We start from the raw sequence: 41,897 nt of genomic DNA on the forward strand, positions 1-41,897 counted from the left end.
CAAACTGATCTATAAAAATATTACTATCAGTAATATCTCCATGACTAAAAATAAGTTTTTCCTTGACTCGATCTCGATCTAATTCTTGCCACAATTCCAAATAGCTTTGATGGTTTCCCCATAACTCTGATTCAACTTCATCCTCCATTTGGTTTAATAACCCTCTGTCTATAAAAAGCTTAGACTCCAATAGACGTGAGCTAATGTCTGAATAGAATGGACAACTAAGTGTAGAAACAGATTTCAGTTGATTTAAAATCTCTTGATATAAATCAATCCATAGTCGAGACTCTAAGATTAAATTTGATATAGGTTGTGCCTTTACGGCTTTCGTTATCATGAATTCAGAATTCATATCTGACTCATATAACACCAACTCAGGTACCTTAATTTTATCTGATACCCAAGATATCATCTTCGCCTCACGTAAAACACTATATGTTGTTTGAGCATACTGTATGTCTGAGCTTTTCAAAAAAAATGCCTCACCATTACGCTCAAAAGAATACACATTCGATGGAGATTGGCCAACTTTATTGACAGTTAAAACACTATTCCCAATAAACTCTTTAATCTTATGCGGTAATTTCACAGTAATTCCAATTTTTTCAATATCAACAATAGTTTCTTAAATATAATCATACCTATATTAATGTATCCATGAATGCCATTTTATCCATATAAATCAAAATCTTTTTAGTACCAGGTATGCAGTGCTGCATTATCACAGCATAGTATTTACTTAAGCACTACATTAAAATGTTCAATATCGAAAATCTCTAAAACAGTTTTTGATAAAAACAGACTAATTCTATCTATCTTATGACTGTAACCTTTAACCACCTAGATAGTTTTACGTTGATATTAGAGATGTCATTAGCAATAATTTTAAGCATGTTCGTATTCTCATTGAGTATGTCGATTTCTCCTGGTCCAGTAAATATAACCATCCTCTCAATGGGCTTGAATCGTGGTTTTATTCAAACCCTTCCTTTTGTGTCAGGAGCAACTATTGGATTTGTATTACTTTTAATATGTATAGGGTTTGGCTTCTCTAAAGTAATAAATTTCTATCCTATTATCTTTAAATTATTAAGTTTTCTAGGTTCTGCTTTTATTATTTATATAGGCTATAAGATACTTTTATCAAAAGCAGAAATTGAAATTAATCATAATAGTACTGCCCCTAACTTCATAGATGGTTTCTTATTACAATGGTCGAATCCTAAAGCATGGATTGCATGTGCTTCAGGTATTGCTTTATTTTCCAAACCAGATACGACCATCCCTCTCATAGTATTTATCTGTATATATTTTCTAGTTTGTTATTTATCTTTAGCATTGTGGGGACTATTAGGGGAAAAATTATCTGTTATATTGAAAAATCATAAGCGTATTTTATTGTTTAACAGATTGATGGGGTTTTCTTTAGTATTCATTTCTATATATATGATATTTAGCGTTCTTACCGCTAAATGAACTATAAATTTTATTAATTAATGCATAGGCAATACTATTGATGGGTAAATTTGATGGCCAAATAGCATATACATGTAAAGGCTGTAACTCCCAATCAGGTAAAACTCTTACAATATCACCTCTAATAATGTCATTTTTAATTAAATAATTAGGTGGTGCAGCCAAGCCAACATCAAGTTTAGCTAACTGATAAGAAGCTTCTACATTATTTACACAAATGTTTGGGTGATAGGAAATTTTTATTTCCTCTCCATTGATATGGTTTTTCAATATCCTTGAATGTGGACGCATACTCAAACCGATCCAACTCATTACTTCCAAATCATGTGGTGTTTTCGGCTCTTTATTAGTACTAAGAAAGCTTTTTGTTGCAACAATACTTCTAGGTAAATCAAATAAATACTTAAATTTTAGTGAACTATCCAAAGGTTCCCCTATTCTAAAGGCGACATCAATATTTTCAAAAACAATGTCATTTTTTTTCATCATCACAAGTAATATTTAATATTAAATCAGGGAAATCTTTTATAAAATCAGTAATATATTTCATAAACTCCCCATGAATAAAAATAGCAGGGATTGATATATTTAATTTTTTACTTCCAATTATTGCACTATTTTTAAAGCCATTAATCCCTTGTTCATAAGTTTCTAATATCGATTTAGCTGTTTCTAAAAGTTTTTCCCCATCATGGGTTAATGTTATTTTTCTAGTATTTCTATAGAACAGTGCACATCCTAAATTTTTTTCTAATTTTGTAAGATATTGACTTGCCGTTGCACTAGATAGACCTATCGCTCTAGCCCCTTTACTAATAGAGCCTATTTCAGCAATTTTAGCAAAAACGATTAAGTATCTAATATCTTCAATCATGCCATACCATAATATTAGAGAATATCTAAAATCAATATAATACACCTTATATAAGGTACTTCAAATTATTTATTTTAAATCAATTGGTTAATTAATATCTGACAGCTTTGCTCTTTTCATCACTCAAGCTCGCTTATTCTCTAATTCTAAGGCAATAGCACTTTCAATATAATCTTGATGTTGAGCTACTTTTTTAAATGAGCGTTGATAGAGCGTTTTTATCGCATTCTCATCAAAAACCACACTTTCAATATCACTCATTGCAGCCTTTAAATTATCAAATGAAACTTGCATAGAGCTATCAGTGATAACTGTAGATGAAGCTTCAGCAGTATGATTAATCAATCTTTTCAACGTAAATGAGTCAATATTAATACTATTAGCTAAACTCATAAACGTTCGTCTTAAATCATGGAATGTAAATTCTATTCCAGATATTTCTGCCACTTTTAATCTTGCTTTACTCCGATTCATCACATGACCTTCACCTTGTTTTGCTTGAAATACATAAGGCTTTAAATCTGATCTAGCGAACCTAGCCCTTAGAATATGAAGCAATACTGGTCCAACTGGCAAGATTAGAGGGTCACCATTTTTAGAATCTATAGCTGTTATTGTTCCATGCTTAAGATCAACATTTTTCCATTCTAAACACTCTGCCTCCTCACGGCGAAATCCTGTAAGTAGTAGAAAGAGCATAAAATCCTGATTGGTAAATGCATTATGATTATAATATTGCTGTCCTATCCACTCAGTTGACAACACCGTATTAACCCAATTTTTAAGCTGATCTTTTCGAATATATCCTGCTCTACGTCCTACCTCATTCCACGACTTTGTAGCATTTAGAATGTTAACAGGATTAGATATATTCATAATATTTTTATCCCCCCAATTTAGATAATACTCAGTTGAAAAGTTAAATAAGGCACGCAAAAAGCGCATAGCGAGATTTGCTCTCGCCTTAGATCTATTCGTTAATAAAACATGTTTATCTCGAACCATCCTATGAGTGATATCGATTAGCCTTATATCTTTCCAATCAGCAAAATAGTCATCCATACATTGATTGTAATCACGCAATGTTTTTTCACTTAATTGTCGCTCAGTCTTGTAAGCGCTATATACGTCATTTAACGTTGGTTGGGCTTCTATAGAGGCTGTTTGCTTTGCAAATTTAAACTGTTTTTCTTTCTTTAAATGATTAGGATTAATACCTGTTGCCATCTGTGCCAGTAATATTTGAGCTTTTTCTCTGGCTTGAGCTAAAGTAATATCTCCATGTTTCCCGATTGCCACTCGAACAGAAGATGTACCTGCTCCTAATCTTCTTTCAACTATATATACCTTTGAAGACGTAACACGTAATGCAAAGCCTACAAGCTCTGAATCCCTATAAAATACCTGCTTATTAGGTGACATGGGTAAAGAATCGACAAATGTCTTGGTGAGCTTTGTTTTTTGACTAGACATAATATAGAATGCGATACGTTATCAAAGCTATACAATAGCATGCAATAATCTATGGCGCCTACAAAACGCCTACAAATATAATTATTGCAAATGATTTTCTTATTGTGTAGAATTGGGAACCATTAAAAGGCATTGATTTTAAATGCATTTAATTTATAGGGCCTATAGCTCAGTTGGTTAGAGCAGCGGACTCATAATTCTAAGATTTATTATAAAATACAACAATTTCTCGCAATACATCACAATATCCCACACACTATCTATCAATATATCAATCACTTATATACATTATTGCAATATCACGCAATACATGGATAGCTGTTGCAATATTTCTATAGTCTACTCTTGGTCTACTCAAAGTAGACTGTAGTAGACCGCTAATAAGAAGCTTTTGGATGTCTATTTAGTTGACAAATCCCATTTTTAGCAATAAATCTTGGTTGACAGATTTGTGATTTAGCCATAACTCAAGGAATTTACCATGAGATTCCCTTACCTAAAAAAGAATGGTCTTTATCTTTCATCCTATCAAGAATTTGAGTACGGTGAAGGTTGGTATGATACCGATGCGGATCAGATCGCAGCTCAAGGTTATAGCTGGACTCAGGATTATGAAAAGGCAAAACGTTTTGTTGATAAAGCTGATTTGGAAAGATTTATGCGAGGAAAGAAGGGAGAGTTTTGGGACGGTGCTGAGATGGTAATGGAGTAAGATTATTTTAGTGGGTTGATAATGTTAAAGGTTAAATTAATATCGACCTTGATATACTGTATGAACACTATTCCATCAATTAGAATAGATCCGCATAAAAAATTATTTAATTTACAAGAACTTATATTTTTTGGTATCATAAAAGTTATTTGTTCACTTTTTGAGACAAGGATATGAAAAATATATTTATATTAATACCTATTGTTACATCTATGATAATTTTGAGTGGTTGCTCACAAAAGCATTTAAATACTGTATCTGATATAACTTATATACTGACAGGCGTTCCTGGACCAAAGCATAAAAACCAAGGTTCAGTAGGATCAAATACTCAAACTAAGGCTATGATAGAAAAAGAGCGAGAAGCTAATGAGTTTAAAAATAGAAGGCAGGCTTGGGTGGGTAAATCGATAGATGATTTAATTATGCAAAGAGGTAGCCCTTGGGGGGTTCATAAAAGGACTGATGGCGGCTCTCAATATACTTTTAAGAAAACACAAAATAGTTCTAATGATCCATATCTGAATAACCCACGTTTATGTGTAGATAATTTTATTACTGATAAAAAAGGAATTATTAAAGATTGGTCATCATCTAATTGCCTTTACTAAATTATCATTGAAAGCCTTACTCTGTTGAATAAGGCTTTTATTATTTGACTATATTTTAAAATCGTAATGAAACTACTCAGGCCACCCGTCCATCAGTCGCTCGACATCAACTGCGTGTCCATCAGCCGCTTCTGCCACGAACTGCTTGGAATTAGGAAAATCAGATTAAGTGAAAATATATACACATAGATTAAAATTGATCTTTTTTTAGCCGCATTGGTTATAGTTTTAGTTATAGAATGCTTGTTTTTTTTCTGTTTACGATTAAAATAATGAAATTATCGATAATTTTAGGTCTAACATTTATGCATATAAGCAAAACAAAAGCTGAGAAACTAATATCACCTTATGCGGCTCGCCTACTAAAAGTATTCGATCTTGCTTGGAATGATTGGTTGGCTAGAATCAAAGAAAATCCATCCTGTTCAAAACGAGGTAGATCTAATTTTATCTGGGATCAAATAATTCATCATGCTAAAAATGAATTTGGACTAGAGTCTGATAGAGAGTTTTCCATAAAACCATACAATAATAATCAAACCTATAACTTTATGATTAAGCAAGAGCTTGTATTCCGTATTAAAAAAGGAAAGGCTTCTCGGCAGTCGAGCAACATTCCAACAGGTATGGCCTTGGGTTTTCATGACCCCAATGAATCTCTACCTGAAATCGGGCTCCTTCCACGAATAGAAATTCAATACGAACTAGATAAGCTTGAATCTTCAATAATTGATGTCGTTGCTGTTGCTAGAGATAAACGCACAATCTCTTGGACGCTTAGTCTCAAATATAGGGAAAATCCTGAGTTAACAATAACTCCAACAATTCCTGTCAACCCAACCCAACCCAATACCTCAACAACTTCTACTGTTAAGAAACGGGTTAAGCTCAAATCAGTCAAACCTGATAAAGAGCACAAAACTGTAGGTGAGTAACATGCCCTTTAATGCTGATTTGCTAATCTTAGCAAGACAATCAAGAGGTTTTAGTCAATCAGAGTTAGCGAAAGAATGTGAAATATCTCAGGCTATGATTTCAAAACTTGAGGGTCGTCTTGTAGCAGACCCTTCTCTGGATTTATTGAAGAAACTATCTATTTTTCTTAAATATCCAGTAGATTTTTTTTATGAGATGGATCGTATATATGGATTACCACCAAGTGTCCATGCCGGTCCGCTCTATAGAAGAAAAGCAAGTGTAACCAAGAAATCTAGGGATAAACTAGAAGCCATTTTAAATATTCGCATTCTTCATTTAAAAAGGCTTCTGAGATCAATTGATTTGGAGTCTGATCTTCCTCTGTTAGACCTCGATCCAGACGAATACACTCCTGAAGAAATTGCAGAAAAAGTCAGACAAGCTTGGCTAATTCCCAAAGGCCCAATACATAACCTTATGGATTATATTGAGCGTGCAGGGTGTATGGTTTTTTTATGTGACTTTGATGATTTATCAGTGGACGGGGTAACTATGAGACCGCCTGATCTACCACCTTGTATATTCTTAAATAAAAGTTTACCTGGTTGCCGTCAAAGGTTTACTCTGGCACACGAGCTCGGTCATATTATTATGCATAGAATTCCAACAGGTGACGATATGGAGGATGAGGCTAATAAATTTGCAAGTTGTTTATTAATGCCTACAGACGATATTAAGCCATATTTACAAGGTAAATTAACCCTAACCAGATTGGCACAACTCAAACCAATGTGGCTCTCCTCAATGAGTTCTATGCTTTACAGGGCAGGAGATATCGGAGCCATTAGTCAACACCAGCAAAAATACCTTTGGATTGAAATGAACAAGTTAGGGTATAAGACAAAGGAGCCATCGCAATTAGATATTCTAGCCGAAACACCCAAAAACATTACTGAGATTATAAATATTCATACCCAAGATTTGGAATATATGCCTAAAGATATGCAATTTTTACTAAAATCTTGTAATGACGATTTATACTACATGTATGGTATTGGGACTAATCCAAATAAACCAAAATTAAAACTTGTAGATGCTTTGTAGTAAAATGCAAATAAAGCCCTCACCTGAGGGCTTTCACCAAAGCACCATGCTTAACCTGACACTCATTGTATTTAATCACTGTATCAAGCGACCACAGAATTAATACGCTACCCTGCCCTGATTCCAACAACTGCAGATCAGGGCAAGGCACAAGTAGATTAGCTGGTATTTGTGGCGATAAGACTGTTGAGCTGACGCAAGCCGTCAGCATCAATACAGACGTTGTGATACATAGGCCGATCAATAATTTTTTGCACTTCTTTAATAACAACTTCATTTTTCACTCGCTGTTCTGATTTGAGTTTTTCATAGTCAGCACTGGCTTGGTTTGCCTTATCTTGTGCTTTGACTAATTCTTTTTGCTGATCATCCTTAAGCTTTTGAATCTTTTGCTGACATTGAATTTCAGCCTTTTTAAGATTGTCAGCTAAATGATTGGTATAGGCCATTTGCCCGAAGCAGATAAAAGAAAGGACCACAATTGCGATCCAGTATTTATATTTCCAGATGAGGTGTAGGTTCACTTCCCACCCCACTTTTTATAAGCATTGGCTAATTTAATGTCGTAGCTGTTTTTGGCATATGCAGGGCCGTTATAACCACGTGCAAAGGCGTTCCAATCTTTGTTTTGCAACGCTTTGACTAAATTATTCACTTTGATATAGCGACACATGGCATCAAGTTGTGATGCTTCATCTCGGTACATTGTATTGATGAAATTCTGTAAATTAGGATATCCCAATGACTTCCAGTGATAGCCCATCACCTGACCTAATCCCCATGAGGCAGATTCAAGTGCAGAGTCTCGATGATATTGAGTTGCTGCATTTAAACGCCCATGTTGAGCAGAATATAAACCATATCCACCTGCATTCTTATTGCATAGATCTGGTCGCTCACGCATGGCCTGTTCGGCAGCTTGTGCTTTTCCATTTGCAATTAAACGCTGACGAAAAACATGACGTTCAAAAAGGATAACTGGCGTTTGGTCGCTATTGAAGCCACTACCCTTACATTCAATCTCAATTACGGCTCGAAGTGCCGCTACTGAGATACCCAATGATGCAGCTTGTTTTTCAATTTGTTCAGTTGTTAATTTCTTAGACACTACTTTTCTCCAGACAAAATAAAACCGCCATAAAAGGCGGCTATAACTTAAATATTATTTACTTAAACATGGCTTTGAATGCGGACTTAATTTCCACAATCAGCTCACCAATAGACTTACCTTTGAGTAATTGAATGGCTTGGTACCAAATACCAATCATCAACATCCCAAAGATGGCAAAAATCAACATGACGAAACCTTGCGCCATATGTGAGTAGTGTGCGAGGTCCATATACTCGATAAATGCTGAGCCGCCATACAAACTAATCGCAACACTAAAAGTGAATTTCATGATTACGCCAAGCGTTATTTTGATGCGGCCTTCAGTGTCGATATCACCAGAGAGTGTTAGTGCAAAGATTGCGCCAATGACAGCCGCTAGGATTTTAAAAATCCATGGCAAGCCTTTGATGCTGATTGGATCATTCATACGTTTTCCTAAATTTTGGTCATAAAAAAAGCCATCACAAATGATGCGATGGCTATGGTAAATGGCTCTAATGTCTCAAGGACTTATTTTATGAAGTCGTGCAATGTTTCCTCCTAAATTTTGGGTGTAAAAAAACCGCTAATACGATATCTGGGGCAATAATTTCAAATAGATAGCTACTCTATTGAGCCATTGCTACTCTATATGAAAAATTTAACCGATATTTAAAGATTTTTATTACGTAGGTAATATAGATTTTTGAACTTTATACAATTAAAACATATAATTAGAACATCTAAATCAATCTGAAATTTAACTATGAATAAGTCATATCTAGAATTGAAATACTTTTTGGCAGATAAAAATATTTTTTTTAAAACTCATGGCGGACACCGGCACAGTAATACTGAACAGATTTATTTTGATGATGGTTGCCAAATTGAACCATACACGGCTTTTCTATATGGTTCCAATATATATAGTATGGGAAGCTTTTCATACTCTTGGAGTTCATTACCAACTGACACTATTGTTGGCAGGTATTGCTCAATCGCCAAGAATGTAAGTGTTATTGGAGTAAGACATCCGTATGAATGGGTTACAACTAGCAGCTCAACTTACGATAAGTACTTTATTATATTTAAAAAATTTATCCAGGATAACAATCAAAACACTCGCCACTTTAAACTTCCTAACCCTAGTCGAAACCACGGACTAATCATAGGTAATGATGTTTGGATTGGAGCAGGTGCCGTCCTAAAGCGTGACCTGATCATTGGAGATGGAGCTGTTATTGCAGCAAACTCAGTAATAACAAAAGATGTTCCGCCCTACGCAATTGTTGGCGGGAACCCTGCAAAGGTAATCAAATACAGATTTGATGAAGAGACTATCAACAAATTAATATCATTAAAATGGTGGGAGTATGCGTTTACTGATATTCAATCTCTTGATGTTTCAAACATTGAAGAGTTTATCCTCAACTTCGAAAGCATCTCTGCTAATAAGAAAAAATTTACTCCCCTAAAAGTATCCTTGCCATATTCTAGCTTTTAGTCTAAATATGTTTTTCGCAGCGATTGCAATCAAGTAAAGTATTAAATATTTCGACCAATATCTGTCTGCTAGTGATTCTGACGCACTCCCAACCAGCACTCAATAGCGGATGATTCACATAAGGACACTCAAAAAGAATGGTTGGCAAATCAAATTCTTCTCCAACATATCTATCAGAATAACCCTCCCTAGGTTGTCCCAACCAACTTAGGGTATTCTGACCTATATTTTTTTTAATATTGACATGATACCAACCCGAGAAATTTTGAAAACTCTTAAATAAAAGCTCTTGAGACCATTTATGAGACGCTGCCCCCCAGGTTAATGCAGGATCACCATGATCATGAATATTAATGATACAAAGGGACTCAGAATGATTCCTCTCCAACCACATGATAAAGACTTTGCTTTCCTTTTCAGACAATGGATGCTTGCCTTTAGATCCTTTAGCTTCACTCCATCCACTTGGAAAGTTTCTATTTAAATCTACGTTATTTGAATTCCGTCTTCGTGTATGTCTAACCCCCCAAGGATTCATGCAGGGTATAATTCTGATTTGAAATGTAGATCTTATTCTAGATAAAAATAAGTCTTCATTATATTTATGCATTAACTCATGAAAAAATAACATTAGCATAATTTGTGAAGTACACTCCTGACCATGCTGACCCGCATAGATCAAGATTTGTGGGAATTTATTTATGCTTTTTGGAGAGGTTCTCATTTTTCCAATATTAAATGGCTTAAATATGTATTCTCTAATCTCATTTAACTGTTCATCCAGCCCCAGCACATTCATCGATATGTATTCTGGATATACTTCTAGTAACTCATCATAAAATTGATATGTAGTTTTTAAAAAATTCTTATCATTAAGTGATGTAATTTCTTCATTTGAATACTGATACCATTTATGCTTATCATCTACATACGCTCGAGAATTATTTTTATGATTAAGTTTTTTTACGAAAAACTCTGATAGATCTTCAGCCCATCGCTGTTTCAGTATTTCAAGATTTTGAAGCGCCGACTTAATCATTATCTTTCAACCTAATCACCATATTAATTAACCACTTGACTGGATTAAAGGTACTAATAGTAAATTTCATTCAATTAACTTTAAAGTAATTCATTACAATATTTTGCAATAATTTGAGAATCAAGCGCCCTTCCATCTGAAGATGATGATCGGGCAGTAACAGCCAATGCTTTACGGCCATCTTTGAGTTGAAAGTACAGGATAATATTGTATAAATCACCTAAACTTCCAGTTTTACCACCTAATGCCCAAAACTCTTGATCCTGAATAGCCATCACTGAAGTTTTAATTTTCTCAACTCTGGGATTTACACCTAGTACCTTCATTTTATATTCAGATTTTGACCAAATATCTTGCATAACTAAATTTTGACAGGCATAAACACCTAGTTTAGCTAAATCAATAGGTGTTGAGAGTTGTTTTCCATGAGCAAGTCCTGATGGATTAAAAAACTTTGAGTTTTTCATACCTATTGACAGTGCTTTTACATTCATTGCTTCTACAAAAGTTTGTCTGTCTCCCCCCATCCTCTCACCAAGCACACGAGCTACGCAATTTGCAGCGGTATTAGATGATGGAAGCATCATATTATGTAGTAAATCAATTAGTGAAACCTGATCCCCATCTTGAAGGTTATAACCACTTCCTGAAACTACATCCTCATCAATTACATTAAAAATTTCATTAATATTTATCTTAGATTCCAAAGCCACAACTGTACTCAACACTTTAGTCAAGGAGGCTGGCATAGTGACTTGTTCACTATTTTTATTAATTAATAAATTTAAATAGTCTGGATTATTTTGTGCATCCAAAGGTACAACAATAACATTTTCTGCTGTCAGATATGACAAGTTTGGCACGACATTTAGACTCTAAATAAGGTGATACAATTAGATCATTTAAAAAAATAATGTCAATATAAGATATTGTTTTACATTAAAGTAACCTTGAGATAGTATCCATAAAGTTAGACTAATAATTTTTCACGCTATCAGGTGTTTTAAGATGTGTGAGCTCAAGTCATGTGTGCATTATGTACAAAAGATCATTCACAACTTCACCCAAATAACATTTCTCCCCTTTGCTTAGATCTGTATTGGTGGGATCTAGGCATCATCAATAACCCCAAACACCTCTGGTTAAGTTCGTATTCGTTTAAAGCTAACCAGTGAAAAATAAAACCGCCATAAAGGCGACATTTAACTTATTTAGACTATTCATCTTTGACTTTCTTTATTTCTCTCACCACCTCAACAATGGTTTTACCCTCTTGCCTATTTATGAAGTTAAAAGTCCAACGTACAATTGCCCATCCCGGTAAACCACAGACGAAAAAAAAGCCCCCAAGGGCAATCATTCCCCAAATGTCCGTTACCCATTCATGTAGGCCCCAACGGACAATAATAAATGAGCCACCTGCAAGACTTGAGACAACGGTACAGATCAGGCCAACTGCCCACTCCTGAGGTGAGCGTGGAAAGCGCATCATGATGACAACTGTTGCTACGGCTGCAATCGCCAAAGTTACAGCAATTGCAGCCCCATAGAATTTTAAAAAGGCAGTCAAGCTACCTGTGGAAACTGGTTCCATGAGTTTTCCTAAATTTTAGACATAAAAAAACCGCTTTCGCGGCACATGAAGATATGGCAATTTAATATCAATTCAACTTTATAATTTCTAATGGCGATGGAAATGCATAATTATTACGAGAATGCATTGTAATATGCTCACAATCTAGTGCTCTAACATCACTACTTGCTGACCCCATAGTGACAACAACCCCTTTATACCCATTTGGCAAATGAACAACTAGTATCATATTAAATAGACTACCTAAAGTTCCAGTTTTACCCCCATATGCCCAGAACTCACCATTTGTAATTGGTATCACTGATGACCTTATCGACTCAGTTCTAGCATTAGGGCCTTCAATTGTCATGTCATATGAGGGCTGACTCCATATTTCTTGCAAAATACTATTTTGGGATGCATGCACACCAAGCAAGCACATATCAATACATGTTGTTTTTTGCTGGCCATGAGCAAGACCTGATGGATTATAAAACTTTGAGCTTTTCATCCCAAGTGATAAAGCTTTTACATTCATTTCATCCACAAATGTTTGGGTATCACCACCCATTTTCATGCCAATCACGCGGGCTACACAATTTGCAGCAATATTTGATGATGGTAACATCATGTCATAAAGCAGATCTCTGACTGAAACACTATCACCAGCTTTTAGGTTGTATCCACTCCCCACCACAATATCATCTTGAATTACATTAAAACGCTCTGAGAGATCAACACCAAAATCAAGCGCGACCAAGACACTTAACAACTTTGTCATTGATCCTGGATACTCCTGAATATCACCTTTATTATTCAACAGAATATCCACATCAAGTGATGCTGGAGCAATTGCCATAACTGCATATTTTTTTGCAGTAATTATATCCAAACTAGGTACTGTATAGAGCATTTTTAGCTTTTGATTTACAGCACTTTGAGCAATCTGGTTTGATTGTTTATCAACATATGCTTTGGATGCTTTCTCATCCCATTCATTCCAATTTACTGACTTCGCTCTAGTAAAAAGACGGTTAGATAAAGTAAGAAAAATTTGCGTTTTCGACGCATTTGCAGCTCGATCAATAAACAGCGTCCCATTTTCTTGTACAGGAAAGTTCATATCGGGTGTTGCATTTGCAGCAAGAACTGAAAAAACACCATTTTCCAGTGCATCATTTGCATTAATTTTACCTAGTGGACGAGTAGTTAGCTTAGGCGAATTCTCATTAAAAATTTTAATATCATTTGCTACTGTTGTAGCTGTTGCCTGCCTGTCCCATTCTCCCCAGCTAGCGCTTTTGGTTCGAACAGCAATTTTACCTGTTAGTGTTTCTACTGTTTGCGATAGTGAGGCGTTGCCCACTCGGCGATTTGTAATAGCTGATGCCTCACCAGGAAAAGGATAGTTGTTTTGAATTGTTGCTGCGATTGCAATTGCTGAGAAATCACCTTCAACGATTACATCATTTAAATTATCTGAGCTAGTCAAGAGAATGGTTTTAAATTTTGGATTAGCATTAGCAAAGTCTTTCGCCTGTTCCAACTCACTCAAACCAGTGTCGTGCCAGCCATTATCTTTCCAAAGCCAAACCTTTTTAGTATCCATCGCTTTGGCTGCACTGGGACTAATATTAGGCATATAGGCAAGTAGCTCTGCTTCAGTAGCAAATGGCATAAATCCACCATTTTCCATGATTTGGCGAATTGCATTGGGCATAGTTGGATATTCTTTACCACGACGAGTTTTCACATACTCGCTATCCCCACCACTGATAGCTTGATCAAGTGCATCACAATCTTTATCTGCATCCTTGAGCTTTTGTGCGGTCACAATTTTATCTGCCATCTGTCTTTCTCCAGGCATTAAAAAAGCCACCCGAAGGTGGCCTGAATTTAAGTTTATTTAGAAAAATGAATGATCTTTCTCGTAGTAACGATCATCGTAATTCACTGCTGTAATGTTGTTAGTTAAACGAGTAGCAGGATTCATCTCAGTAAGCATGAATGCCGTAATCTTTCTATCATCTAACTCACTCACAATCAGATAGGTTGCTCTAGCATAACGATCATGTTCAACCACAAGCTGCATGCGTGGTGGTCTAGAAAGAAGTACTTGGCTTGGTCCAATTTTTTCACAAGGTATTGTATCAACAGTACCATCTCGCATTTGCAGAAAGATCTTATAGGATATATCTTCTGGCATTTCATTATCTTGAGATAATGTGAGCACAAGCCCATTTACGCCCAAAACATCCCCATCCTTCGCTCTTAAACTGCAATTGTCAGCATTTAATAACTTGCTGTTTCTTGTGAGTAAATTTGACTCGTCCAATGCTTCAAACTGGGTTGTAACCTTACGATATTGCAACTTATTCCATTCACGCCAAGCTCGTGTTTTAGCTTGTTCATGATTTCGAATACCTGTGGTTGTGATCGTCATTGGGTTTAATGCACCATTACCCTCAATAGCGGTTTCTGTCTCAACATCATAGTAAATATGATATTTGATACGAGCATCGTCCAACGGATCTGTATATTCAAGCTCAATACCGTCATAGTATTTATCCACTACAGATGTGATTGTTTGCTTCTCTGAACCAGGTACTTTATTACGATGATTAAATAGCAGTGTTGCTATCTCTTGTGGTTTCTCAAATTTCAGCCTTAATTTAGAACCAAAACGATAAGGCTCACAAAATATAGCACTTGCAATCATGCCTGCAATTTCTTCAAATGATAGATTGGTATCATCAATTGTGTAGCAGAACTCAGCAGCTTTTTCAGAACCAAAATAGCTTTTCACTTGCTCTACTTCGTTCTTAATTTGCTCAATATCCACTTCATCAATAGTCCTGCGACCATTCTTCTCGTTTAATGCAAGATAAATGAGAGCTTGGCCAGCATCACGGGTTGCAACTAAATCACCAGTTCCATCTATAGGCAATTTACGAGTCACTAGACAATTAAGTTTTCGCTCCTTAACCGATAATGCTCCATCTGTTGCAGGTGTGATTGTTCGAACTATAGTGATATTTTCATATCTATCCTTATCTGATTTAGCGAATGCAAAAACATCCTTAATCTTCACTTCACCACGATAAGAATCATCTGTATACCAATCTAAGCAAGCTCTAAATCTAAACCTTCCTATAAAGTTAAAGTTTATTTCGAGTGTTCGGCCAAACTGTGATGAATGAAACTCACGGAAAAATAAAACACTCTGCTGAACAGCACCAGTAGGCGTACCTGTTTCATCAATCTGCTGATACTCAACTAAAACTTTTGTTTCAGTTGGATCTCGACGCCCTGACTTTGATTGCCAATACAAACCTTGTGGCCAAGTTAAGTTGATAGACATGCCTTCTGCATTTCGCATATCAAGATTAAACCAACCAATCCATTTATTACTGACACTATCAATTTGCACCTCAACATTCTGTCCTGAAGTACTTTTGTTTGGTAATGTGTAGAGCTTTTCCCATTCGGTGTTAATTGCAACTGGATCTACTAAGGCAATCACATTTGGGCTAATACTAGAAATAGTATATGCACCATTTAATGTAATCCCTTGAATATTCTTATTCAGTAATGCTCCAGCAATAATTAAGTAATCATCATTTAATAAAGCCCAACTTGGATTTACATAGTGTGGGTTGGTTAATGCAATATCATAATGAAAGCCTGTTGGAATTGTTGTCTTTTGAATTGCGGCAACAGTATATTGTCCTGATAAATCCCGTGTTTCTTTTTTCTCTATAACCTCTGTTACTGTTTCAAAAACCTGATTTCCATTTTGATCTAAGATTAAGCTTGCAACCTGCCTACTCACTGTTTCTTGAGTGATAATCTCAACAATAGCACCTGTAAGTTGTAAACCAGTAAACTTATTTACATCGTCAATATCACGAGTAGTCTCAATAACAACATGGTTATTTTGCTTAATGAGCATTTCGCCTGTCAAAATAACATCAGATACTCCATATGAAGCATTTTGAATTGCTATATTGTCACCACTAACAAAGCCCTGTGTAAAATCAATTGCAGTGGAACATTTTATATAGTTGGGTGCTTCAAACCAAATTTCACTTGATGTTAGTTTTGCTTCATTAGGTCGTTTTAATGATTGACCATTGATTGATTCACTTTTATAAACCTCAAAAGGCAATCGTGTAAATTCACCACCGATACGCCAAGCAGTTGGACCAATTAAAGAGGTATTAGGCTCATATATTGAAGCTGACATACCATCGATATTACCCACATCAGTGTCGCCATCTTTGACATCACCAATTTGGTAATACCCCATCCCAATACACATGATGCATTCTTCTATCTCGATATTATTGTCGTACCAAGTGAACACTTGGGCGATTAAGTCTGGATAACAGCGAAGAGTACCTAATATTTCAGGTATCCGTCCACCTACACGCAATCTATTTGAACGCTGTGCCAATTCATTATTTGCAGACTGTGGTGCAGTCACCTGTGGCTTAGGCATAGTCATATAGGTGTAGACAGAAAATGCTGCGACTAACGCCATTACAACTAAATATGCAATTGTTACAGGATCGTAGCCTTCTTCAAGAACAACGTAAAAGTCTCCTTCTAACTTCTGCAATCGCTGAATAGACTTCTCATCATGAGGCGTTACATCACACCCAAGTGCTATTGCATTGTGGTAAATGCGCCCATCCTCAGGAAAACAATCTAACTCAAGTTGTTCTTGGATATATTTCGAGACATCTTCAACTTCGACAAATTCTTCGTTTAAATCCACCGATGTCTTTTTAATGCAAACCCTTTTCATCGATAAAACTCACATTGATCAAAGCCAAAAATCAATTCAAGTGGCACATACTGGGCTGCATCAGTTAAATGCAAAACCTTACCATCATAAAAAAGCCCGATATGATTTTGATATCGGGCATTTGAGAAAAAGACTAAACAAGGTGAAATGGGTTCATCTAGTCGCTCAAGTTTATTTCGTTGATTCTGATGATCAAATATCTTTTGCTTAAGTTTTTCCCCTGTCAGTATCTCCCAAGCTTCGCCTACAAAATCTTGACAGTTGTAATCCTTACGACGTTCACGACATAGCAATTGTTCAATCATAAAGTACCTCGCAACAATGGAAATTGCTCAAATGAATAAACATCACCTGTTTTAACATTGTTCAGCTCAGGTGCCTTCGCCTCGAAAGTGATATTACCCCTACTATCTTTTGACATGCTTGTGATATGTAGGGTTTGAATCACAATCATGGGTGAATCAAGATTGTCATCACGATAAATACGTTGCTTAAATTGAACTGGTTTCTTGTCTAAGATATTGTTATAAGCCTCAATCAATCGATCATCAAAATCATTGATGGTCATTTTAACAACTTGATCTAAGTCATTATTCACATTAGACCGGTCAACTCGCATTGGGAGATATTCGTAAAACACCTTCTTCCCATTTTCATGTACTACATGAAATCCATCGTCATCAAATGACTGCAGGTAAAAATTGAATGTGGGGTGAACAATCTCAATGCAGCTCACCTCAGCTACAGCCCCTGAAGCATTGAGATAAAATGATGTGTAATCGCTCATTTGATATTCCTCAATGCATTAGGCAATGCCTCATTAACCAGATGGTCAAGCGGATTGATGATGTCGTTGATGTCGACACCTTCATTACCAGTCTCAACGATCAATTGATTTTGATCGCGATCCACAATAGGTTTCACTTTGAACTGAGCTGACACACCAAATACTAAGCCTTCCTTGCTATCTAACCCGAATGAATCAGGCACAAAATGACAGGTATAAGCTTTAAACTCAGGACCATCCACAATTAAATTTGCATAAAATGGTTGATTGGGGTTTTCACACCAAACCTCATGAAATGCACACAAATATAGATAACCTGATTCACGAACAGTCCAATTAACATTAACCGTTCGCCAATTATTACGTGCAACACGGCGGTAACGATCTGCACCACCATCTAGCTGCTGTGAAATTACCCCTGATGGATGACGCACAGAATATCCAGACTGTTTGACACATTTTAGTAAAATATTCATAGAATCACCGAATTGCAGATATTAAAAAGCCCCACTAAATGTGAGGCAGTTATGGGCGGTTAGGTTTTAATTCATATCTTTGCCGTATTTCTTTATTGAAATCAGAGTTGTGGCGGTTTAACTGATCCATCAAATAATCTCTAACCTCCTCAATCGTTACATAAGTTTTTCCATCACGCTGTTCGGTACGAGCTGACATACCTGGTGGTGTGTTGATAATGATTTGAGGCTGGATATTAATAGGTTGTGCTTTATCAACCTTCGCCTCCCCAATCGCAGCCAATCGCTTTCTTTCAAGCATCGGATTTGATTGAGGAGAACCTTGACGCATCAGATCAACATTGACAGGCCCACCCCAACGTTTAATATCCTCTTGTGACCAAACAACTTCTCCTTTATGCACAATACCAGCTGGATCGTATTTACCCCCTCGACCCGTATATCCACCACCAGAGAACCCACTATTCAATGTTGCCAATGTTGTAATAGCTGGCATCACCGCAGCCATTACAGTTGCACCACCTGCAAGCTTTTGAGGTAACGTCATTGCACTTGGATCAGCAAAAGCTTGTGCATATGCTGTATATGCCGCAGCCATTGATGATGCAATTGAGAATGTTTTTTGCATCGCAAACATTGCTCTATATGTTCCAGACTGCTCGCCTTTCGAATCTTTAGCAGATTGTGCTAGTTGGCTAAACGTGTTTTGACCATTAGCTAGGATGCTACTAAAAAGGTTTAGCTGATCTTGCTCTTGCACCTGTCTCAGCGCCTTTTCATCCAACAAACCTTTCTGTTTAATCGCAAGAATTGCGGCCTGATAAGCAGCCTCAGCATCAATAAGCATTTGGTTGCGCGTATTGACATCATTTAGATACTGGTCGGTTTTGGGGTCTCTTTCATTAGCCTGATTAATCGCATTCTGCTTATTATCCCAAGCGGTACCCATTTGATCACTATAGGAGTTTTGAGCCTCCCAACGATTAAAGGTAGGCTGTGGCATAGAGGCTCTAGCCAAAGCATCATAATACATGCGTTGGTATTCTGCAGTTTGCTGTTCAAGGGTGGATCTAAACTCCTTCATTTTCTCCTGTTGGAGGCGGCGATAAGCTGAGAGTTCGAGTTGACGCTGTTCCTCTGCCGACTCAAGAGCAATTTTCTTTTCCTCCTCGCCTAGAGCCATGCTTGCTTGAATACGAAGTTTTTTAACAGCAGCATCATTATTAATTTTCGTTTCACCAACCCAACGCCAACCATCTACCTCTAGAACCTGCTCAAGCTCTCTAAGTTGCTTGGTATATTCGTAACGCTCCTTCTCCATTTCCATTTCTTTAGTCAGACCGTGCTTACGCAAGTCAGCCATACGTTTTTCATGGTCAGCAGCATCTTTTTGAGCAATGGTATAGTAGTCAGCTTGTAGAGTTTTCTTCTCACGAGCATCTTTTAACTCAAGGTTTTCTTGCTGCTTGTAAGTAAGTGAGTTGGTGCTTCCAGCACTTGCTCCTCCTTTGATCTTGCTATGTATATCTGGCACTTGATGGAATAGTTCCATAATGATGCCATCTTCAAAGACAACACGGGTGTAGTGGCCAGCACCAGTTATTTCGCCAGTACCCTTACTCCGTTGCGTATGTGTGGTTACACTTTTTACAGCAACATTTGTTGTAATTGGAGTTCCAACAGGCATGCCAATATCCAAGCCCTTATGGTCGCTACTAGCTCCTGCTTTTGGCGGAGTTCTATGACCCATTCCAGAAGACACGCCATATGATGCAAGACCCTTTCCACCAGCTTTAAGTCTGTTTAAGTGCTCGGCAGTTGGTTTGTCTCCAAGTTTTTTACCACCATACTGAACATGCAAGTGAGGGTTTGTACTGGTACCACTATTTCCAGAAATACCAACCAAACGATTACCATCAGCTAGGAGTTTATTGTTTTTCTTAAGCTGTGCTTCTCTCTCTCTTTCAGCTTTGGTTTGGGCTTGTGTCTGCTTGGTGATTTGATCTTGTAGATTTTCTCTTTTTTGCAAACTAAGAAAATCATTGTGGGCAATTTTTAACTGCTCAGGTGTTGATGCCTGACTTGAAGGTATTTTCTTATCAGCCAACCATTTCTCCATGAAGTTACCCCACTTCACGCCATACTCTCCACCACCAGCGGCATTAACGTTGTTAATCCAACGCTGGTTTTTGGTATTTTCCTCCAAACTTGCTGCTTGAATCGCTGCCAAACGTTGCTTTGCTAACTCCTGTTGAGCACCAGCCTCTTTATTAGCTGCTGTTGTAACTAAATCATGGGAATTTGCTAGCGCAGCATTTTTCCCTTGGGCATTGCTTGCCTCATTACCAGCAAGTTTAACCTGTGTACCTAAGTTACCTTGAGCATCTGCATTTTTTTGAACAATTACACGCTGATCATCATAGGCAAAGTTAGCATCTTTCAATTGCTTAAATTGCTGTGGGTCAATGAAATTAAGAGCATTAAGACGTTTTACTGCTTCCTCTTGCGAAATAATACCCTGACGCACTTGATTTGAAATATCCGCAATTTCAACGTTGCCTTTGTGAGCATTCTGAATAGCAATCATATGAGCATTAAAAGTAAAGTTTAGCTCTTTGAGCTTTTTATTTTCAGCCTCAAATGCTTCCGCTAAATCACTCTTAGCCAGTGCTCGATCTCGACCCTCTAACTTTTTAAGTTCTTCAGTAGTTTTATTTGCAACCTCACCTTGCTGCTTGATCTTTGCTGTAGCCTCTTCCGCTCTCGCTGAAAAATACCCATAAGCAGCACTTGCGGCAGTTACACCAATGGTTAAAGCACCAATAGGACCACCAATTAAAGCCAAACCTTTTGATGCTATGTTTCCGAATTTCGCTAAACCACCCCCAAGACTATCAACCTTTGCTTGAGCAATGCTTACTTGATCAAGTGCTTGCTTATATCGTAGGGCTGCTGTTGTTGCTCCATACTTGGCTTGTGTTGCTGCACCTGTTGCTTGGATACTTGCTAGATGTGCCTTAGCATCATTCAGCACAGCTACAGCCAACTGTTGCTCTTGAACTGCTAACACTTGAACTGCAGATCGAGCCGCTAGTGCATCACTGGCATTTTTTCTTAAGGCATTCCCTTTGGTTAGAATGGCTTTGGTTAAATAGGCCACACCTCCAAGCATTGCAACACTGGAAATTGCACTAAGATTTTCAGAGATTAACTGAATTGACTGGGCGATTGCTTGTGCTGCACCACTTGTCTTTCCAGCCTCACCAACGAACTTTGTTATTTCGTTATTAAGTGCTGTCATAGACTGGCCAATCGTCATACTCGTTTTGCCAAATAACTCGTCAACGCTATCTTTTGACTTAGTAAGAGCTTCTACAAGAACATCAGTAGTAATCTTACCTTCAGCTGCTACAGCACGAAGCTGGCCAACGGTGATACCCATACCTTGAGCAATTGCTTTAGATAGTCCTGGTGTTTGTTCCATTACAGAGTTAAGTTCTTCACCACGTAACACACCTGAAGCTAATGCTTGTCCAAATTGGGTTAAGGCTGCCTCAGCAGATGCAGAACTCGCCCCTGAAATAGCCACAGCTTTTGATACGGTTTCAGTAAGTTCCGCTGTCTTCTTCATATCAATGCCAAGTGTTTTGGCATTTTCACTGAAACGTTGGTACACCTGAACGACAGAATCCCATTCTTGGCGTGAACTTTGAGCAATACGGAATGTGTCATTCATTGCTTGGTTGAGTTCAGTTTGGCTTGAGGTCACAAGTTTTAAGCGGTTCTCAAATCCTGCGAATGCATCCATCTTGGACACAGCAGCGCCAACGGTAGCAATCGCCATAATACGTGAAGCCAAAGCCTGTGCAGCTGTACTCGCCATGTTCATTGATGCTACGGAAGCATTAGAACTTTGAGTGACTTTACTTAATCCATCACTGGCCGTTTTCGATTGAGTCCCCACTGATCCAATTTGACCAGCAAGTACTTTAGCTGAAGACGCACCTTTGGCACCTTCTTGAGAAAATGTTGTTAAAGACTTCGATGTACCTTCAACTGACTTAGCTGCAAAGTCCCCAGTCTCTTGAATAGACTTAAGTTCTTTGTGTACTGCTTTTGCATTGCGTACTGCTTCCTGTGATTCAATTGCAATGGACAGACGACTTTCTTGCTTGGACATAACTTTTCCTCAAGCGTAAAAAAAGCGCCTAAGGCGCAGATAATAAAAAACCGACCTTGTTTAGGTCGGTTTAGTTAGTTTCATTGCGAATACTTTTCTTGTATTCCAAGTACGTTTTTAATAGGTGTGGTGATTGCCACGCTAAAATACAAAACAGAACAAATCCCATTAAAAACAACAAACGTAATATGGAAATATCAGCCGCCACTTTCAGCACCTCATAAAAAATTGTGGTATATTCATTCATACGAAATTCTTGTTAATCCTTTTCCTTGTGTTTGACATTAAAAAACCCCAATAGCGCCAACTATCGGGGTTTTGCTTTTTCTATGCACCAAGCACCCATTGTAAAAAGCACTTAATACAAGTCGTTTATTTCTTCCGATAAGCCTCTTCTAAAAAAAGATTATCCAAAGTGATAATGCAATCATCAAACATCCAAGACTCACACGGCGATTCATACTGATCTAAATATGTAGTGATAGCAGATAGATCAATAGGCATTGGGATGCCTTGCTCATACCGTCTAGACCGTGAAATCAGGTGATATGCATCAACAACTGCTAATGCTAATCGTGTTATTTTCGGCGCTTTCGCTTTGATACCGAGCGCTGCGAGTTGACGTTTTTGATGTTCGGTTTTAGCGCCATGCGATTGATATCTGTAGCACTCAATGACTTTCCCAATAGTTCTTCTTTAGCTTTATCTGCAAGAGCTTGAATGCGTTCAGCTTGTTCAGTAACAAATACCACAAGAGCGACAGATAAACCTTTTTTAGTTTCAGGATCAACCGCCATAGTACACAACTGTTCAGCCATATCAGTTGAATACTTTACTGGCTTACCATCAGCATCAACAACACCTTCCCAATCCAAAATTAGATCAGCAAAGGCTTTGTTATAGTCAAGTGGTGTAAGCCATGCAGATTCATCTGTAATCTCACGGTATCCATTCATTTCCTGATTAATCTTAGCCCCAAAGATATCCATCTTACGGCTAAATGCAGGTTTACTTGTACCAGCAATCAGGAACTTCGCACCTTCGAACGGGCACCACTCACTCGGTACATCAATCGGTTTTTTTTCTTCAATTTGAATTTTCATTATGGGCCTACTGTAGCTGGAATACGTGTAATTTTTGGAGAAACAAGAATGTGATTAAAATTCACATCAAGCGTGATCGTATCTTCACCCCCACCATCAGGATGATTAGCTTCAGCAACTTCTAATTTAGGAAATTCGAATGCATAAGCATTTCCACGACTGTCTTCAATCGAAAATTCGACAGGCATCGTATCTCGTGATTTCACCAAATCAATATAGTCAGCAGATTGAGCTGAGAACATGTATTGAGTATTCAGGGTGATATCAACGATTTTTTCTAAATATGTTGTTGCTGAGAGTTTTTTAGATCCAATACAGCGAATTGCTTCGAGATTATTATTAATTGAAAGCTCAAGCGATTGCATACAAGCCGTGCCAACAATGCTTTCATCGTTAACCTTCACATCACCTACATTCAAAGCCGATACCAATACCACATCATCGACAGGCTTAGGGTTTACTACAGGATTAACCATAGTACGCTCAAATGTAGTTCCCACCATTCCAAAAGTCGCAGTAATCTTTCCTGTTGTAGCAATTGACATACTGGCCTCGCCAATACGAACACCACGATAAATAAAGACCTGACCAATATCTGAGTAGACCTTGACGAGTGTAAATGTTTTACGTACGTCACCCCCAAACACTAATACATCATTATCCCAATCGTTCATGGCAACAGCTGACCAAAAGTCATCAAATAACCCAATGGCCATTTCAACCTCAAGTGAACCTTGTATTTCTGATTCTGTTGCCACTCCACCTTGACGAAAACGACCATCCGCAACACTGTTTGATGCTTCAGTGCTTACATTTTCTGATAGTCCATCTGTCACGCGGCGAACCGTTTTCCAAATGGGAATAGCTGGTAGTTTTTCTGGTGACTCTTCTGCTGCATAATAAAGCCGAATCTTTGCGCCTGAACTCATAGAGTCCTCCTTATTTTAGGCAATAAAAAACCTCCATAAAGGAGGTGGATTTAATTAGTAATAGATAGTTAATTTACTGTGTAAGGCGTATGTACATTAACTTGATAAAAGTCTGGATTATTCGGTACTTCAATCACACTTGATGCTTGAAGCTCCAAGCCATTAATACGATAAAACTGCATATGCTCTGCAAGCTTTTCAGCAACAATAAGAACTGAATCTGTACCTGTATTACGTGGAGCAAACAACTGAATGAACAACATTCCGAATGTTCGGGTACATGGCTTGTCAGCCAATCCAACAATACGCTTGTCGCCACCGCCAAAACTTACTTGGGCCCATATTTCATTGTGTGGTGCGGTGAAATGCTTACCACCTTCAAGTGGTTGGTTTTGGAATTGGAAGTGTTCTTTTTTAATACCATTGCTTGTGAAAGTTTCTATCAGCTTTCGAATCTCTCGCTTTGCTTCAATGTCTCTCATTTATACTTACTCGCAATATACTGAAAGGCCAATGTATAAACCCCATTAGGGGCTTGTCGTGAAAAACCGCCTTCTGACTTTTTAATATATCCCTTACCTTTCACCCAGCTACCATTTTTAACAGGATCAGGATAACCACCGTATTCGATCACATCGCCATAAGATGTGTTGTTTTGGATATATGCAGTGTCGCCTAACTTGAATGAAGCAATGGTCCCTGCGGCAGCTTGCACTGGATCGCCATTGCCTTGCTTAATTGAGTAATCCTCAGTATTGATCGACACAATGTGTGAGAATCGGTAAGAGCCTTTATCTACTGGTGAGCGCACGGCGACTTGTTGTAATGCATCAGAAATAATGTTCTTACAATGCTGCTCAGCATCTTCGGTAATTGTGTCGATAAAATCTGTTGGATTGATGGACCATTTAGACATTTGGTTATCTCCCCAAACTTATATAAGACCTTTATTTTAGAGAAAATACTTACTGAGAGGTTTTGTCGTTATCCCAAGAATCCATATTCTCTAGATCCAACTCTAATGTTTTAAATATCATGTCAAATTCATCCTCTTGTACTTTTGTCAATGAATTTGAGTTTGATTGTATGCCACCCCTAGACGGAAAATTCTTTTTGTATGACTCTATCTCTGAAAGTAAATCTGCAAGTTTCTTAAACTTAGCAGAAGCTTGTTGAGATTTCTGCGTAAACTCAGAATTACCACAAAGTCTCCTTATCTCTTGGATATTATTGTCAAACTCTTTTCGCATAAGAAAAATACTTTCAGCTTCACTATCATGATCGCTAGAGAATGAGTTTGTTAGTTCAGCTCTAGCATAACTTAGCTTTCGCAGTAATTTAAAATGTATATCATACATCTGTGTTAAAACGCGGTGCTTTACTTGTGCAACAAACTGTTCACGCCAATCACTAAATAGGACAAACGCTGCAATTGGCGCAAGAAAAGCTGCCGCTAGAGTGAGAGTATCCTTTATCAGGTTGTAAGTCAGTGTTGGATTGAAATTCGGACCATCACTATTTAACCATGCAGCAACCACAAAATATAAACACGTTAAACCCACAAACCAAGTAACAGCGATTTTTATCTTTTCACTTAAATTTTTCTTAGCCATAAATCCCCCTAAATTTAGAAGGATATTAATGCATTACGTTAAATATCGCTAATTACTCAGCAACCTTTCGCAGCTGAACTTTCCAAATACTCCCAGTCGGATCAGCACCAATATCAACTACACGAAAAATACCCTTTTCAGTTTTCCATTCATCATGTATTTGCGGTGTTTCAGTAACTTCGTTTTGTAGCACAGTAGCCTTGCAGTCCTCGACTTGGTAATTTTCAGGTTTAACTAAGTCTTTAGCATACGAGCCAAACAACACACCACGACCTGTATAAATTACAGTTTCAGATTCAGGATAAGTTTCCGTTTCAAAATCCATCTCACCTGAATTAATAACCTTTGTACAGGTGAATGGATACACGGCGTCAGTCAGTTTTTTATTAAATGCCTTGGCTAACTTGGATTGAACTTTATTTCGGATCATTGGCGTAACTCACTACAACCTTACCGCGCAACAAACGAGTATAAAATTCACCCTTTCGATTATTTTTACGCAAAGGCAGTGGTGTAAAGCAAAGCAGTCCTTTTTCCTTATTAGCCCAGATAACGTTACGAATAGGTATACCATTCACAGTTACGTTACGTTTTCCCTTTCCATCAATTGCACTATGAAACATTAGACACCTCACTTTCTTCGTACATAGCAAATAAGTCCTGAGCGATTCGCTGAATTGAATATGCTTCGAACTCAGAACTCGGATTGGTTTCACCCATTAAAGTCCTGACACGTTGCCATATATGAACAGCCTCATGCAGCAAAAGACTGTGAATCTGAATAATTGAGCGCTCAACATCACCGATCTGCACAATGGCCAATGTTGAATCATTGTAGAAATTGACCTGTGCATCAGCATCGAGTGACATAAATTTATCAACGTCACCCATATCGGCAAACAGAATATCCATATGGAGTTGGTTGCGGGCTAAGGTGTATTCAACATGCTCAAATGGTGATGTGTGCCAATCAGGAACATAGTTATTGTTTATCATCCCCGATACACTCCAAATGCAAAGCCTCTTGGGGTTAGGTCAAGTGATGCGATATAAGCTTTAGCGATCTGCTCATGCTTAGAAATAGCAACACTACCAGCAGCAAAAGTTTCATCTACTTTCACACCATCGGCATCAACCATCTCACGTGTAGTTTGACGTTCTACACCTGAGTAGATTTCACCAGCCAAAATCCCTTTGATAATTTCACATGCAGAGTCTTTAAGGATTGGATCAACTGGATCGGGAATAAAACCAATTTCATTCTTCATCCAAACATTGGCTTGCTTAACTAGGGTTGCTTTATCACCATCTGGTGCAAAGTCATTCCCCAATATTTCATCTGCATCATTGATAGTGATAAAGCTCATTGGATTATTCCTGTGGTTGTTCTGCCGCTTTAGCTTCTTCAGCGGCCTTAGCGGCAGCCTTTAACTCTGCAGCAGTTGGTTTTTTAGCAGTTGATGCTTTTTCCATTTCTGCAATTTTGGCTTTCAGTTCAGTGTTTTCTGTCTGCACGGCGCTTAACTGACCTTCTGTTTCCGTCAGCTTGGCTTGAAGCTGATCTTTGGCATCTAGTGCCGCATTTAAGCTTTCAATCAAGTTTGTGTTTTTAGTCTGAATCTTTTCGCACTCAGACTTTGCATCATCAATGACTTGTTGCAGCTCTGGTGTGATACCAACCTGTACACCTACAGTGATTTCACCTTTCTGTTTAGAAAGTTCACGTACCTCAACATCAATACCTATATCTTTATAGGCCACTACGATTTCAGGGTAATCACCATAAATCACAACGGATTTAGCTTGCTCATCCGCACGCTCAAAATACTTTGGATTTTGAAACGAAGCATCTTCATTAATGCCTGTGCTTTTCTCTGCATAAATAATTTTCATGTTTATCTCACAAAAAAGGGGGCTTAAAGCCCCAGTTGTTATGGTGTACCAGACAGATCTAATAATGTGCCAGCAGTCATCTTGTTGCTTGTTGCATGCTTCTTCCAGTTCGCATCAGCACCAAGTAAAGCCAAGTTCGGGTTAGCACCTTTAGATGTATCCCAAGAATAGCCAAGCAAATCGAGATTAAATGCACCTTCAGCACGCATACCGATTGCCAAGTTTTCTTCATCGTTAATGTCATATGCACGGAAACCTGGTGCTTGAGATTCTGTGACAGTAAGCGCACCTGCCTGTAGACCAAAGGCATCGTTATCACCAACTAAATCAGTGACTAATACCGGTTTACCCAAAGTACCTGGTAAGCCGCCATAAATTACGATTTCAGATTCACCGTAAACCTGATTCGTTAATGCTTCATCGACAATGTCAAAGTAGGTATCAGAGTTCATCACCCACAGGGAAATACGGCCAAATTTATCACCAAACTTACGCATTCCCTTGGTAAGCGCTTTACGACCATCGGTTGCAATGCTGCCTTTAGCAATCATGTCTGGGTTGCTCATAATGGCAGCCTTAAGCGCAGCCAAACCATATTGCAAGCGACCTGCAACCAATGCATCCGCCAAGTCATAACCAATGATTTCAGAAAATTCTTCTGGTGAACGTGCACGGCGCTTAAACGCTTCTTCAGTTGAAGCATAAGGACCATACTTGAATGGAACTTTTACACCAATGGATTCACCTGCACCGATTTTTTTATTCGTTACTTTTGCTGTCGAGTTCACATCGCGATGCTCGATACTGCCACCAACACGATAGAAAGACTCTTGACTGAAGTCACCCTGAATCACGTTGTTGATGTAACGAATAGCACCATTAGATGCTTGGTTAAAAACATTTAGATTATCCTGCAGGCGTTCCAAGTATGCTGTTTGAGCTAACTGGTTATAGATAATCATGTCGTTATTTACTGTTGTAGTCATGATGACTCCTTATTTTTCAAGTTTTAAATATGATTCTTGGCCATGGGCACGGATGTAATCAGCTTTTGCTTTGGCATCCATCTGACCGCGCTTTAGTCCAGTATTTGGATTACCTTGTCCGCCAAAACCACCACCTGAGCCCTGACCACCTTTTAAGATTTGATCTTTAAATTGATAGCCGTTTACAAGCTGCTCTAGAGCCTCATCAAAGTCCGCTAATTCACCAGGGCGCGAACTAGAGAAAATCTGATTGCCGTTATTGTCATAGGCAACGACCTTACCACCTTCGACTTTGAAGTTACGACCAAACTGGGCTTGGATCATGTCAGCAGGTACTGAGATTTTGTCTTTGATCATTTGCGATCGTGCGAAGCCACCACCAATCAATTCGCTATGAAGCTGACTTTGAAGTTCATCACGCTCTTTAATAATTGGCGCGTACTTTTCTTCAACTGCTTTAATGGCTTCAGATTTAACTCTGTCGACTTCACCAGCATCAACAAGCGATTTTTCATCAAGGTTTTTCACTGTGGCCAATGCTGTTTTAGCTGCGGCTGGATCGTCAATCCCATCAAAAGCAGCCAGTGCAATTTCGGCTTTATCTTTATCTTGGCGCGTAGTTTTCAATTCGCCAGTTAAACGGTTGATTATTGCTGTTGTACCCACAACATCAAATGCAACCTCAGTACCATCGTCTTTGATATAGACTGGCTTACCGTCTTGTACTACTGCATTGCCGTTATCATCTAATTTAAGTTTCATGTGTCTTTAACCTTTTAATTTAGACATTAAAAAAGCACCCGAAGGTGCTGTGGTTTGTTTGGTTGTTTTAGCTATTCGCAAATAGGCGGTAGCCTTCGAGTTCCCATAGTTTATTTTCCGCATGCTTTTCAGCATTACTACGCGCCAAGCGTTCACCAATATCTGCATCGAAATTTTCAGCATTTACACAAGCACTAAAGCCGGTTGCTAGAAAAAATTTACCATCAAGGAAAGCGTGAACAAATGTTGAAGTTGTTCCACCCGGTCGTTGTTCAACGGTATAAGTGACACGCTCCTTTAGGGCTTCAATATCAGCCTTGGTCACGCGTGGTGCTACTGCTTTTTCTGCTAACTCTTGTTCTGTTACTGCTTTACTCATTTTTCACCTGTATTTTTGTATTAAAGAATTACCCAGTCTTCAGCCAAAACATCAGTTTGACTGGCAAGCCAAGGGACCAGTTTATTGTCCGCAGTCTTCATATAGATGGCATCTAAAATAGGCATCTGCTTTTCTGAATTACCATCCATCCCTGTACCAAAAACACGTGAATTAACATGGTAATCAGCATCACTTCCTTTGACTAAAGCCAAAAACATACCTTTACCATTCCAGCCACTACGTGCAACTTTTTGACCTTGTTTGAGAGCAACTACCGCATCACCAAAAGTTAGTAGCCCATTCTGACGATAAGCATTATCAAAAACTTCTTTCGGCGACATAGTGATATAGCCTTTATGACGCTCATCATTTGGCTTACCACCATCGGTATACTCAACAAGATATACTGGCTCATTTGGATCTTCATTTTCAGGCACCTGCCAACCACGATATTCACAATATTCAGCACGACTCATTGGGGTAGCCAATACCGATTTAGTGCCAATAAACGCAACCATTGATACGGCTAATAACTTCTTACTCATTTTCTTTACTCTCAAAAAAAGAGCCTATTGGCTCCGTGGTTAATTAATACCGCTTTAAACTTTGGTTTTTAAGTGTTCACCAGTACAAGTCTGAAATGCAATGAACCACATCTTCAACCAGTGATTTGCGGTATCACGCATTAAAATTGCATCAGCCCGTCCATTATCGAATTTAGGCTTAAGCTCATACTCCATAGAAAAGAGATTGAGCTTAAGAACTTTGTGATGGTCTTTTAAATTGGTTTTTTCGAGTTTTTCTAAAATCTCACGCTCAAATAACCATACAGTGCGTTTTAGTCCTGTTTTCTTTGGTTCTTTTTTCACAGCCCCAGCTCCTTAAATGTGTCTTCATCCATCTTCCTAAGCTCAGCAATGGTAAAAGGCTTACCACTTAACGGATCAATAAATTTGTCTAATGGATACCGGCCCGACTTGTAAAGTTCATAACGAGTCTTACCGAGCCAATTACGCTGAAAGGTTTCATCCTGAGTAGTAAACCATTGCTTATACGTCGTATTGGCATCAACTTGACCAATATCCCAGTCTTTGCCTTTTTCCTTATCAACAACATAAGGACGCACACCATCAATATCACCATCTGCATTGCAAGCAACTTGAATGGTTCGGCAGCGGCGGTGGTAAGGTGGTCTTTCGTGATTCTCATCAATCTTCTGCACACGGCCATCACGCACGGCGCACTCCTTAGACGTGCGACTATCTAACGTCGCTACATCTTTGGTGTATTTAGCACCGAGATCCTTCCACGTGTTGAGATAAGTTTCATTGCTGATATGCGCTCTCGCCGTGCGAACTTCTGCATCAATCGCATTACGAGACTGCTCTAACAAGCCATCTTTATATTCAAGCTTCTTAGTGCCCTTAATCCGTTGAATAATTTCCTGATTAGTTTGCCCTGACGATATACCATCACGAATGATGTATTCAGCCTTTTTACGCAATGATTCAGCCACATCAGGAAAAATAAGATCAATAAGTTGACCACCTGCAAAGGGCTGTTTACTGATTTTCTTAAGTAGCTTGTCACCATCAACCTTAGGCGTTTTCTTACTGGCCATTCGATAAATATAGCCAGCCTCATGAACCGCTAAGGTAACAGCAGAAACGGCAAATACATCAGGCAATGTCACGGCGATAGACTGTTGCCATTCTTTGAACAGGTCCCGAATCTCTCTCAGTGCTGGTGTTGTATAAGCAGCCGAAGTAAGCGCTTTTAATTCAGCATCGCTTAGCTCATCGAGCAGATCACGTAACTTTGAAAGATACTGATTAGAAATACCATTAAAGCTTTGAATAATCTCCTTGATAGCTGAACTGGACAAACGCTGTAAAAAGCTATTGTGCTGCGTTAAAGCATCTAAGATTGGATCATTCATCAAACCCACCTGCTTTCTCTTGATCTAGCTTGATTCGCATTTCTTCAAATGAAAGCTCACTAAAAGTACCTGTCTGCTCATACTTGTACCAAACCGACCAAGGTAAATGCTCATAGATAGCAGCATCATATAAACGCTTAGCACGTTCTTCACTGAACTTAGGCTTATTGAAGTCTTGAGAGATTAAGTAATTCAACTCATTAGGACCAAGCTCATGATTAGGTAAGGCAAACTTTGCACACCAACGTAAAGCCATAGTGAGTGCTTCACTGATATTGGATACTGCAAGCGATACAACAGAGTGTTGAATAGAGTCTTCATTGTCTGCTTGAGTGGCTGTCTTATTGGCAGATCCGACCTCAATCAAACGTGCACCGAGTTCTTTCATTGCAGTCATCTTTTCATTCATGAGCTGCTTGGCCAGATTGTTTTCTTCTGCCTGAACAATCTCAACTTTTGTCGGAAATCCAGAACGCGTACCAATCGCCAAGCCATCGCGCTTGATTATTTCGTACTGATCCTTTTTTACATCAGGCAATGACACAGTAGGCTGACCAATAATAAAGCCCGACTCTTCAACATCAGCTGAGTTTCGATAATGGGCTAGGTTGAGGTCAGCCAGATCAAGTAATGGCGCATTATTGATTTCGTCCGTATTGTCTACAGCACCGCAGAACGTGAAAGGAATATATTCCCAAGTTGCACCACTATAGTCGGTTGGGATGATCTTTTCTTGTGCTACCCAGTTTTTATCCTTGTCGAGAATATAAACCTGAACGGTATAAACAAAGCCCTGCTCTGATTGCTCTAAACGCAGCACTCGATACTGGTCTTGTGTCTTACTGCTAAAACCATCAGGTTCACGCTCTGACACGGACTCACGGATTTTAACAAAGCTTAATTTGCGCTGATTGCCAACGACAATATGATCCCAGTCCTCAACCACAGTCGCCTCTAAAATATGAATCATTGGATAAGCGCCTTTGATCTTATCCTCAGCTCTATTTTTACTTGCGGCTACTGTTGGGTAGTCCACATATACACCACAGCGGTATTGCTTCAGGATTGACCGCAGCATGCGCTGTGAGCATTGAAAGATTGAACGTCCTGCACCATCGGCATTTCGTTCTAAATACTCCAATTCATCAGGTCGAGTGAAGTCAGGCAGTTTATTGAACGCCGTGCCAACATAACTACCCAATGTGCGACCTGTAACGCCATAAAACACGGCGCGACCTAGATAATCATTGTATCGCTCAGCATCGCCACTACCGAATGTTTCAGGTACAGGCAAATAAGTTTTACCTGCATCCTTAATCGTCTTTTGACCTTTGCAAACATCATCGACTTTCTTCCAAAGAGCAATGTTTGCATCATAATCAGCATGTTTCGTTGTAATTCCTGCCATACATTACCTTCGTCTAAAAATAGGAATATCCTTAATTGAAGTGACTTGCTCAATCTTACCAATCATAGCCACAGCAAAATATCTAAAACCATCTGCAGCATGCGATGTGTGATCATGTAAAGGTCTATCTTTCCAGCAACCTTTTTTGTCATCCCACTCTTTGCGGTAATTCTCTAAACAAGATATGCCCTCAGAACACTTATCTTCATCAAACTCACAGTACTTAAGGATTTCACGCGCTTGCTCAATACCATCCATAACACCAATATTGGGTACTACTTCAAACTTGACTGAGTAGACCTCGCCATCGATCTCGTAACCTTCTTCCGCAATATCTAGTCGCGACTTAGCATCACCTGTAAGTGATCGGTTCTGAATATCGTGAGGTGCATAGTGTTCCGAGTAGGTGTAACCCTTGTTCTTCAGGACGCCAAAATAATGTCTAAGACCTTCACCTGAGTTCTCATAGTAATCGATTATCTGGTACTGCGTATCTGAAAGCTTTCGTACAAACCAAATCGTCATAGAATCCGAGACACCAAGGTCCCAGAAGGTCATTACTGGCAAATGGTCATTAGCTGGCAATACACCAATACGACCACTTGCATAGATCTCTTTAAATTGCTTTTTGTAGTAAGCACCTTCTACGGATTGAGCAAATGCCTCAGAAGGAATCGATGGATACTCTCGCTTAATATCCTCACCTAGCGTTTTTTCTTTCTGCCAGTACCATGTCTGCTGCTCAGGTGTGGTTTTAATGCCATACTTAACCAATAGATCACTGAAATAATCTTTGAGTCGCTGTGGTATTTCACCAATATGCGGCAATGCATACTCAAGATTCTTCCACCACGAAAAGAAAAAGAACTTCCAGTCTAATGCTCCAAGTGGTTTACCTTGTAGTAATAGCTTTTCAGCCTCTTGGCAATACTGGTAAAAGTATCCTGCTTTGCCTTCCGCCGTGGATTCAAGTGTAATCTTCCCATCTAGTCCAACAGCTTCAAATGCCCCCGTCACAATCTCTCTAGCTTTATCAGGGAACTTAGCACAAATCTTACCGAACTCTGAAATATGCAAACGCTTTAAAGTACCACCACGAAATGATGTACTGACCGTGACTGATCCACCCTTTTTAAATACCAGCTCTTCCTTGGTTTCAATCACCAGAGGATTAGCGGCTCTTAATGGGTGTGGAAGCTTCTCATAAGCGTACTTCACCTTTTCTCGGAACAGGCGTTTAGCATCATGTAGAGTGTGGGCAATCAATGCACACTTATTTGCCATGAACAGCGCAGCATCTAATTGAATGATGCACATCTCAGTGGTGAAACCAAGCTGACGAGCTTTTAGAATGATGTTTCTAGACCACTCATTTTCGAAATATTCAAGCTGCTCCATGGTCATCTTGAATTTTACTTTTTTGCCGCTTTTATCCGTAATGTAGTAAAGATTATTCAGCCTCCAGTGCTGATCAATAAGTTTTGCTCTATGCTCAGGTTTAAGCATACGCCCTCCTTATTAACCCTCCTCGCTTAATTCATCCATCAAGTCAGATAAAGACTTAATTTCTGAAGCACCATCACCATCGCCCGTCTTAATTCGTTCAATCTCAAGTTTTTTCAGTTCAATTCCAAGCAACTGAAGCTCATACCCTTGCATCTCATCCTTAAACTGCCTGATCAACTTGGTTCTAAGCACCCTATTTACCTTGGGGTCGTTATATATCTTCTGTAACTCAGTAAGACGTACAGCTTTATTGGCTAAAGGGATGTCAAAAACATTGGTCCTAAAATCATTTCTTGTTTTATGAAATAGGTCTTTGAGTTTTTTACTCATACTCCTACATGTTGCTTTAGTTGGGTCGTATGCTGCGACCTGCTGACGCTCAATTTCAATGCCAAACTCTAGTCTTACAGACTCCACTACTTGTTGAGGGGTTTCAAAGCAAGCAAGAGACTGAACTATAAAGATTTTTACAGGCTCTTTAAGTGTTGCCATAAATGCCCCTTTGTAAGACTACGTAAGACTAAATAGGCAAAAAAAAGAGCCTTTCGGCTCAATTGATTACACAGTTTCCGCAGCACTTTGCTACATCCAAATCAGGTACAAACGGAGGATTCTGCGCGACTTCGACAAGTCGTTTAACACTTTCACTTGCTCCCCATCGTTTGACCACACCAATAAATTCTTCAACATCATGGCCTGCTAAATAATGTTTAGGTAGACCAGTATGATCGCTATAAATAGGTTCACCATCTTCGTCACGTTCTACACCGATGTGATAAAGCTCATGCTCAATCAAAGCACAGAAATCACGGTCAGTCGCTTGTTCACAGAATGATGCATCAATGGTAATTAAATAGACTGGCACAAAACCGAACCAATCTCGCATCTGTTGCTCTTGTCGAGCTTTCTTCCATCCACCCTGATTAAACATTACCTTTTCACATTGACCTAATACCATACGCTTTTTAGCTATCATCGCAGAAGATGCCCAAGCAAAGGCTAAAACCGTTTCATCGTCATGTAGTAGTTCAGCAATGTGGTCATGGTCTGGATTATGTAGAGCACCGCCAAGCGTTAAGAAGTTATTAACCACCCATTCCTTTAGATCCACGGCGGGCACTAGGCGAATAGATTCTTCTTCCTCTGCCTGATCGATAAAATCAGTTGGTGGAAATGGTCTGACTTGGTCCATTTTTAATCTGCTCTTTAAACACGAAAAAATGATTCTAGGTAAGATGGTATGTACATAAATTTAATGGCCTCTTTAATAAGGCGTGCATTAGGTTTTAGGCTATATACATCACAGTCCAAATCTTGGATCTCCATCATTTCTAATAGTACTTCCAATGCTGAGCTCTCAAACGGTTCGTAGCACCCCTCAATCACTACATAAGGGATACCAGAATTATCATTAATAAAATTGTCTTGAGAAAACTCAAAACCATGAACCAAAACCACTACCGCCTGTCTGCACAGTTTCTTATATATTCTTTGTTTCATTAAAACTATGCCTCTTTAAATCTTTTAACCACTGAACAGCAAAACAAGCCTGAACCTGTAAAGGCCCATCTTCTTTGATTTTGTATGATCTAGCGGACTCTAAACGTACAACGCTATAACCCATCTCAGCAGCAACATCGTAGCGATCCATACTCCAAGCCTTAGTAGCAAGCTTTCCACCTCTACCGCCTGACCATGGCCCACCCGCAATCTCAATTAAAATTCTGTGCTCAACAAGGTGAAAATCAAAACGCCAATGCTTAGTCGATTTAAATTGGAATTTCTTTTCGTATTTGATTTCTAGAATTTGCAGAGCATTCTCTATTTCTTCTTCAGCTTCTAAGTAACGCTCAGTAGCCTTAGGCAGTGGTCTAGTTCTTGGTTTTGTTTTTATGGGCTTCTTATTAGTTAAGGCTTTGTATTTTTGAATGTCCATGATTATCCACGGCGTTTTAATTATGGCGAATTCGACAGAATTAGAATTTTAAAGGTATCGAATTCGATAGGTTTAAAATGGTGTATTTACACCTAATTAGAACCTAACACTACTCGAAGATTTTTAGACCATTCTTTTAATTGTCTAATTTTCCCATCAACAAGCATCATTTCATCACGTGACATCAAGCCGCGTGATAAGTTTTGCCACTTTGCAATCTCAGCCTCATATCTTGCGATATTCTTTTTAGCCTCTATTTGATTCATGACTTTTTCTCAGCAATATAAACCTGACCACCAAAGACTATTGGCTTCTTCTGGGTGATGTCTTTTTGGAAAAATCGAAAGCACATCGCATAACCAACGAAAAATGAAATAAGCCCAACAAGAATGTACGACATGACTTTCCTCCACGCAAAAAGAAACCCGCACAAGGCGGGCTGTATTAAATTACTTATGTTTTAAACATGGTTTTAAATATATGGCGCGCCTAACAGTGCTATAGGCGCTTAAAACAGCCCAGTTATCCAAAAATGAATAACTGGGCTAGGTAGCACTCTTTCCAGTTAAGGCTATTGAGTGTGTTAAGGGGTCGCCAATCCACACGGTAAATACCCACCTCTTTAGGTGATCAAACCAAGGGTAGTGTTTTATGCTTACATCAAACTCCGCACCCTTTCTATCACTTTATTGATCAAATAAAGCGCTTATCAATTTTGGTTTGAAAGCCTGATAAGTAGCTCTCGTTTTTTTGCTTGTGTTCGACCACATGCAAGCGAATGTGTGATTAAGGATAATGAAACCCTGTCTAACCCTTTACGCCCCTATGGTGTGCTGGGTAATAAGCCCAATGCCAAGGGTTGAGGCAATAAAAAATCCTAAACTCAATTTGAGGATGGGTTTTTTCTTTAGGCGTAAAAAAACCCCACTTTCGCGAGGTTTTATTGCGTTAAATATAAAAACGCCCAATATAGCAAAACTATATACTAAATCCGCCTAAATCGTCAATTAGCATCGATCTAGTTCTTTTTTATAATTTTCTATATGTTTTATCGCAGCAATTTGTGCCTCTAGCAACATGAGATTAACCGCGTCACCGTAATGTTTCCAATTTTTGGTATATGTATCTAGCTTAATATCAATCCCACTAAACCACAGACGGCCAGCACCAGTGAATTTATCATTAAGATGATTGTGTAAGAAGAAATACAATTCCATGCGTGCAATTTTCTTACAGATTTCTGCTAAGTCTGGTTTACGCTTTTTCTCTTGTTCTGCCACGGCGTATATCGACTTAAATAAGAAACTTTCAATAGACTTGTACTGAGCCGTACCATCCCTGTAATCACCATAAGCAAGCAGGTAGGCCAAGTCTTTCTGTAGATCATCATCCATTTTCGCTATTACCCCAAGCTTGTCATCCCAATTTGGCGGTCGTTCACCAGTAGCACGAACACTGATCTCATATTGTGCTGTTTTAGCCCGAAGTTGCTGGCCCAACCATTCAAAACTTGTCATAGGCTCTACCATCGCATTCATTCTGATCACCTTAAAATTTACGCCCTGTTCTTCGCTCAAAATCTTTCATGGCCTTATTATTGGCTCGAACCACAACAACAAAAACAACTCCCGCAAACAAAACCCCGAAGATTAAAACCGTTGCAGCTACCCATGCTAAAAACTCATAACCGCTCATACCTTCACCATCCCCTTAATCTGCTCTATCGCCCTACCACTCTTCACATCCGCCGTGCTAAACCTCAACACCGTATAACCCAGTATTGCTGCCGCGTTATACTTTTTCATATCTGCTTGATATCCGCTGCCTCTTGTATGCCTTCCATTACTCCAAATACCGCCCTCAACCTCGATCAACAGCTTTGTTCCAGTTAAATAAAAATCAGCCTTCCATTTTCTTGTCTCATGAAACTTAAACTCTGTCTCAAACCCAATCCCATGAACTTTTAGATGCTGAGCTAGTGTTGCTTCACCTTCACTCACTACCTTTTGGGTTTTGACCACAGGACGCTTACGTCTTACGGTCTTTTTCTTAACAAGCTGTTTGTACTCAGCTATCGACATACTGGTCATAAATAACCTAGCGCGTGATGCACACTCTGCTGTGATGATGCAAACACGGCGATAACGATGAGTAGGATAAGTAAGATCAAGAATTGGTTAGGAGTCATGGGTTCCACCCAACAGCAACGATGCACTCACGAGCTATCGATGGGCGCATGTAGGTATGCTTATCCTCAAGTAGCTTACATATCAATTCGCTTAATTTTTTGATTTCCAAATCTCTGTCTGTGATGGATTTATATTGGTTGTTATTAAAGTGAGTAAGCTCATTCATGTCTGCCTGCCGTGATTTCCACACATCAAACATCTTGTTGTATTCACTGCACTTAGAGTCTGCTAAACCAACATGGCAGTCATAACGACCAAGCTGATCATTCCATTCAATCCAATGCGCAGGGATTGGAAACTTTTCCTCAAACTGTTCTCTCATTGACTACACTCCCAGCACTTACCACCCATAAACAAAAACTGCTGACTATTGGCACCACAATGTGCTGCATGTAACGATCGTAAATACTTAAGCCTGATTACGAAGTACTTGGCTTCAAAGGTGGTCTTATTCACTGACAAGCCTCCCTAAATCGCTCAAAGAAGAAAACAACAGGATCAGGCTTAATCTCAATCAAGCCAAAACGATGTAAATGTCGTGCATGTGTACTATCACGAAGCAACTGAACATCACGGTAATGCGTAAGCACCTTTCGCCAGCTTTCCAATGACATAGAAGACTTATTGGTATTACACGGCACACATGCAGGGTTAAGATTTTCCAGTGTGTCGTTATGTGGTCGTAGCATTTCATTGGTTGTACGTAACACACCATTACCCACATACTCGATCTCACGCTTAACAGCTTCGATATGATCTGCATGCCACTTATCACCAAGCAACTCACCACAATAAGCACAATGACCATCAAACTTTTGCTTGAGTTCAGCACGTTGGATTTTGCTCAATTTCACTGACAACCCTCCACATCTGCGATGGCTTGTTCTAAGGCTGTAATTTCAGGCGTGATCCACCTAAAAATACATAAGCTATTTAATTTCTTTTTAGCCCCATCCAACCCACCAAGCTTTTGAACAATCTCATGCGACTCAACAAGGCGTTTGAGTTCAACCCATGTAAAACCGTCAGAACTTCTAGACCATATGTTGTTTATCAATGTGAATTTCATGTCATCAGATACGCCAAGTCGCACTAATCGACGCAATAAGTCTTCAACTTTCACCCAACCAACTTTCTTAACAAACTCATTTGCTTTCATAGATCCACCACTATTGCTGTAGGTGGCACATCCACCATGTCTAATTCTTCTAATTCCATCGTATTCGAGAGAATTAAACGACGAATAGCTTCGATTTCCTCTAATGTTGCATGACGAGCATTGGTCTTGAGAACAGCAACTCGGCTATGTTTCCCTAAAATCAACAAATCACCTTGGATCTCCACAACCTCTAACGGGCCTTGATCGTATTTGCTCTTTACAACAAAATCCCCAACCTTGAACTCATTCGCTTTCATGCCCCACCTCCTACACGCTGATCAGCCCAATTACACTCAACCACCGTCAACCCATCATGTTGAAAGCGAGACCAGAGACGGTCGCCTAAATTCTCTTTAAGATCATCTAGCCCAAAGTTCGAAATAAGCATCGTTGGCTTGTTCTCGTCATAACGTGCATATAGAACCTTGTGTACCAACTGCAATCGGCTTTCGTGCTGGTCATGCAAGCCATACTCGTCAAGAATCAGTAAGTCGGTATCTGTGAATCGGTAAATCGCATTGGCTTCGCTGTCATCTGCCTTTTTCCAAGCATTGGCTATCTCATTGGCCATATCTTCAGAAGTGATGTAGCGGACGTACTTGCGTTGATCTAACAGGTTTCTAGCCACGGCGCAGGCTAAGTGGGTTTTTCCAGTACCAGGGCGACCAATCATGATCAGATTACGATTCATCCCTGCCAAAAAATCTTTAGTGAACTTGGCACAATTCTGTTTAGCCATCAGCTGTCCGTTGTTCTCAGTGGTGTAATTACTAAAACCACAGTTTTCATGGCGACTAGGTAGTTGAGCACCTTTGAAATGATTTTCACGAACCTTGATGTTTACAGCATGTTTGTGTTCTTCGTTACCATGCTCTAAAGCTTCAAGACTGCATTGTTTGCAGAACGTGCGACCATGAAAAGAAATCTTGTTTTGCATGTGTGTTGAGCAGTATTCATTCGACTGCTGTAAATCAAAACGTAGAGCCATTGCGTTCATATCAAGCCCTCTAAATCAATTTCGCCAACTGGTGGCCCATAATTCTGAACCTCTCCCCATGCTGCGTTGACGTTGCGGTTTACAGGCTGAGAGTTTTTGTTATCAGAACGATTTTGTTTTTTAGCTACAGGTTTACGCTTCACCCACTTCACGAAATTCGAATACATCTGAGTGTCAGTGATCGATCCTGTTTTCAAACGTGGTGAGTAATGCGAGTTCACTTCAAGTAATACTTGATCAACTTGGTCTTGAGTCATAGCTTGTTCACCTGAACGCTGTAACCAAGAATTAAGCGAATGCAAATCAGGTACCCAGAGATTTAAGACTTCATCAACACAATTTTGAGCTGCGGTCTCTTGTGTATTTATATCTGTAGTAATCTCTGTAGTATTCTCTGTATTTGTCCCCCTTTTGAAATGGGGAGGGTCTACCTTTTGAAATGGGGAGCCTCCCTCTTTTGAAACAGGG

Annotated in this window: 52 protein-coding genes and 2 pseudogenes (1 of these 54 only partly in view); 6 read left to right on the forward strand and 48 right to left on the reverse strand. The window is 38.9% G+C overall.

Annotated elements, in window-relative coordinates; genetic code table 11:
• Positions 1–592: the 5' portion of an aminoglycoside 3'-phosphotransferase gene (locus RFH42_RS10855; RefSeq protein WP_308975612.1), read on the reverse strand. The gene continues 185 nt to the left of window position 1, outside the view; only the first 592 of its 777 coding nucleotides appear in the window; it begins with the start codon at positions 590–592; its stop codon lies beyond the left edge, outside the window.
• Positions 593–870: 278 nt separating this feature from the next.
• Between RFH42_RS10855 and RFH42_RS10860 the strand changes: the two genes are divergently transcribed.
• Positions 871–1,479: a LysE family translocator gene (locus RFH42_RS10860; RefSeq protein WP_308975613.1), complete on the forward strand. Its 609-nt coding sequence runs from the start codon at positions 871–873 to the stop codon at positions 1,477–1,479.
• Here the strand turns inward: RFH42_RS10860 and RFH42_RS10865 are convergent.
• Together RFH42_RS10865 and RFH42_RS10870 are read right to left on the reverse strand one after the other, a co-directional pair.
• Positions 1,429–2,353: pseudogene (locus RFH42_RS10865) on the reverse strand (LysR substrate-binding domain-containing protein). The gene RFH42_RS10860 and the pseudogene RFH42_RS10865 overlap by 51 nt on opposite strands.
• A 123-nt stretch (positions 2,354–2,476) precedes the next feature.
• Positions 2,477–3,826 (reverse strand): tyrosine-type recombinase/integrase, encoded by a 1,350-nt coding sequence (locus tag RFH42_RS10870; RefSeq protein WP_308975614.1) that lies wholly within the window; start codon positions 3,824–3,826, stop codon positions 2,477–2,479.
• Between the two features lie 481 nt (positions 3,827–4,307).
• Here RFH42_RS10870 and RFH42_RS10875 point away from each other — a divergent pair, with 481 nt between their 5' ends.
• The 4 genes from RFH42_RS10875 (at position 4,308) to RFH42_RS10890 (ending at position 7,171) form a co-directional block, all read left to right on the forward strand.
• A complete protein-coding gene (locus RFH42_RS10875; protein WP_308975615.1) occupies positions 4,308–4,538 on the forward strand; it encodes a hypothetical protein in 231 nt (76 codons plus the stop codon).
• A gap of 173 nt (positions 4,539–4,711) precedes the next feature.
• The gene (locus RFH42_RS10880) at positions 4,712–5,149 is read left to right on the forward strand and encodes a hypothetical protein (RefSeq protein ID WP_308975616.1); all 438 of its coding nucleotides are present in this window, start codon (positions 4,712–4,714) and stop codon (positions 5,147–5,149) included.
• 305 nt (positions 5,150–5,454) lie between these two features.
• Complete coding sequence (locus tag RFH42_RS10885) at positions 5,455–6,084, forward strand: hypothetical protein (protein ID WP_308975617.1); 630 nt, start codon at positions 5,455–5,457, stop codon at positions 6,082–6,084.
• A gap of 1 nt (position 6,085) precedes the next feature.
• Positions 6,086–7,171, forward strand: coding sequence for a helix-turn-helix domain-containing protein (locus RFH42_RS10890; RefSeq protein ID WP_308975618.1), 1,086 nt, complete (start codon positions 6,086–6,088; stop codon positions 7,169–7,171).
• A gap of 158 nt (positions 7,172–7,329) precedes the next feature.
• On the opposite strand, the gene RFH42_RS10895 is transcribed toward RFH42_RS10890, so the two are convergent.
• Genes RFH42_RS10895 through RFH42_RS10905 form a run of 3 tightly spaced genes read right to left on the reverse strand, consistent with a single transcriptional unit; the run spans position 7,330 to position 8,709 of the window.
• Positions 7,330–7,695 carry a hypothetical protein gene (locus RFH42_RS10895; RefSeq protein ID WP_308975619.1) on the reverse strand — a complete coding sequence of 122 codons (366 nt, stop codon included), beginning with the start codon at positions 7,693–7,695 and terminating at the stop codon, positions 7,330–7,332.
• A complete protein-coding gene (locus RFH42_RS10900) occupies positions 7,692–8,279 on the reverse strand; it encodes an N-acetylmuramidase family protein (RefSeq protein WP_308975620.1) in 588 nt (195 codons plus the stop codon). The genes RFH42_RS10895 and RFH42_RS10900 overlap by 4 nt, the downstream gene beginning before the upstream one ends.
• Before the next feature lie 58 nt (positions 8,280–8,337).
• Entirely contained in the window at positions 8,338–8,709 is a 372-nt protein-coding gene (locus tag RFH42_RS10905; RefSeq protein WP_308975621.1) for a hypothetical protein, read from the reverse strand.
• 351 nt (positions 8,710–9,060) lie between these two features.
• Between RFH42_RS10905 and RFH42_RS10910 the strand changes: the two genes are divergently transcribed.
• Complete coding sequence (locus tag RFH42_RS10910; RefSeq protein ID WP_308975622.1) at positions 9,061–9,765, forward strand: CatB-related O-acetyltransferase; 705 nt, start codon at positions 9,061–9,063, stop codon at positions 9,763–9,765.
• Between the two features lies 1 nt (position 9,766).
• On the opposite strand, the gene RFH42_RS10915 is transcribed toward RFH42_RS10910, so the two are convergent.
• The 42 genes and pseudogenes from RFH42_RS10915 to RFH42_RS11120 all read right to left on the reverse strand — a co-directional run.
• Positions 9,767–10,804, reverse strand: coding sequence for a M14 family metallopeptidase (locus RFH42_RS10915; protein WP_308975623.1), 1,038 nt, complete (start codon positions 10,802–10,804; stop codon positions 9,767–9,769).
• 80 nt (positions 10,805–10,884) lie between these two features.
• The gene (locus tag RFH42_RS10920) at positions 10,885–11,658 is read right to left on the reverse strand and encodes a D-alanyl-D-alanine carboxypeptidase family protein (protein WP_308975624.1); all 774 of its coding nucleotides are present in this window, start codon (positions 11,656–11,658) and stop codon (positions 10,885–10,887) included.
• 362 nt (positions 11,659–12,020) lie between these two features.
• Complete coding sequence (locus RFH42_RS10925; protein WP_016656556.1) at positions 12,021–12,398, reverse strand: hypothetical protein; 378 nt, start codon at positions 12,396–12,398, stop codon at positions 12,021–12,023.
• Positions 12,399–12,465: 67 nt separating this feature from the next.
• Positions 12,466–14,226, reverse strand: coding sequence for a serine hydrolase (locus tag RFH42_RS10930; RefSeq protein WP_308975625.1), 1,761 nt, complete (start codon positions 14,224–14,226; stop codon positions 12,466–12,468).
• A gap of 57 nt (positions 14,227–14,283) precedes the next feature.
• Positions 14,284–17,187 (reverse strand): host specificity factor TipJ family phage tail protein, encoded by a 2,904-nt coding sequence (locus RFH42_RS10935; protein WP_308975626.1) that lies wholly within the window; start codon positions 17,185–17,187, stop codon positions 14,284–14,286.
• Positions 17,184–17,492: a hypothetical protein gene (locus tag RFH42_RS10940; RefSeq protein WP_308975627.1), complete on the reverse strand. Its 309-nt coding sequence runs from the start codon at positions 17,490–17,492 to the stop codon at positions 17,184–17,186. The genes RFH42_RS10935 and RFH42_RS10940 overlap by 4 nt, the downstream gene beginning before the upstream one ends.
• The gene (locus RFH42_RS10945; RefSeq protein WP_308975628.1) at positions 17,489–17,974 is read right to left on the reverse strand and encodes a hypothetical protein; all 486 of its coding nucleotides are present in this window, start codon (positions 17,972–17,974) and stop codon (positions 17,489–17,491) included. Before RFH42_RS10945 ends, RFH42_RS10940 begins: the two co-directional genes overlap by 4 nt.
• Entirely contained in the window at positions 17,971–18,450 is a 480-nt protein-coding gene (locus tag RFH42_RS10950) for a hypothetical protein (protein ID WP_308975629.1), read from the reverse strand. Before RFH42_RS10950 ends, RFH42_RS10945 begins: the two co-directional genes overlap by 4 nt.
• 49 nt (positions 18,451–18,499) lie before the next feature.
• Complete coding sequence (locus RFH42_RS10955; RefSeq protein WP_308975630.1) at positions 18,500–22,630, reverse strand: tape measure protein; 4,131 nt, start codon at positions 22,628–22,630, stop codon at positions 18,500–18,502.
• 578 nt (positions 22,631–23,208) lie between these two features.
• Positions 23,209–23,733, reverse strand: coding sequence for a hypothetical protein (locus RFH42_RS10960; protein WP_308975631.1), 525 nt, complete (start codon positions 23,731–23,733; stop codon positions 23,209–23,211).
• On the reverse strand, positions 23,733–24,662 hold the full coding sequence (locus RFH42_RS10965) for a phage tail tube protein (RefSeq protein ID WP_308975632.1): 930 nt from the start codon (positions 24,660–24,662) through the stop codon (positions 23,733–23,735). The genes RFH42_RS10960 and RFH42_RS10965 overlap by 1 nt, the downstream gene beginning before the upstream one ends.
• Positions 24,663–24,730: 68 nt before the next feature.
• Positions 24,731–25,144 carry a phage tail terminator-like protein gene (locus RFH42_RS10970; protein ID WP_308975633.1) on the reverse strand — a complete coding sequence of 138 codons (414 nt, stop codon included), beginning with the start codon at positions 25,142–25,144 and terminating at the stop codon, positions 24,731–24,733.
• A complete protein-coding gene (locus RFH42_RS10975) occupies positions 25,141–25,578 on the reverse strand; it encodes a hypothetical protein (protein ID WP_308975634.1) in 438 nt (145 codons plus the stop codon). The genes RFH42_RS10970 and RFH42_RS10975 overlap by 4 nt, the downstream gene beginning before the upstream one ends.
• A gap of 49 nt (positions 25,579–25,627) precedes the next feature.
• Positions 25,628–26,275, reverse strand: coding sequence for a hypothetical protein (locus RFH42_RS10980; protein ID WP_308975635.1), 648 nt, complete (start codon positions 26,273–26,275; stop codon positions 25,628–25,630).
• A gap of 52 nt (positions 26,276–26,327) precedes the next feature.
• Entirely contained in the window at positions 26,328–26,705 is a 378-nt protein-coding gene (locus tag RFH42_RS10985) for a hypothetical protein (RefSeq protein WP_308975636.1), read from the reverse strand.
• Positions 26,692–26,898 carry a hypothetical protein gene (locus RFH42_RS10990; RefSeq protein ID WP_308975637.1) on the reverse strand — a complete coding sequence of 69 codons (207 nt, stop codon included), beginning with the start codon at positions 26,896–26,898 and terminating at the stop codon, positions 26,692–26,694. Before RFH42_RS10990 ends, RFH42_RS10985 begins: the two co-directional genes overlap by 14 nt.
• Complete coding sequence (locus RFH42_RS10995; RefSeq protein WP_308975638.1) at positions 26,888–27,271, reverse strand: hypothetical protein; 384 nt, start codon at positions 27,269–27,271, stop codon at positions 26,888–26,890. Before RFH42_RS10995 ends, RFH42_RS10990 begins: the two co-directional genes overlap by 11 nt.
• Entirely contained in the window at positions 27,268–27,642 is a 375-nt protein-coding gene (locus tag RFH42_RS11000) for a hypothetical protein (RefSeq protein WP_308975639.1), read from the reverse strand. Before RFH42_RS11000 ends, RFH42_RS10995 begins: the two co-directional genes overlap by 4 nt.
• Before the next feature lie 4 nt (positions 27,643–27,646).
• Positions 27,647–28,168 carry a HeH/LEM domain protein gene (locus RFH42_RS11005; RefSeq protein ID WP_308975640.1) on the reverse strand — a complete coding sequence of 174 codons (522 nt, stop codon included), beginning with the start codon at positions 28,166–28,168 and terminating at the stop codon, positions 27,647–27,649.
• 38 nt (positions 28,169–28,206) lie between these two features.
• The gene (locus RFH42_RS11010) at positions 28,207–29,154 is read right to left on the reverse strand and encodes a major capsid protein (RefSeq protein WP_308975641.1); all 948 of its coding nucleotides are present in this window, start codon (positions 29,152–29,154) and stop codon (positions 28,207–28,209) included.
• A gap of 9 nt (positions 29,155–29,163) precedes the next feature.
• Positions 29,164–29,916 carry a DUF6651 domain-containing protein gene (locus RFH42_RS11015; protein WP_308975642.1) on the reverse strand — a complete coding sequence of 251 codons (753 nt, stop codon included), beginning with the start codon at positions 29,914–29,916 and terminating at the stop codon, positions 29,164–29,166.
• 67 nt (positions 29,917–29,983) lie between these two features.
• Positions 29,984–30,295, reverse strand: coding sequence for a Gp49 family protein (locus RFH42_RS11020; RefSeq protein WP_308975643.1), 312 nt, complete (start codon positions 30,293–30,295; stop codon positions 29,984–29,986).
• A gap of 20 nt (positions 30,296–30,315) precedes the next feature.
• Positions 30,316–30,840 carry a DUF2829 domain-containing protein gene (locus RFH42_RS11025; RefSeq protein ID WP_308975644.1) on the reverse strand — a complete coding sequence of 175 codons (525 nt, stop codon included), beginning with the start codon at positions 30,838–30,840 and terminating at the stop codon, positions 30,316–30,318.
• Positions 30,841–30,894: 54 nt separating this feature from the next.
• A complete protein-coding gene (locus tag RFH42_RS11030) occupies positions 30,895–31,164 on the reverse strand; it encodes a hypothetical protein (RefSeq protein ID WP_308975645.1) in 270 nt (89 codons plus the stop codon).
• On the reverse strand, positions 31,161–32,234 hold the full coding sequence (locus RFH42_RS11035) for a minor capsid protein (RefSeq protein ID WP_308975646.1): 1,074 nt from the start codon (positions 32,232–32,234) through the stop codon (positions 31,161–31,163). Before RFH42_RS11035 ends, RFH42_RS11030 begins: the two co-directional genes overlap by 4 nt.
• Positions 32,227–33,642 (reverse strand): DUF4055 domain-containing protein, encoded by a 1,416-nt coding sequence (locus tag RFH42_RS11040; RefSeq protein WP_308975647.1) that lies wholly within the window; start codon positions 33,640–33,642, stop codon positions 32,227–32,229. The genes RFH42_RS11035 and RFH42_RS11040 overlap by 8 nt, the downstream gene beginning before the upstream one ends.
• A 3-nt stretch (positions 33,643–33,645) precedes the next feature.
• Entirely contained in the window at positions 33,646–35,148 is a 1,503-nt protein-coding gene (locus RFH42_RS11045; RefSeq protein ID WP_308975648.1) for a terminase, read from the reverse strand.
• A 12-nt stretch (positions 35,149–35,160) separates the two neighbouring features.
• A complete protein-coding gene (locus tag RFH42_RS11050) occupies positions 35,161–35,640 on the reverse strand; it encodes a DUF2280 domain-containing protein (protein ID WP_308975649.1) in 480 nt (159 codons plus the stop codon).
• Between the two features lie 58 nt (positions 35,641–35,698).
• Positions 35,699–36,340: a putative metallopeptidase gene (locus tag RFH42_RS11055; RefSeq protein ID WP_308975650.1), complete on the reverse strand. Its 642-nt coding sequence runs from the start codon at positions 36,338–36,340 to the stop codon at positions 35,699–35,701.
• 14 nt (positions 36,341–36,354) lie between these two features.
• Positions 36,355–36,648, reverse strand: a complete 294-nt coding sequence (locus RFH42_RS11060) for a hypothetical protein (protein WP_308975651.1) — start codon at positions 36,646–36,648, stop codon at positions 36,355–36,357.
• A complete protein-coding gene (locus RFH42_RS11065) occupies positions 36,629–37,084 on the reverse strand; it encodes a hypothetical protein (protein ID WP_308975653.1) in 456 nt (151 codons plus the stop codon). Before RFH42_RS11065 ends, RFH42_RS11060 begins: the two co-directional genes overlap by 20 nt.
• 92 nt (positions 37,085–37,176) lie before the next feature.
• Positions 37,177–37,350 carry a hypothetical protein gene (locus RFH42_RS11070; protein WP_308975654.1) on the reverse strand — a complete coding sequence of 58 codons (174 nt, stop codon included), beginning with the start codon at positions 37,348–37,350 and terminating at the stop codon, positions 37,177–37,179.
• On the reverse strand, positions 37,347–37,484 hold the full coding sequence (locus tag RFH42_RS11075; protein ID WP_308975656.1) for a hypothetical protein: 138 nt from the start codon (positions 37,482–37,484) through the stop codon (positions 37,347–37,349). The genes RFH42_RS11070 and RFH42_RS11075 overlap by 4 nt, the downstream gene beginning before the upstream one ends.
• 607 nt (positions 37,485–38,091) lie before the next feature.
• Positions 38,092–38,622, reverse strand: a complete 531-nt coding sequence (locus RFH42_RS11080) for a hypothetical protein (protein WP_308975657.1) — start codon at positions 38,620–38,622, stop codon at positions 38,092–38,094.
• Between the two features lie 10 nt (positions 38,623–38,632).
• Complete coding sequence (locus RFH42_RS11085; RefSeq protein WP_308975658.1) at positions 38,633–38,779, reverse strand: hypothetical protein; 147 nt, start codon at positions 38,777–38,779, stop codon at positions 38,633–38,635.
• Positions 38,776–39,174, reverse strand: coding sequence for a DUF559 domain-containing protein (locus RFH42_RS11090; protein ID WP_308975659.1), 399 nt, complete (start codon positions 39,172–39,174; stop codon positions 38,776–38,778). The genes RFH42_RS11085 and RFH42_RS11090 overlap by 4 nt, the downstream gene beginning before the upstream one ends.
• 94 nt (positions 39,175–39,268) lie before the next feature.
• Positions 39,269–39,595 (reverse strand): hypothetical protein, encoded by a 327-nt coding sequence (locus RFH42_RS11095; RefSeq protein WP_308975661.1) that lies wholly within the window; start codon positions 39,593–39,595, stop codon positions 39,269–39,271.
• Positions 39,596–39,725: 130 nt separating this feature from the next.
• Positions 39,726–40,127: an HNH endonuclease gene (locus RFH42_RS11100; protein WP_308975662.1), complete on the reverse strand. Its 402-nt coding sequence runs from the start codon at positions 40,125–40,127 to the stop codon at positions 39,726–39,728.
• Entirely contained in the window at positions 40,124–40,432 is a 309-nt protein-coding gene (locus tag RFH42_RS11105; RefSeq protein ID WP_308975663.1) for a hypothetical protein, read from the reverse strand. The genes RFH42_RS11100 and RFH42_RS11105 overlap by 4 nt, the downstream gene beginning before the upstream one ends.
• The gene (locus RFH42_RS11110; RefSeq protein WP_308975664.1) at positions 40,429–40,689 is read right to left on the reverse strand and encodes a hypothetical protein; all 261 of its coding nucleotides are present in this window, start codon (positions 40,687–40,689) and stop codon (positions 40,429–40,431) included. Before RFH42_RS11110 ends, RFH42_RS11105 begins: the two co-directional genes overlap by 4 nt.
• Complete coding sequence (locus RFH42_RS11115; RefSeq protein ID WP_308975665.1) at positions 40,686–41,429, reverse strand: ATP-binding protein; 744 nt, start codon at positions 41,427–41,429, stop codon at positions 40,686–40,688. Before RFH42_RS11115 ends, RFH42_RS11110 begins: the two co-directional genes overlap by 4 nt.
• Positions 41,426–41,897: pseudogene (locus RFH42_RS11120) on the reverse strand (replication protein); the annotation flags it as partial. The pseudogene RFH42_RS11120 and the gene RFH42_RS11115, both read right to left, overlap by 4 nt.

Origin of the sequence: Acinetobacter rudis, assembly GCF_031157835.1 — a bacterium.
Lineage (GTDB): Bacteria > Pseudomonadota > Gammaproteobacteria > Pseudomonadales > Moraxellaceae > Acinetobacter > Acinetobacter rudis_A.

Coding starts and splice junctions, on each gene's coding strand:
- RFH42_RS10995 (WP_308975638.1), bottom strand. CDS start 27,271: ATGATAAACAATAACTATGTTCCTGATTGGCACACATCACCATTTGAG.
- RFH42_RS10940 (WP_308975627.1), bottom strand. CDS start 17,492: ATGATTGAACAATTGCTATGTCGTGAACGTCGTAAGGATTACAACTGT.
- RFH42_RS10955 (WP_308975630.1), bottom strand. CDS start 22,630: ATGTCCAAGCAAGAAAGTCGTCTGTCCATTGCAATTGAATCACAGGAA.
- RFH42_RS11090 (WP_308975659.1), bottom strand. CDS start 39,174: ATGACCAGTATGTCGATAGCTGAGTACAAACAGCTTGTTAAGAAAAAG.
- RFH42_RS11095 (WP_308975661.1), bottom strand. CDS start 39,595: ATGAGAGAACAGTTTGAGGAAAAGTTTCCAATCCCTGCGCATTGGATT.
- RFH42_RS10860 (WP_308975613.1), top strand. CDS start 871: ATGTCATTAGCAATAATTTTAAGCATGTTCGTATTCTCATTGAGTATG.
- RFH42_RS10885 (WP_308975617.1), top strand. CDS start 5,455: ATGCATATAAGCAAAACAAAAGCTGAGAAACTAATATCACCTTATGCG.
- RFH42_RS11065 (WP_308975653.1), bottom strand. CDS start 37,084: ATGGACATTCAAAAATACAAAGCCTTAACTAATAAGAAGCCCATAAAA.
- RFH42_RS10980 (WP_308975635.1), bottom strand. CDS start 26,275: ATGGCTAAGAAAAATTTAAGTGAAAAGATAAAAATCGCTGTTACTTGG.
- RFH42_RS11005 (WP_308975640.1), bottom strand. CDS start 28,168: ATGAAAATTATTTATGCAGAGAAAAGCACAGGCATTAATGAAGATGCT.
- RFH42_RS11020 (WP_308975643.1), bottom strand. CDS start 30,295: ATGAGTAAAGCAGTAACAGAACAAGAGTTAGCAGAAAAAGCAGTAGCA.
- RFH42_RS10960 (WP_308975631.1), bottom strand. CDS start 23,733: ATGAAAATTCAAATTGAAGAAAAAAAACCGATTGATGTACCGAGTGAG.
- RFH42_RS10930 (WP_308975625.1), bottom strand. CDS start 14,226: ATGGCAGATAAAATTGTGACCGCACAAAAGCTCAAGGATGCAGATAAA.
- RFH42_RS10935 (WP_308975626.1), bottom strand. CDS start 17,187: ATGAAAAGGGTTTGCATTAAAAAGACATCGGTGGATTTAAACGAAGAA.
- RFH42_RS10975 (WP_308975634.1), bottom strand. CDS start 25,578: ATGTCTAAATGGTCCATCAATCCAACAGATTTTATCGACACAATTACC.
- RFH42_RS11035 (WP_308975646.1), bottom strand. CDS start 32,234: ATGAATGATCCAATCTTAGATGCTTTAACGCAGCACAATAGCTTTTTA.
- RFH42_RS11015 (WP_308975642.1), bottom strand. CDS start 29,916: ATGAAACTTAAATTAGATGATAACGGCAATGCAGTAGTACAAGACGGT.
- RFH42_RS10985 (WP_308975636.1), bottom strand. CDS start 26,705: ATGATCCGAAATAAAGTTCAATCCAAGTTAGCCAAGGCATTTAATAAA.
- RFH42_RS11050 (WP_308975649.1), bottom strand. CDS start 35,640: ATGGCAACACTTAAAGAGCCTGTAAAAATCTTTATAGTTCAGTCTCTT.
- RFH42_RS11000 (WP_308975639.1), bottom strand. CDS start 27,642: ATGAGCTTTATCACTATCAATGATGCAGATGAAATATTGGGGAATGAC.
- RFH42_RS10925 (WP_016656556.1), bottom strand. CDS start 12,398: ATGGAACCAGTTTCCACAGGTAGCTTGACTGCCTTTTTAAAATTCTAT.
- RFH42_RS11010 (WP_308975641.1), bottom strand. CDS start 29,154: ATGACTACAACAGTAAATAACGACATGATTATCTATAACCAGTTAGCT.
- RFH42_RS11060 (WP_308975651.1), bottom strand. CDS start 36,648: ATGAAACAAAGAATATATAAGAAACTGTGCAGACAGGCGGTAGTGGTT.
- RFH42_RS11080 (WP_308975657.1), bottom strand. CDS start 38,622: ATGAATGCGATGGTAGAGCCTATGACAAGTTTTGAATGGTTGGGCCAG.
- RFH42_RS11025 (WP_308975644.1), bottom strand. CDS start 30,840: ATGAGTAAGAAGTTATTAGCCGTATCAATGGTTGCGTTTATTGGCACT.
- RFH42_RS10905 (WP_308975621.1), bottom strand. CDS start 8,709: ATGAATGATCCAATCAGCATCAAAGGCTTGCCATGGATTTTTAAAATC.
- RFH42_RS11040 (WP_308975647.1), bottom strand. CDS start 33,642: ATGGCAGGAATTACAACGAAACATGCTGATTATGATGCAAACATTGCT.
- RFH42_RS10915 (WP_308975623.1), bottom strand. CDS start 10,804: ATGATTAAGTCGGCGCTTCAAAATCTTGAAATACTGAAACAGCGATGG.
- RFH42_RS11105 (WP_308975663.1), bottom strand. CDS start 40,432: ATGAAAGCAAATGAGTTTGTTAAGAAAGTTGGTTGGGTGAAAGTTGAA.
- RFH42_RS10970 (WP_308975633.1), bottom strand. CDS start 25,144: ATGAGAGACATTGAAGCAAAGCGAGAGATTCGAAAGCTGATAGAAACT.
- RFH42_RS11085 (WP_308975658.1), bottom strand. CDS start 38,779: ATGAGCGGTTATGAGTTTTTAGCATGGGTAGCTGCAACGGTTTTAATC.
- RFH42_RS10990 (WP_308975637.1), bottom strand. CDS start 26,898: ATGTTTCATAGTGCAATTGATGGAAAGGGAAAACGTAACGTAACTGTG.
- RFH42_RS11070 (WP_308975654.1), bottom strand. CDS start 37,350: ATGAATCAAATAGAGGCTAAAAAGAATATCGCAAGATATGAGGCTGAG.
- RFH42_RS10875 (WP_308975615.1), top strand. CDS start 4,308: ATGAGATTCCCTTACCTAAAAAAGAATGGTCTTTATCTTTCATCCTAT.
- RFH42_RS11055 (WP_308975650.1), bottom strand. CDS start 36,340: ATGGACCAAGTCAGACCATTTCCACCAACTGATTTTATCGATCAGGCA.
- RFH42_RS10965 (WP_308975632.1), bottom strand. CDS start 24,662: ATGAGTTCAGGCGCAAAGATTCGGCTTTATTATGCAGCAGAAGAGTCA.
- RFH42_RS10945 (WP_308975628.1), bottom strand. CDS start 17,974: ATGAGCGATTACACATCATTTTATCTCAATGCTTCAGGGGCTGTAGCT.
- RFH42_RS11115 (WP_308975665.1), bottom strand. CDS start 41,429: ATGAACGCAATGGCTCTACGTTTTGATTTACAGCAGTCGAATGAATAC.
- RFH42_RS10890 (WP_308975618.1), top strand. CDS start 6,086: ATGCCCTTTAATGCTGATTTGCTAATCTTAGCAAGACAATCAAGAGGT.
- RFH42_RS11045 (WP_308975648.1), bottom strand. CDS start 35,148: ATGCTTAAACCTGAGCATAGAGCAAAACTTATTGATCAGCACTGGAGG.
- RFH42_RS10950 (WP_308975629.1), bottom strand. CDS start 18,450: ATGAATATTTTACTAAAATGTGTCAAACAGTCTGGATATTCTGTGCGT.
- RFH42_RS11110 (WP_308975664.1), bottom strand. CDS start 40,689: ATGAAAGCGAATGAGTTCAAGGTTGGGGATTTTGTTGTAAAGAGCAAA.
- RFH42_RS11075 (WP_308975656.1), bottom strand. CDS start 37,484: ATGTCGTACATTCTTGTTGGGCTTATTTCATTTTTCGTTGGTTATGCG.
- RFH42_RS10880 (WP_308975616.1), top strand. CDS start 4,712: ATGAAAAATATATTTATATTAATACCTATTGTTACATCTATGATAATT.
- RFH42_RS10870 (WP_308975614.1), bottom strand. CDS start 3,826: ATGTCTAGTCAAAAAACAAAGCTCACCAAGACATTTGTCGATTCTTTA.